Raw genomic sequence first — 57,671 nt, forward strand, 5'->3', positions numbered from 1 at the left:
CGGAAGAGCCGCAATACGCGCGGTTTCCCCGGTCCGGGCGATCTGGACCGTCACCGGATCGGCTGCGGGCAGACCGACCAGGGTAATGCCGTGTCCGAAGACAAGCGGGGATACGGAGGATACGCGCTCTGGCTGGTCATGATTGCCTGCGATAACGACCAGATGCCTTCCGCCCGACGCAAGTCTTGAGGCCGCTTCATAGAATAACTGCTCAGCTGCAGCCGGAGGATTGACGGAGTCATAGACGTCGCCCGCCATCATAATAAGGTCAGCACGTTCCTCCTCGGCAATGGCGACCAGTTCGTCAACGAACGCCTCCTGCTCCTTCTGCCTGCTTCTTCCTTCCAGCGTACGGCCCAAATGCCAGTCGCCCGTATGCAAAATCCGCATCTTCCGCCTCTTTCCCGCCCCTACCCGGGCGAATGTAAATATCACAACACCATATTTTGATTTTGCAAATCATCATTAAAAAGCCGATCTCCCCCAGCCGCCGGGCCTTATTAATCGTCCACTCGGTCAGAGTGAAAGGACCGTCAACGATCATGGAGAGTTTAATTGGGATAAGTCCGCCGCATGACCGGCGCAAGTCTGGATGTCACACAAATTGACGGCAGCACAAATGCTTATACGCGGACAGCGTGACCGCCGTCAAAGAAATACAGCCACGCCTCAGCAACCTCTTCGCCTAAAATATCGCCAAGCGCCTGCGAGTACAGGCTAAGCTGGTAACGGTATTTCTCCTTCAGGGCTTCCAGCCCGCCCCGATGCTCCAGAACCGCATCACTCTTGTAATCCAGCAGGATCAACCGCCCTTCCTCCCGGAAAAGACAGTCGATCACCCCTTGGATAAGAACGGAGGAAACCGCGCCACTCTGCCCAGACAGCTCCGCAGACGCTCTGCCCAGAGCCTCTAGGCTATGGTAAGCTTCAGATGCGGGCACTAAATAGCTGAAAGGCATTTCCCTTCTCTTCCATGGCGAAGCCAGCAGCCTGCGGCCGAGCGGATGCTCATAAAAAGCCGCCGCTTTCTCCGGCTCGATCGCCGCCGCCTGCTCTTCCGTCAAAATACGGAGCTGCTGCAGTCTTTCCAGCGTCTCTTTCACTTCCTCAAGCCCGGCCTCTCCGTCCAGCGGGATATGCTGCATGAGGGTATGATACACCGTACCGCGTTCCGCCGGCGTAATGCCGCGCTGCTCCATGAACTTCGGACGCCGCAAATGCAGGCTGTCGGCAGCGGCGGCGCTGCGCTCCTTCGCCAAGGGGAACCCCTCTTCCAGAAGATCGTACGAGGGCCGTTCCTGCAAAGACAGAAGGGACTTAAGCTCCGTAACGGAGGTTTTGGCCGGAATGCCGGCAGCCGCCTCATAAGGATAACGCCATGACAGGCGCTCGGCCGCCGAATCGTCTGTCCCGGAGTAAGCCGTAACCGACATCCCCCGGCTCAGTTCGTGAAGCGTCTTAATTCTCGTTTCTTCCCCGTCCTCTCCATCATCCTTGACTGAATGAAGGCCTGTCTCAAGCTCCAAGGATGGCAGAACGCTTACGCTCCAGTTGGACAGATCGCCGCGCAGGGTAACCGGTGCCGCTCCTTCCTTACCGGCTATTTTCCGCAAAATCGCCGCGCCGGGGTGGCGGATCAATGCCGGTCCTATCCAATCCAGATAGCTGCGCCCCCGGGCAAGCAGATGATCGGGAAGCAGCGTCTCATCTCCGCCGCTGGACGACATCCAGCTCGCCGCTTTGCCCTCCAGATCGCGAACGGTGCCGACAAGAATCATCTTGTCGCGGGGGCGTGTCAGCCCCACATACAGCACCCGCATTTCCTCCGCCAGCAGTTCCAGCCGCGAACGCCGTCCAATGGCGAGGTAGGGCAGCGTCGGATAACTGACCCGAGTCTCACGCTCCAGAAAGCGCGGGCCGAAGCCGAGCTCCTTGTGCATTAGAAACGGAGCGTACAGATCCTGACGGTTGAAGCCTTTGGACATTCCAGCCAGAAAAACGACCGGAAACTCAAGCCCCTTGCTCTTATGAATAGTCATGATCCGGATGCCTTCGCCCTGCTCGCCGCTGCCCCCGGCCGCTCCCAAATCGCCGCCGTTCTCGCGAAGCCGGGATATAAACACCAGGAAGCGGAATAGACCGCGGGCCGAGGTATCGTTCTCGAATTGAACCGCCCGGTCGTACAATGCTTTAAGATTGCTCTGCCGCTGGGCGCCTCCCGGCAGCCCGCCGACCCAATCCAAGTATCCGCTCTCCCCGTATATACGCCAGATCAATCCGCTCACGTCACCTTGGCGCGCCTCGTCTCTCCAGCGCTTGAGCTGCACCAAAAACCGGTTCAGCTTATCCCGGAGCCTTCCGGAAATCGCCGGTGTAGCGTACACCGTTTCACCGGACACCGCGATTCCGGCGTTTGCCGACTCACCGGCTGCGGCTGACTCCGCCGCATTTTCGGCACCGCCCCGGAGTTCGTATGCTCCGCCGCTTTCATATCCGCTGACGCTTCCGGAGCCAGCTTTATCCGAGTCTGCCTCAGCGCCTGAGATTCTGGCCTCATCACCGGCGCTTCCAGCGCTACCCGATGCCATTCCTTCCGAGGCAGCCGCAATAACCGCATCATAGAACGAGCCTTCGCTGCAAAGGCGTACCTTCGCCATTTCTTCCTCGGTCAATCCGACGACAGGCGAGCGCAGTGTTCCGGCCAGCGGAATATCCTGCTGCGGGTTGTCCACGACTTTCAGCAGAGAAAGGATAACCTCGACTTCGGTCGCCTGAAAATAGCCCCTGTTCTGGTCCCCGTAAGCCGGAATGCCCTCCAGCCGAAGCTCTTCCAGCATCAGCGGAGCCCACAGGCTCGCGGACCGCAGCAAAATCACGATGTCGCCGTATGCAACCGGGCGCATGGCCCGAAGGCCCTTGTCATAGATCTGCAGCGGCTCGCCGCCGTTCATGCCTGTCATCCGGGCGATCCGCCGGGCGATGGCCCGGGCCTCAAGCTGCGCGGTCTCGCTTTCGATCAATTCGCTTTCCACCGGCCCCGCTTCACTGTCTTCGGCTCTTTCTTCCGGCGTTCCTTTGGAGCTTCCCTTGTCGATCAGCAGCAGCTCGGGAGCAAAATACGTATCCGGCCCCTTGTCCGCAGCAAAGGGGAAATTTGCGCCGTATACAAGTTCCGCCCGCTCGTCATAGGCGATTTCAGCTACCGTCTCGTTCATGATCTGGCGAAACAGCATATTGACGGCGTTCACAACCTCCATCCGGCTGCGGAAATTGCGCGCCAAATCGATGACGATTCCTTGCGGCCTTCCGGTTTCAGTCACGTTCGTCTCAATGCCGCCGGATTCGTTCGTTTCAGGGCCGTTCTGGCCGCGTCCGTCTGCGGAACGGCTGCTGCCGTAGCTGCGGTACTTGTCCAGAAACAATCCCGGCTCCGCGAGGCGAAAGCGGTAGATGCTCTGCTTCATATCGCCGACCATGAACCGATTGCCCGGCTCTTCCCTCGATATCAGCCGCACAATCTCTTCCTGAACGCTGTTCGTATCCTGATATTCGTCAAGCAGCACCTCGTCGAACTGCGCCCGGTATTCCAGCGCGGCGTCCGAAGGCATAGAATTCCCTATTGTAGAATCGGGGTGGCGCAGAATGTCCAGGCAGTAATGCTCCAGATCACTGAAATCGACCAGCCCTTTGCTCGCTTTCTCCGCCAGGTAGCGCTCACCGAACTGAATCACCGTTTCCGCCAATTCCTTCATCAGCGGAGCCGCTTCGTGAAGCTCGCGAAGAAAGACGTCCGCCGGGCGCCCGAACAGCGAGTTCTGAAGCTCGCCGACCAGGCTCTTCACTTCATCGCGCAAGCCTTTTACAGCCTCCTGAAGAGCGGGATCGGTCGCATCCTTCTTGCAGGGCTTCAGCTTGCCAAAGGAGACGCCGCGGAACAAGTCGTACAGCTCAGCCCAGGGCTTCTCTTCCACAGCCCGCAGCAGCCCTTCAACCATATCCAGGTCCGCTGTGAGGTTATCGGCGTAAGGCGCAGGGCCGCCGGGCTGAAGGGCAATCTGCCGTCCTCGCTCCAGTTGGCTGGCGGCTGCGGCCAGTGCCAGCCTTGCCTCATCGAGTATGCTGCGAACCCAGGACGTGCCCGACAGGGTTTCGGTATCCGGCAACGAGAAGCCCGCCGCCGTCTCCCTCAGCCACTCCTTAGGCCAGGGATGACTGCGCGCAAAATCATGCAGACGCTGAACGAGCGCATGCACGGCGTCATCGGTACGTTCTCCGCTGAACCAGTCGGCGAGCTGTACGAACACGCCGTCCTCGCCGGCTTCTTCATATTTTTCCTCGAACAGTTCCTCTAGGATTTCCTGGCGCATGATCTCCGCTTCATGTTCATTCAGAATGCGGAAGCCGGGATCAAGCGGGATCAACTGATAGTAACGGCGTATAACCTCAAGACAGAAGGAGTGCAGCGTCGTGATGGAGGCTTTGCCGAGCAGCGCCAGCTGGCGCCGCAAATGGGCGTTGTCCGGATCACTTTCAAGCTCGCGGTCCAGCGCCTCGCGGATGCGCTGCCGCATTTCGGATGCGGCCGCTTTTGTGAATGTCGCCACCAGCAGGCGGTCCACGCTGAAGCCGCTGCCCTCGTCGCTGATTTTACGGATGATCCGCTCGACGAGCACCGCGGTTTTGCCGGAGCCGGCAGCCGCCGCCACAAGAATGTCGTCCCCGCTCTCCGCGATGGCTCGCCATTGATCGTCGCTCCATATGCTTCCTTCCGGTTTGGCCGGCATGGTCACGGTCTGTTTCCTCCTTCGTCTTTGCGGGAAAGCATCTCCCAGATTGCGTCTTTGCCCGGCTTGCCTAAATGCTTGTATCCGTTGCCTTCCACGGCCTCGTCGAACTGGCACACCGCTCTGTAGGAACAGAACGTGCATGCCGTCTCCTGCTGAATCCGGTAAGGTGTGATGGCCACGTCCCCTTCCGTGATGCGGGTTCCAATCTCCGTGATCGTCCCTCTTACGGAAGACAGCAGACGGTCCCACTGCTCGGGCGTGGCGACAGAAGCGCTGCTATAAAAGCTTCCGTCGCTCTTCAACGCAACCGGCACGATGCTCGAATGCCCCTTGTCCAGGCTCGTATCCATGAGGGAAATGACTTCGCGGTCCGCCATAAGCAGCCCCTTCATCTTGAACCGCTTCAGCAGTTCCTGCTGCGCCTGCTCCCGGCTCATGCCGTTTGGTGATGAGAGCAGCGGATCATGGACGTGAAAGTACAGCGTTCCCGCCGGAAACGCACGCTCCCCCAGCCATTCCTCGGCATAGGTCAGCAGCACATCCAGGTAGGTCAGCATCTGCAGCGATAATCCGTAATACACTTCATGCAGCTTAAGATCCTTGCGGCTTGATTTATAGTCAATGACCCTCAGCAGGATTCCGTTCTCGCCTTCTGCGGTATCGACGCGGTCGATCCTTCCTACGACCTCCATCAAGCAGCCATTCGGGAGCGGGATGCGCAGCGGCGGCAGCGGCTTGCCTGGACCGAAATCCAGCTCAAGAAAAGCGGTGTCGAAGCTGCCCCTCCTTGCATGTTCTCCCAGAATGACCGAAGCCCGTCCGACAATATTCTTCAGCTTGCGGGCAATATAGCCATAACGCTTCGAGCTCTTCAGAATCTCTCCCTGAAGCATCGGCGCCAGCATATCCACCGTCTTTACGGCTTCATTGCGGCATTCGTCGGGCGTCAGAGCACCCCAGCTTCGTCCCTCGCTCTGCAGCTTCGACGCCATGGTGCTCAGCGCGGCGTGGAACAGCTGCCCAATATCCGGAGCCTGAAGCTTGTACAGCTGGCGCTCCTTGAGCCGCAAGCCGTATGAGGCGAAATGGGAGAACGGGCAGGAGACGAACTTCTCCATGCGCGAGACGCTTCCGCGCAGCGTGGAGCCGCCGTACAGCCTGAAGCTTGTTGCTCTCTGGAGCGGCATGCCGGGATTGCGGTAAAACAGCGAGCTTATTAAAATCCGCAGCCGCGGACGCCATACCGTACTCTCCGCAAACCAATTATAGACCTCCCACCAGATTTGCGGGATACTCTGTCCCTGCTTCCACTGGCGCAGCTGTACGATCAGCATACGCAGAGTCTGCTCCGGATGGCCGATAAAATCGCGTTGCTCCTCGGGCGGAGCCGATATCGGAAGACTCTGCAAAGGATGCTCGGCTAGAGACGGATACATCCGGCGCAAATGGCGGATCATTTCCGAAGGAAGCAAGCCTTTGCCTTCGTCATCGGCGCAGGCATAGCTAATCCACAGCTTGCGGGAAGCCGAAGTCAGCGCTTCATAGATCAGAAAGCGTTCATCCAGCATTTGGCGGGAAGACCCGGGCGCAAGCTCCATTCCCGCTCCTTCCAGAAGGGAACGCTCCGCCTCAGACAGCACGCCGTCTTCCTGAAACAGCGCCGGTACGACCCCTTCGTTGAAGCCGAGTAAAAAAGCGTACTTGACTCCCGAGACCCGCGTCCGGTCCATCGTTCCGACAAGCACCTGGTCAAGCGCCGGAGGAACAAAGCCCATCCGCAGCTCGGCAAGCCCCGTCTCCAAAATTCCAGCGAACATGTCGAAGCTCAAAGTCTCCTCGCCCATCATCTCCACGATCTGGTCCAGCAGATCAAGGACGGCGCCCCACAGCTGCCGGTGCTCCCGGGCCTCCTGCGGTCTTCCTTCTTCCAGCGCTGCGGCGCTCATGTATTCCAGCCTCCGCGCGGCGCCGCTGTCATCCAGCAGCCCGAATACCGACTTGCACAGCTCCAATCCATTACGGCTCTTATTAATTCGCTGCTCAAAAGCTTTCAGCGGCGCGGTTACCGCCTCCCGGCATCTTTCCATCAGCGGCACCAGCCGGGCGTCGGTCTTCCCTCCGCCTTCCAGCGAAAGGCTTGGGATCGCCTTCCACTTGTACTTCTCATCAGTCCAGCGGTAGCCCTGAATGCCGCAGGCAAGGATGTAGTTCTCCAGAGTGTCCATATCATCCCTGGTCAAGCTGCCGTCCAGAGGTAGCAGAAAGCCCGTCTTTACGCAGCGGAACACATCCTCATACCGCCAGCGGCGGCGGACGATGTCCAGCGCCGAACGGATAAACTCCACCAGCGGATGGTGAAGCTCTCCCGCCTTGCGGTCAAGGAAGAACGGTACGCCGTAATCCCGGAAAAGGGCCGGCACAAGATAATCGTAATCCTCCAGTTTGCGGACGAATACAGCCATTTCGCCATAGTTCGCCCCTTCTTCGCGCGCCAGTCTCCGCATCTCCCGCAGCGCGCCTTCCATTTCCGCGCGCTTGTTCACGGCCGCCCGGATTGTTATCTCATCTTCCGCAGGCTTCGGTTCCTGGTACTCCAGCCTGCGGTCAAAGCCGCGCTCCAAATGCGCCAAAGCGGGAGCATCTGCAAAACGCGGCAACACCGGAGGCGCCATCACTTCGTCCCTGACATCAACACCGAGCTCTTCAGCCATCCCCCTCAGCTTGAGGTAAGCGGAGGCCGAAGGATGAAACAGTTCCAGCTCATGCGGCCGGTGTCCGCTAAGAAAGGGACGATTGAGCGTCAACGCGATCGTCATGTCGGCGGCATGCAGCATCAGCTGCCGCAGCACTGTAAACTCTCGGGCCGTAAACCCCCGGAAGCCGTCCACGAAAATAGAGGAACCGCACACGAAAGAGGAGGAGGGGATCAGCTCCGAAAGCTCGGCCAGACGGTCTTCCTCGTCAATATACAGATCGGATATGGCCTGCTCCAGATCGGTGAATACGATATTCAAGTCTTCCAGCTTGCCGGTAAGGATCGAACTGCCGCCCGCTGACTCCCGCATCCGGGACAACTGTTCCTCCAGATCAGAGGGCCCGAGGCAGCATCGCTTCAACTCCGAATGCAGCCGGCTCAACCGGTCTACAAAGCCGGGACGGTCCGACGAAGCGCCGAACAATTTCAATTCTTCCTTGCGCCGGCTCAAAATTTTGTAAAGAAGCATCTTCTTGCCTTCATCGCCGATCGGCACGCCGCCTCTTCCGCCGGTCTCCTGCTTCACCCGGTAGGAGAGACGCGGAAAGCTAAGCGTCTGCGCGCGCAGACTGCCCCGGTTGTCGCAGGCGCCAAGCAGACCCTGCTCGGCGCTAAAGGAGCCCTGCTCCGGCACGAGCTGAATGATCGGGACGCCTAGCGGGTCCTCGCGCAGTGCCGTACAGATCGAATTCCATATTTTCGTCGTCTTACCGCTGCCCGAACGGCCGATCAAAAACGTCACCGGCATGCTTCATAGACTCCTTCCGCGAATAAAAATGAAATTTATGCGTTCTATATAGCAGCTTCTGCACCCATCGGTGAACAGAAAAGCTGTTATCCGTCCTATCATTATATCATACAAACGCAAAATAGAACATACGTTTGGTATTTTCCCGACATCTAGCGTGGAATCCCCCTGTAAAGAGGAGATGACTACTAGACATATCAAGGCCCATGCAAAAAGGCTGTCCTTAAGGTCCTTGTTGGTCAGACCCTTAAGAACAGCCCGGTAACGCCTTCACACTGACTCATAAATGATACCCGCAGGGCGGCTGAACATCACGCTGCCTTTGATTGACGAAACGGCGAATACATGATGGATTCGCAATTATTTCGAGGTGACCTCAAAAATAGCAAACTTCAAGTAATGCCCCTCGTCCACGCCGAGAATTTGCGGATGATCCTTACCGGCCGCGCGCCACTCGATAAGGCGCAGCACTTTGCCCGCATCCTCGGCGGCTTCGGTGATCGTCTGCAGGAACAGCTCCGGCCGCATATGATAGGAACAGCTCGCAGTAACAAGATAACCGCCTTCGTTCACGAGCTTCATGCCATGCAGGTTGATGTCCTTGTAGCCGCGGCATGCCCCTTTAACCGCGCTCTTCGTCTTGGCGAAGGCAGGCGGATCTAGGATGACAACATCCCAGGTCCGTCCTCCTCCGGCTGTCATCGGTTTGGATGTATCCGGCTTGAAGGCGGATTTGCCTCCTCCCGTTTTAGCTACGGATTCCTTCGGTGCAGCCGCTCCTTCGTTCACGGCGGCACGTTCCGCCCGTTCCTCCAGCCCTTTCACCTGACTGCGCAAATATTGAAAAGCATCGTCCACGACGAACTCCACCCGGTCGCTGAAGCCGTTCAGCTCCACGTTCGCCTTGGCGCTCTCAATCGCATGGGCGGAAACGTCGAGACAGGTCACCTTTTTCGCTCCGTATTTGCAGGCGTTCAGCGTGAAGCTGCCCGTGTGGGAGAAGCATTCGAGCACGGTCGCGCCGTCCCAGTAAGGAAAGGTGACCTCCTTGCCGCTCCTGTTGACGGGAACCTTCCGGGTCAAGCTGTCTTCGCCCGCAACCTCTTGAAGCGCAATACCGCTGCGCGCCCCCCAACCGGTCATCAGCGGAGCGATGGATGCGCGGTTCTCCCGCTGATCGAAGAAATAGCCGGTCTTCTGGCCCTGCTCAATGTCGACAATCAGCTTTAGTCCGTTCTCGGTCACGGTGACGTGGCGCGGACATTCACCGTACAGAACTCCCGTCTTCTGCTCCAGCCCCTCAAGCTCGCGCACGCCGACGTCGCTGCGTTCATAGATGCCTTTCGGCTTCAGCACTTGCACCAGCGCTTCGACGATTTCGGCGCGGCGCTTGTCCATTCCGAGCGTCAGCAGCTGCACAACAAGCACGTCGCCGAAGCGGTCGACAATCAGCCCCGGCAGAAAATCGGCCTCTCCATACACCAAACGGTAGGCGTTCTCCCCGGCAAGAAACCGCTCGCGGTGACGCAGACAGCGGGTAAAACGGTCCGCGAAAAAGGCCGTGTCCATCTCCGCAAGCGGGCTGTGCGACACGACTCTGATTCGGATCTGCGAAGCCGGATTATAATATCCGGTCGCTAAGTATTTTCTTTGATGGCTGAGGACGTCCACCAGCCCTCCCTGGGCGGGATTTCCTTCCACCGTCTCCACTTCGTTTCCATAGATCCACGGATGCCCCGCTTCCAGCCTTTTTTTGCGGCTGCGCTGTAAAATGACCGATGCCATTAGCCTCAACTCCCTGTTGTTTGTTAAATATATGTCCTATGCTCATGCATGTCCCGGTCACCGCAATCATATATTGGTGTACAACCCTGGTGAAAAAAGGAGAACCGCTGCCATGATGCGCGATGTGCTGTTCCCCATATTATACGGCATTATTATCTTTCTTGCCGGAATGAAGCTGATGGAGACCGCGCTGTCCAAGCTGGCCGGTCCGCTGCTGACCGGCGTCCTGAACAAAGCGACGGCCACGCCGCTCATGGGCATGGTCTCCAGCAGCCTGCTCACCGCCGTTCTTCAGAGCAGCACCGCCGTAACGGTGCTGTCGATCGGCATGGTCAACGCCGGGCTGCTAACCTACGCCCGGACACTTGGCATTATTCTCGGCAGCAATATCGGTACCTGCCTGACGACGGAACTGATCGGCCTGCAGATCGGCAGGTTCGCCGCTCCGCTGCTGGCGGCCTCGCTCGCCTTATGGGCCGCGGCCGTCACGCTCGGCGAGCTTCAGCCGTACCGCTCGCGGCTTGCGGAAGCCGGACGCAGAATCGCCGAGCCGCTCCAGTTCGCGAGCTTGGCGGTCGCCGGATTCGCCCTTGTGCTGTGGGGCATCTCCGTCATGCAGTCCATCGGCCCCGCGCTCCAGAAGAGCGGCCTCTTCAGCTGGTTCCTGAACCGGGCGGCGGAGAACGCCCTGTGGGGCTTTGCCGCTGGAGCCTGCCTGACAGCGCTGGTGCACAGCAGCAGCGCCGTCATCGGCATGGCGATAGGCGTCGCCGCTTCCGGAGCGCTGCCGCCGGAGCTCGGCATCGCTATTGTGCTTGGCGCCAATGTCGGCACCTGCGTCACCGCAGTCATCGCCTCCATCGGCGGCAGCCCGTCCGGCGTCTTCGTCGCCTGGTCGCATGTTGCGCTCAATGTCGGCGGCGCGGTTCTGTTCCTGCCCCTGACCGGTCTGATCCAGGAGACCGCCGCCTGGATCGGCGGAGGCCCCGCCTCGCAGATCGCCCACGCGCAGACACTGTTTAACGTCGCCTGCTCACTGCTGGCGCTGCCTTTCTGTTACCTGCCTGTCTGGTCAAGGCTGGAAAGGCGGCTGCAGTAAGCAGGCCGCCTTCGTTCATACCGTTTATTCTATTTGACCGTTACAGTTACCGATACCGTCTTGCCTCCGAATTTGCCTTTGAGGAGCGCTGTTCCTTTGGAACTGGCAGCAATGCCGCCGCTCTGGGAAATCGACGCCACGGACGGCTTGGAGCTTGTCCACACGACGCTGCCCGTTACGTTCACCGTCTTCCCGGTATCATATTCGGCTGTAACGGAAACCGAAGCCGCGCCCCCAGGAGACAGCTTGAACCGGTTCTCGCTCACTTTCAGCTTGGTCAGTTTCGGAACAACGGATACTTTAACCGTCACCGAAATGCCCTGGTAAGATCCGGACAAAGAAGCCGTTCCTTCAGCGAGCGCCTTCACGCTGGCTCCTTTGACGGAAGCCACGGTCGTATCAGATGATGTCCAGCTGATCCCCAAGGACAGATTCACAGTCTTGCCTGCCGCCGTATATCCGGTGACCTTAATGGATTTAGTATTCTTAATGTTCATTTCTAGAACGGAAGGGTCCACCGTGATTTTTACAATTTTCTGTTCAATCTTGACCGGTATGGAAATGCTCTTGTTGGAGTAGGTGCCTTTCAGCGTCGCAGAGCCTTTGACAAGTCCCTTGATAACCTTGCCGGAGCTTGTCTGCTTGATGACGGCATTGCTGCCCGAAAGCGTCCACGCGATCTCGTCCGTTACATCTTTCTCCTCGCCGTTCTCCATAACGGCATTTACTTCGGGGAGTTTTGCTTCTTCACCGGTCACAAGACCGAGACTGTCCTCGGGGCCGATTAACACAAGCACCTTGTCTTTGACCGTCAGCACGACATCCACGCTTTTGCCGCGAATATCCGCTTTGGAAGACACCGTTTGGGCCTCTTTCCATTCCCCCGTAAGATGAACCGTTCCTGCGGAAACCGCCGAGATTTTGCCGTCCTTGATCATAGCAATATCTTCATTTGCTGAAGTCCAATCTATTTCCTGGCTGATATCCACGGCGGATTCGTCCAGTTTGGTTCCGCTGACCTTCGGAAGTCCAGCGGTATCCCCGGTATAGAGCTCAAGCTTCGTGCTGTCCGCTTTCATGGCGCTCAGTGTCGGATATACTGTAAGTTTGAAGCTTTTGGAGCTTCCCTTGTATTCCGCCTTAACCGCCGAAGTTCCGGCTGCCTTGGCGGTAATGACGGTCTCGGCGCCCGTACTAAGCGCCGCAATAAGCTTGTTGTCCAGGCTGAAATTCGCATTGTTTGTTACATCGATGGTTGAATTCGCGGCATTGCGCACCTCGGCCTTCATCTTCAATGTCTCGCCGATAAACAGCGTCTGATCGCCGGACGGCGTAAGCAGCAGCGCTTCGTAAGGAGCGCGAACATAGATGTCGATCGACTGTGAAACTCCCAGATAATCCGCCTTAATCGTCGCTTTCCCGATGCCAATAGCCTTAATTACGCCATTCTCCATCGTCACGGCGGATGTGTTGGAGGAAGTCCATTTCGCGTCCGCGGTTACATTCTTCACATCGCTCTGATCGGACGCCTTGGTAAAGGCGCTTAAGGAGACGGCATCGTCTCCGATCAGCATTTCCAACTCGTTCACGGCTGCCCCGCCGCTTCTAATCTCCAGCCCGGAATACGGCAGCGTCACGGTCGCCTTGAAGGAAGCGGTAAGCCCTTTGTATTTGGCCGTGACGGTAGCCGAGCCTTCACCGACCAGCGTAAGCAAGCCATCCGATACGGTTAATACATTTCCATTGGAGCTGCTCCACTCGGCATCTTCGGTCACGTCGTTTACAGCCGTTTCCGAAGCGCCGCCGGTAACGGTCGCCGTGACCTGCAACAGGCTGCCGCTATCGCCCACCTTGTAGCTGCCGGAGCCCTCGTGCTCCAGCTTCATATTCTTATAGGGATAAGATACGGCAACCTCTAAGGTTGCCACCGAATTATTATACGTCGCCTTAATGATCGCGCTGCCGCTGCTTTTGGGCGTCAGCAGGCCGCTGGAGACGGTCACCACGCCGGTATCGGACGATGTCCAGACGGCGGCGGCCGTAATATCCTTCTTGGAGGAGCTTCCTTCCACCGTAGCGAGTACCTTTAGCTGCTTTGGCGTTTGGCCGACTGTCAGTTCAACTTTGGATGCGCTGTCGAATTCGATGGTATTAACATCGCCGGCAGCAGCCCCAGCGCCCGCCGGGAACAGGATTGAAACGAAAAGGGTGACAAGCAGAACCCAATGAGTCATTTTCTTGTTCGATAACATGGTAGGTCTCCTTTGGTTATGAATAGTTGCACGGGCTTATCCAAACCCTTCCAAGTATATCGACAATCCTGTCCGAAAACATTACCCTATTGGAAAAAAATTCATCAAAAAAAGCAAGGGTCCCATCCTTAGCAGAATGAAACCCTTGAGCAGGCAGCAGGGGCTTAACTAAGCTGCGTTAAGGCTTCCCCGGCTACGCCGACCAGTTCGCCCCTGCATTCATTCACACCGGCTTCGGTTATCTTTACCTGGCAGAGCTGGCCCTGCAGCTGATCGCTGCCTTCAAAGAGCACCTGCAGGTAGTTGTCGCTGAAGCCGTGCTGGACATCCCGTCCAGGCGCGCCTTTCGCCGATCTCTCCGGAATGACGCCGATCGTGCGCCCGACGAATCTGCGGGCATACGCCAGCTGCATTTCCTCGGACAAGTCGATCAACTGCTGTACGCGGACGTTCTTGATCTCCTCGTCCACCTGATCCTCCATGCGGGCCGCTGGCGTGCCCGTACGTTTGGAATAAGGAAACACATGCATTTCCGAATAATCGACCGCCTTCATAAAATCATACCCCGCGCGGAACATCTCGTCCGTCTCTCCCGGGAAGCCCACGATAACGTCGGTGGTGATGGCAACGTCGGGCATAGCCTGGCGGATCAGCTGCATTTTGGCAAAATACTCTTCGGTCGTATATTTCCGGCGCATCCGTTTCAGCACTTCGTTGTGTCCGGCCTGCAGCGGGATGTGGAGATGACGGCACATTTTGGACGAACGGTTCAGTACATCCAGCAGCTTATCGTCAATCTGGCTCGCTTCAATCGAGCTGATGCGCACGCGTTCCAGACCGTCCACCTTGTCCAGCTCCCAGAGCAGGTCGGCGAGACGGTAATCCTCCAAATCGTCGCCGTAGCCGCCGGTATGAATGCCGGTCAGCACGATTTCCTTGTACCCGGCCCCCACCAGCTGATGCGCCTGCTTCACGATTGCTTTCGGATCGCGGCTGCGGGACAGCCCCCGCGACCATGGAATGATGCAGAAGGTGCAAAAGTTGTTGCAGCCGTCCTGAATCTTGAGAAACGCGCGCGTCCGCTCCGCAAAGCCAGGCACGTCCAGTTCCTCGAACTCACGCGTCTTCATAATGTTCCGGACAGCGTTAACGGGCTGCCGCGATTCCCGGATGCTGTTTACATGCCGGATGATCTGATCCCTATCTTGATTACCGATGACAAGATCGACGCCGGGAATGTCCAGAATCTCGCCCGGAGAGGTCTGCGCGTAGCAGCCGGTAACGGCCACAATCGCATCCGGATTGCGCCGGACGGCGCGGCGGATCATCTGCCGGCTTTTTTTATCTCCCGTGTTGGTAACCGTGCAGGTATTAATCAGATATACATCCGCCTGTCCCTCGAAGTCCACTTGCTCGTAGCCTTCCTGTTTGAACAGCTGCCAGATGCCTTCGGTATCGTAAAAGTTGACTTTGCAGCCTAAAGTATAAAATGCAACGGATGGCATTTTTCAAGCTTCCCCCATTTCTCCAGTTTCGTATAAAATGCAGGCGGCGGCCACCATGCCTGCCGTCTCGCAGCGCAGAATGCGCTTGCCCAGGCCAACGGACACCGCGCCCGCCTCTTCGGCCTCTCGGCATTCGTTCTCGCTAAAGCCCCCCTCGGGTCCGACAATCACGAGCGCAGAAACTTCAGCCGCTTCTCCAAGCTGCGCCGCCCACGGCGCAACCGCAGAGCGCAGCTGGAGCCCTTCTTCTTTCTCGTAGCAAAAATAGACCGCATCATAGCGATAAACTGAATTCAGCAACTGCTTCCAGGTCAGCGGGGCGGCTATCTCCGGAACGATGTTCCGATGCGCCTGCTCTGCGGCTTCCTTGGCGATTTTGCGCCAGCGCTCCAGCCGCTTGCTCTCCTTGCGTTCGTCGTACTGCACAATGGTACGCCCGGACAAAAACGGCAGGAAAGCCGCCGCGCCGATCTCGGTGCATTTTTGAATGACGATTTCCATCTTGTCGCCCTTGGGCAGACTCTGGGCCACCGTGATTTTAACACGCGGCTCCTGCGTCATCGGCAAGTTCTCTATGATGGAGACGGTAACGACGCCTTCGGCGATCGATGCGATTTCGGCCAGCGCTTCGCGGGACACGCCGTCGCTTACAATCACCTTGTCCCCCGCCTTGCCGCGCATCACTCTGGCGATATGACGGGCATCCTCGCCGCCGATCAGTACGGTGCCTTCTCCGAAATTTTCGGGAGATACGAAATATCGCTGCATGCTTATCAACATCCTGTTCTGTATTTAGAGCTTATACATTCTATTTCAGGCGAATTCAGGCGAAAACGGCGGCGTCCCTCGCCTACCGGGCCCTGCCGCCGTCTCTATTCAATCACGTTCCATCATACAACGTTTGCTTCATGATGAACAGTCCTGCAGATTCATTTACGTAAAAAGTTGATAGAAAAAATTAAAAGTATCCATACTCATCGAACCGGCCCACATGGTTAATGGCGTAATCGTGTAGTTGCGAAGCGCGGGAATGAATACGATCAGTACGAACAAGAACATCGCCCACTGCTCGAACTGCTGCAATCTTCCCAGAATGGAACGCGGCGCGAGATCCTCGATAACCCGGTAGCCGTCCAGCGGCGGCAGCGGGATTAAATTAAACAGAAACAGGAAGAAATTCCAGAAAGTAAATAAGCTTAAAAATAATTGTGCAGCTTCCTGCCCCTTACCCGCCGGAATGGCGTCAATGACGCCTGTCGCGATCAGCACCCCATAGATCAGGCAGCCAATAATCGCCAGCAGCAGATTACTGACCGGCCCGGCGAGAGACACGATGATGCCCATCAGACGCGGACGGCTGAAGTTATCACGGTTGACCGGCACCGGCCGCGCCCAGCCAAAGCCCGCGATCAGCAGGAGAATAATCCCGAAAAAATCGAAATGCACTGCCGGATTCAGCGTCATGCGGCCCAGGAGACGGGCTGTCGGGTCGCCGAACTTGTTGGCAAAATAAGCATGGCTAAACTCATGCACTGTAAAGGCAATCAGAATCGTTACCAAAAAAAACGGCAGCTGATCCAGCGGCATACGAATAATATTTTGCAAAAAATCCATCTTTACCTCTTTCCGGCTGTAAACGCCACCCAATCTTCTTCCTTCGCCACTTCCTTGATTTCAAACCCGGAAGCTACCAGAGCCTTCCTTACCAGTTCTTCCTTATCCTTATAAATGCCGGATGTGATATAGATTCCGCCAGGCTGAAGAGCCCGGTACACATCATCCGTGAACAGCACGATAATTTCCGCCAAAATATTGGCTACCACAATCTTGACCGGCAGCTTCACGCCAAGTCCATCCTGCGGTGAACCGGCACCGGCTGCCTGGCCGGCGTCTTCAGCACGGCTTCCGCTGTCCGCGCCGCCGAATATCAGCGCATCCTCCTCTGCCCCGGCGTCCGCTTTCTGTGTCTGCGCTGGTCTGGCCGAGGGCCACATCGCTCCGGCCGGCGTTTCCGCCGCGCCTTCACCGCCGAGCAGGGACAAGAGGTCGCTCTCTTTTACGGTTATGGCGCCCGAGAGGCCGTTCAGCTCCACGTTCTCCGCAGCGCTCTGAACAGCGACAGGGTCAAGATCCAATGCAAGCACGGACCGAGCGCCAAGCAGCATCGCGCCGACGGCAAGAATGCCCGAGCCTGTGCCGACGTCGATTACTTCTTCCCCGCCGGAGATCGCTTTCTCCAGCGCCCGCAGACAGAGGGCGGTCGTCGGATGGGTTCCTGTGCCGAAAGCCATCCCCGGGTCCAGCTCGATGATTTTCTCCTCCGGACTAGCGGGAATGTACTCCTCCCACACAGGCTTGATCGTCAGCCGTTCACTGACCCGAAGCGGCTTGAAATACTGCTTCCAGGCATGCGCCCAGTCATCCTCGTCAACCGTCTTCCAGCTGATGTCGGCCTTGCCGGGATCAATGCCGAATTCCCGCAGCTCCATGACGCGGGGCGCAAGCTCCGCGCAGATGCTGTCCATCGGCGATCCTTCGGTGAAATAGCCCTTGATCACCGCTTCCCCTTCGGGAATATCATTCAGCGGCTCGTCGTAAAGCTCCCCGTAACGCGTGTCGCGCGTCTTGCTCAGCGTGCCGGATTCCTCAATCGAAACTCCGCCCGCCCCCGCTTCCTGGAGCAGCGCGGATATCATCTCCTGCGCTTCCTCGGTTGTATGTATCGTCAATTCATGCCATAGCATTGCGGTCCTGAAGCCTCCTAAAAGTTTTGATAGCATATGCTTCTTTGATGTTCTGCGCAAACCTCCCTTCGGAAGCATGGGATTACCCCTCATTTTCCAAACGGAAGTCGTAGTTATTATACCTTACTGCCGTGCCATGCGCCAAACCCGCAGCTGAACGCGCCGATCTGAGGGCGGCAGCATCATCTGGCCCAGAGATAAGTGAACCCTTTGCGGATGTCAGGCTATAGGCGGGAGCGCGGGAGGCGTAAGGGGAACCTCAAACGGCTATATTACGGTCACATTCGACTCATTTCTGCTGCCCGCTTTTGGTTTTCTTATCCCGGTACTGAGTAGGTGCGACACCAAGACGTTTCTTGAATGCTTTCGAGAAGGAGAAGATATCGGGGTAGCCGACAGAGTGGGCAATTTCGGCCAAGGTATAGGACGTCTGCTCCAGCAATGAGCGGGCTTCCTTCATTTTCAACTCCTGGATAAACTGAATGGGGGTGATTCCGTAAGCCTTTCGGTACTGTTTGGTAAAATGGGTGCGATCTATACCGACATACTCAGATACTTTTTCGACTGTAATGCCTTCCGCATAGTGAATCTCCATATATTCATGCCCTTTTTGCAGCCACGAGACATCCCGCCGGTCATTACGGGCAGAACCGTCAACCACAGCAGAGAGCTGGTCGAAGATACGGTGGAATAAGATAAGCCGTCCCAGATCCGTGTCATTATCCGAATTCACCAATTTGAAGAAGTCCCACATCAGTTGAATCACTTCGGGTGTTAAAATACCCGCTGCATGAGGGCTGTGCATAGTCAGCCCGATCCTCTCAAGCAGACTTAGAGCCTGTCTTCCGTCGAAGGCAAGAAATACTTTGCGGAGCGGGTCGTCCGGCTGCGTGTAATATTCATGAATGACCTGTGGAAACAAGCAGAAAATATCATTTTGGCGAAGCTGAAAGGTTTGTTTATTTTGATGAAACGTCCCTTGTCCTTCCAGCACAAAAATCAAATAATAATACGGCGTCGTCCGGGGGCCAATATGATAATTCGGTTTGGCAATATTGTGTCCAAGGCGAATCGGCCAAGCGGCTCCGGACTTTTCGTATACGGAAGGGGTAAAGAGGCGCAGTTCCAAAAACTCATGATTATCCTCTATCATCTTGTCTTTCATATAACTGACCTCTTTTTACAATGCGTCTCATTTTTATAAATAATATATAATTTCCACAAGGTTCACAACGCCTTTCTTTCACTCTTTTATTCGGCAGCAATCCTTCGCCATGACTTAAATTGACATGCACGAACAACTCAAAATGACATTTACTTGTGATTATCCGGGTTGATAATATATAAAACATAGTAAACCAAGTTAATTTATTGGACATTGACTAGACCACTAGAGAAGCTAATAATAACATACTGTTTGCTACTAATAACCCTTTTGAGGAGTGTACGTACGTTGAAGAAGAGAACCCTGTGGCTTACGCTGCCTGCGATCCTACTAGTCATTTCCGTGCTGTTAAGCGCGTGCGGAGAAAGCGCGAACAGCGGCGAAGCATCCGAAATCGAAATCAAATTCCCCAGCATATGGGTAGCAAAAGATTCCAAAGCCGCCACATTCGCTCAAATTGTCAAAGATTTCAATGAACAGAATCAAGGCAAAATCATAGTCGTCGTTGAAGAGATCCCCGATTACGGCGCTTACAAGGATAAGATCCGCACCAATATTACGACGGGGACAACACCGGATATTTTTTCTTTCGATAATCCGGCGGACGGGGAGCTCTATTACAAATCGGGAAACTTGGCCGACCTTACACCTTATCTGGACGAGCAGTGGAAAAGCACGTTCCTGGATCATGCGTTTGACAATGCCGCATATGACGGCAAAGTATACTCCATTCCGTTCGAGTTCGGCGTAACGCCGGTGTTATACAATACCAAGCTGTTCAAACAAGCGGGCATAACCGGATTCCCCAAGACGTATACCGAGCTGTTCGCCGCTTTTGACAAATTGAAAGCCGCAGGCATCGCTCCCGCCACGCAAATGACCGGAGGCGACGGCTGGGTCTCCATGCTGTGGTACTCGCAGCTTGTGTCCGCAATTGGAGGTCCGGATGTGTACAAACACGGATTGGACGATCCCGCTTTTGTACAAGCCGCCGAGGTATTGAAAAAGCTCTTTGACTACACGACGGGAGATGCGGTCGGACTGGACAATGCGGGAGCGCATTTTCTAAACCAGCAAACGGCTGTGCTGCTCAACGGCCCATGGTTTATTGGCCGGATTAAGAAAGAAGGCATCGACAATTTGTATGATTCCGTCGAGGTGGCGCCTGCCCCTGTTTACGAAGGCGGCAAAGGACAAGCGGGGCAGTATATCGGCTTTACCCAAGCAAGTCTGGCCGTAGGTAAACAAAAGGATAAAAAGAAAGAAGAAGCCATTGTGAAGTTTCTGAAATACTTGACCTCTCCTGACAATGTGAAGAAACTATCGCTCGATTCCGGATCATTGTTCGTCATTAAATACGAGGTTACAAAAGACGATAAAGTGGAACGCCTGCAAACCGAGATGAAAAAAGGAATGGAGGCTGCGCCGTACATCACCCCCCATTTTCGGGCAAGCGTAAGCCCCGCCGTCGGCGCGGAATTCCCGCAAGCGTTAAGCGGCCTGGTGCTTGGAAAATATACGCCGGAACAATTCGTGCAGCAGCTTAAACAAGCCGATTCCAAATAAATCCAGCACACGGAAAGCTATGAGTAAAGGAGGGCGGAACATGCAGCGAACCACCCATTTTCGTACAGGCGCTATCCTTTTTCTACTGCCGGCCCTACTGCTCTTTACCGCCTTTTTTCTATATCCTGTCGGATATGTCGTTGTTGTTAGCTTCATGAAGTGGGATGGGATGAGCAGTCCCGGGTTTGTCGGCCTCCGAAATTACAGCGCCTTGTTTCATGATGAAGTATTTCGGATCTCCATTCGCAACAATTTGATCTGGGCCTGCGCGGAGGCGATGATTCAGGTGCCGCTTGCCATCTTGGTCGCCCTGCTGCTGGCCCGAAAGCCGAAAGGCTGGAAGCTGCTGCGAACGATTTACTTTTTTCCCCATGTCATCTCGGGTATCGCAATTACGATGTTGTGGGGAGCCATCTATAACAATGAACGGGGATTACTTAACGGCTTTCTCCGTTTGATCGGATTGTCCGAATGGGAGCACAACTGGCTCGGAGGACTGGGCAGCGCGTTCCCTTCCGTACTCGTGTACGGACTGCTGTATATCGGCTATTTTATGGTCATTATTTTGGCGGATATCTCCTCGGTTTCACAGTCCTACTATGAGGCGGCAAGCATTGATGGAGCGACACGCACGCAGCAGGATTGGCACATCACGCTGCCGCTGATTAGAGGAACCATAGCTACTTGCGTAACGCTTGCGATGGTTAACGGGCTTCGGCAATTTGAGCAGGTTCTGCTGCTGACGGGTGGCGGTCCGGCCAACAACACCTCGGTCCTTGTACTTTATTTATATAAAGAATTGCAGAACTTCCATTACGGGACGGCCAATGCTTTGGGCACGGTGCTGATTGTTCTCGGCGGCCTGGTCATTCTAACGGTACGCAAATTATTTAACGCCGCCAAATATGACATGTAATTCAGGAGAAGTCTTATGAAAATAAATGCGCTGCTTGAAAAGTTATTATCCTGGGCCATTTTAACCTTGTTTCTTGTTTACACGCTCTTCCCCATGCTCTGGCTCGTCATGGCTTCGCTCAAAACGAATGTCGAACTGCTTGGAGATCCTTTCCGGTTCCCCGCCCCGCCGCAGTTCGGCAATTATGTGAATGCGTTCAAGTCGGCGCATTTGACTCTGTTATTTTCAAATTCGGTTCTCATCAGCTTGTCGGCAACAGCCCTGAACGCCCTGGTTACATCCATGGCCGCCTATGTGCTCTCAAGGTATAAGTTCAAGTTCGGACCGGTTATATTTTCAACCCTGATCACGGGGATACTGGTGCCGGTCAGCGCGCTGATGGTTCCGTATTTCACTTTAATTCGGACGCTCGGCCTCTATGACACAAAGCTGGCGCTGATTTTAACGTATACGGCGGTCTCGCTTCCGCTGTCTGTCTTTATCATCAAAGGCTTTATGGATTCGATTCCCGGGGAGCTGGAGGAGGCCGCGCTGCTGGACGGGTGCGATTTCTATCAAAAGTTCTTTAGGGTGATTGTGCCGATTTCCCGCACAGGCATCGTGACCGCGGCGACGTTTCAATTCTTAAGCAGCTGGAACGAGTTCCTGTATGCGATGCTCTTGACTTCCTCCGAACAGGTGCGGACTCTGCAAATGGGCATTCGCTATTTTGCCAGCCAGTTTACAACTGATTTCACCTCGATGTTCGCAGCGATTGTCATCAGCATTATTCCAAGCGTTGCGATGTACAGCGTTTTTCAAAACCAGATCATTTCCGGACTCACACAAGGCTCCGTTAAGGGCTGAGCGGATTGGCCGGTTCTACAAACAAAGGGTACTCCAGAGTCATTTCAATTCATGGCTTTTGGAGCACTCTTTTTGCCAAGTCCATACTTGAATACATATCCATCCTCTCCATTGAAAAATATATATTTTCTTCTAATCCAATCTGTTCATCATCTAAAAAAAAGACGTAAATTGACAAATCGAAGTTAACGCGAATTGACATTCCCGATACCTGAAGCGCTTGTTACAATCAGAATATAAATTTATCCTATAAGTTTTATATGAATTCGACCGGTTCACCGGAGAAATTAACCAGCAATGTTGTCATCAAGATACGACATAAGGAGGCTGTCATGAGCTTGTATGCAGAAGAGATTCGATTTGGCTGGTTTTTGCCGACATCCGGCGACGGCCGCTATGTGGGGGCTGCTCCGGAGAGAGAACCCTCGCTTGATTATTTAATTGAAGTAGGGCAGATGGCGGAACGCTCCGGCTTTGAGTTCGTTCTGATTCCGACAGGAGGAGCTTGCCTTGATTCATGGGTAGTCGGATCAGCAGTGATGAGCCACACGACGCGGCTTAACGCCCTCGTAGCGGTCAGGCCCGGATTGATTGCCCCGGTGCTCGCGGCCCGCATGGCCGCTTCTCTTGATCAATTGTCAGGAGGACGGGCCATGATCAATGTCGTTACCGGGAGTTCGGTTCAGGATCTGGAGCAGCTCGGCGATCCGCTCGCCCATGCCCATGATGAGCGATACGAACGGGCGATGGAGTACATGCAGGTGATGAAGCTTGCCTGGACCGGATCGGCCGGATCAGCGTTATCTGAATTCTCAGGACAAGCTGAACCTGGATCTGTCGCAGCCGCAGATTTTTTTGAAGGAAAGTATTTTCAGTTTCACGGCCCGGTTCACACGCCGATTGCGGTACAGCGCCCGCATCCCCCGCTTTATCTGGGAGGAAGCTCGCCGATCGCCAAGCAAGCTGCGGCCCAGCACGCGGACACCTATCTGATGTGGGGTGAGCCGCATGAATGGATTGCCGGGCAGATTGCCGAGATGGAGGATATTCGAAAGGAGGTTCTCCGAATTACAGGAATTGACCGCAAACCGAGGTACGGGTTAAGGGCGCAGGTGCTTATACGCGACACCGAGGAAGAAGCCTGGGCGGCTGCGTGGAGTTTGATCAGCCGTGCCTCATCGGACACGCTGGAGCAAGCACAGCAATCTTTTGCCAAGACGGACGCTGCCAACCAGAGCAGACAGAACGAGCTTAGGGAACAGTCCGCAGCGAGCGACTTCGTCATAGGTCCTAACCTGTGGAGCGGCTTATCTCTCGTTCGCTCGGGAGGGGCGATGCTGATTGTCGGTACAGCGGAGCAGGTTACGGATGTGCTGATCCGCTATGCGGAAATCGGTATAAGCACCTTTATTCTTTCCGGTTACCCCCATTTGGAGGAAGCGGAGAATTTTGGACAAAAGGTACTCCCGTTGTTTCGCAAACAGTGGAGTCAAAAAAATGAAAGCCGGGGTGAATGCGGATGTGTGCAGTTACGACTCACGCTTCTGGACAAAGAGAATTAACATTACGGGAAGTTATGGATAAATACAAGGATGTATCCCCTTTTGTCATTATCAAATCGGATGTTACCCGCAGGTCGTTTACCTATACGGACCGGGCGCTGGGAGCGCTGGACAAAAGCAAGCATCAATATCAGCAGCGAGTGCTGATCGGCTCCAACGGAGGTGAGAACGCCGCCGTTCCGGTCTCGCTCCTGCTTAGAGACGGAACCTCGATCATTTCGACGCCTTCCAAGACAGCCAAGAACCCTTACGTGGTAGATCAGATCGACGGCAAGCTGTATTTGACCGATCAGGGCGAAATCGTGGAAGAAGTACATTATTGGTACAAGCCGGATTATTATGACAAGTTCACCAGCTCTGGTACCCCGATGTGGCAGGTGGCCTCTGCCAGACCGCAAAGGCTCGACATCGACCCCAACAGCCACTGCCACTTCTGGAACAAAGGGAACGGCTGCAAATTTTGCAATATCAACGCCAACTCCACGCAAAGCGAGAAAGAATGCAATATGTCGAAGCAGCTAACAGCGCAGGATGTATACGAGACGGTGAAAGAGGCTTTGAAGCAGCCAGGCGCTTTTACCAATCTCAAGATGAGTTCCGGCTCCATTCTCAGCGGCGCGGAAATCTTCGACGACGAAGTGGACATGTACATTGAAATGCTGCAGGCCGCCGGAGACAATTTCAAAGAAAAGAAATTCCCCAGCACCATCGTCGCCTCGGCTTTCAGCGAGAAGCAGCTTGCCAGACTGTACGAGAATACCGGACTGATGACCTACACCTCGGATATTGAAATCCCGAATGAGGCATTGTTCGCCTGGATTTGCAAAGGCAAGCATAAAGAAGTCGGATATGCCGAGTGGAAGCGGAGAATTATCCGGGCTGTCGATATTTTTGGGGCCGGAAATGTTAGCAGCGGAATCGTCGGCGGATGCGAGATGGCGCAGCCCCATGGATTTACCAGTGAGGATGACGCGCTGAAGGCTGTGCTTGAAGAGGCGGAGGATTTTGCGAGCCAGGGGGTTAGCATCGTTCATTGTGTGTGGGTACCCATGCATGGTTCGGCTTTCCATAACCAACAGAACCCTTCACTTGAATACTACGTGCGATTGGCCAAGGGCTTAAGCGACCTGAGAAAAAAATACCTTTTGAATGTCGATATGGACAACTACAGAAAGTGCGGCAATCATCCGGATACGGATCTGGATAGAGGAAATTACCTTTAAAAAGGAGGCAAGATGAAACCCATGTCTATTTTAAATGAAAGAATTCAGGCGCTTCTTCAAAATTCCGGGGCGGCGAAAGTTCTGGCAACGGCCGATAAACAAGGCATCCCTCATATCGTATCGGACCCTACCATTTCAGTTAACAACGAAGGAAAGATCATTTATCTTGAGCTGATCGAAACGTCCCAGAGCAATGTGAATCTCGTGAACAGCATCTGGTTCAAGCGCAAGGTCGCCATCCATCTCTCCAAGGGAGAAGAAAGCTATCAGATAAAAGGCTATCCGGCCTACTCGGTGATTTCCGGCCCGGTGTTTGAGCATTATTACAAGCTCTCCCTAGAAAGAAATCCGGAGTTTGATTTATCGACAGTCTGGATTATTGAGCCCGATGAGATTACGGATGATACTTACGCTGCCCGCAAAAAGAAAGAACGCGAGGGACATCCGCTTATTACGCATCTGGATCGGCTGGCGAAATAATTTCGGCGGTAGTAAACAATCTATCAGTTGGAGGCAGAGCTTATGTCTGTAAAAGGAAGCTATCTCTTTACATCCGAATCTGTAACGGAGGGTCATCCGGATAAAATATGCGACCAGATTTCCGACGCTGTCCTGGACGCATTTCTGGAGAATGATCCCCATGCCCGCGTTGCCTGCGAGGTCTCCGTGGCTACCGGTCTTGTGCTGGTCATTGGAGAAATCAGCTCGAGGTCCGGATATGTGGATATCCAGTCTATTGTCCGCAATACGATTAGGGACATCGGCTATGAGCGGGCCCAGGATGGTTTTAATGCCAATAACTGCGCAGTGCTGGTGTCGCTGAACGAACAATCCGCGGATATCGCGCAGGGCGTAAACGCGGCGCTTGAGCACCGCGATCCGGCGCAGGTCGCCGAAGAAACCGCGAATATCGGAGCGGGCGACCAAGGATTGATGTTCGGATTCGCCACCAATGAGACACCGGAACTGATGCCGCTGCCTATCGCTCTATCTCACAGGATCGCGCGCCGTTTGTCTGAAGTCCGCAAGAACGGATTGCTGGACTATCTGCGTCCCGACGGAAAAACTCAGGTAACGGTTGAATATCAGGATGGCAAGCCTAAACGTATCGACACTATCGTCGTATCCGTCCAGCATGCCGAAGAGATCTCCCTGGAACAGATTCAGGCCGATATGAAAGAGCATGTCATTCTGCAGGTTGTACCGCGTGAGCTGCTTGATCAAGAGACGAAATATTTCATCAACCCGACCGGGCGGTTCGTCATCGGCGGACCTCAAGGGGATGCCGGTCTGACCGGACGCAAAATTATCGTGGATACCTACGGCGGTTATGCCCGCCACGGCGGCGGAGCCTTCTCCGGCAAGGACCCGACGAAAGTGGACCGTTCCGGAGCTTATGCCGCCCGTTATGTCGCCAAAAATATTGTAGCCGCCGGCCTCGCCGATACCTGCGAAATTCAGCTGGCTTATGCCATCGGGGTAGCCAATCCTGTATCAATTCATGTGGATACCTACGGGACGGGCCGAATTGGCGAAGAGAGGCTGGTGGAGCTGATCCGCGACAACTTCGATCTGCGTCCTGCAGGCATTATTGCGATGCTGGATCTGCGCAAGCCGATTTACAAGCAAACCGCAGCTTATGGTCATTTTGGCCGGGAGGACCTGGATCTCCCTTGGGAAAGAATGGATAAATCCGAGCTTCTGAAATCGCAGGCAGGCCTGGAAGTATTTCATAAGTAAAAATAGAATGGTTCAGCGTGGAAAAAAGACACCCGCATATCAGCCGGACACCGCATTCAGGTGTACGAAGGAAAGCGGGTGTTTTGTTATCTCCTGCTTGTCTTCCTGCAGATGCAGTCCCGTACATGGTCGTTCACCATCCCGGATGCCTGCATGAACGCATAGCAGATTGTACTGCCAACGAACTTCATGCCTTTCTTTTTCAGCGCTTTGCTCATGGCATCCGACTGCGGCGTCGACGCGGGAACATCCTTTAGGCTCTCCCGGTCAGGCAAGACCGGCTCACCGCCGACAAAGCTCCACAAATAACGGCTGAAGCCTGCTTCATCCCTGGAAATTTCGCCGTATATGCGCGCGTTATTAATAATGGCCTTGATTTTGAGACGGTTGCGTATGATCCCCGCATTATTCATCAGCTCTTCAACTTTTGCGTCGTCATACCGGATAATTTTCTCCGGGTCGAACCCGTCGAAGGCCGCGCGGTAGTTCTCCCTTTTTTTCAAAATCGTGTACCAGCTCAGGCCCGCCTGCATCCCTTCCAGCATCAGCAACTCGAACAGCTTGAGGTCGTCGTACACAGGTCTGCCCCATTCTTCGTCATGGTAAGCTATATAAAGCGGATCGCTGTTTACCCACCCGCATCTTGTCTCATTCATCTTATTCATCCCTTCCCGCAGAGTCCCGTAAACTATAAGATTAATGACAAGCTCTGCGCTTGTCAATTCGCACTGGTGAACATATTACAAAGCCATGCTCTGGACGGGTAGTCCCATGATGACGCGGGCCCGGCAGTTTTGACCCGGTTGATGCGGCTGAGTACCCCCTCCGGCATTAAAAAACGGGCCTGCCAAGGGATGCCTTGACCTGCCCGTTCATTAATTTATTGTTCCGGACTGCCGCTGTGCGTCGGCCCGGGCCGCAGCGTGACCCTTGTTTCTTTTTCCGGATCGTCGATGGTGTAAAAAAACATATGGATTTCCGCTTCCGTCCCCTTGAAATTCTTGTAAACGTCGATGGCCTTGTTATTACCGTCCCCGGTAAAGTTGGCCGTGAGCTGTTCCCCGAGCAATCTTTCTTTACCTTGCATAATATAGGTCTGGTTAATGCCGCCGAACCGGGCATCTTTGCTTCCGGTTTCCACGTACAGGTCGGCACCCTGCTTGTAATAGGTCCACGTTACCGGATAACCGCCGATCGTTGTTTCCAGCGTCCGCTTTTTACCCGATATCCCCGTCAATTGAAACGATTTTTGCTTGTCTTCATGATCGGTTACTTTGTACTTGCCCACAAAAACAATCGGTGTATCTTTGGTCACCTTCAGGTCGAGCGGCCGCTCGATACGCAGGCTGATCCGATAGGGGTCCTCTATGGAATAATATCTCGGACCTTCTAGCGTTTTCCCGTCGACTTCCAAACTATATCTTTTATAAGGAATTTCCTGATGTTTCTCCTGAGTTCTGATCACGAGCCGAATCTGCGTCGGTGTAATCACCATCTTCTCCAGCATGCTGGCGCTGTCCCCGGCTTCAAGCGGCAAGTTAAGCGCCGTCTCTATCGTTCCGCTTTCCATTTGTTTTTTGCTGAGCTGAAGATCGAATGTCCACGGTCCGTCCACCGTGTGGTCTACCCGCCTATACTGGAGCTTGAACACCGTCTTCCCAGCCGTAACGGCCTTTGGGTCAAAATACTGCTGCGAGCTATAATTTCCGCTTCCATCCGGTTTGCCAAAGGTCCCTCCGGGCAGCGGCCTCACTTCCGCTCCGTCCCGGTAAGCGACAATCTGCGGAAAGGTCCACGACTTGACTTCCGGACGATCGAACGTAACTGTAGAGGCGAACATCATTTTATCCGTCCCTTGCGTAAACGGCTGAATCTTTATTTTTTGCATTCCATCCCTTCCGATAGTGAAGCTTTGGGGCTCCTTGGAAGCTGGATCCAGATTGATTTCCTGCTCCTGGTAGCTGTATTTCCGCAGTTCCTCCGCAACCAACTGGACTCGGGTGTTATCCTGCGAAGGCGTCCAATCGGTCTCGAGAATACCATAGTATCTCTTATTGTTTAAATCCCACCTCAGTAAGTCGGACACTTCCGCCTCGATTGGATTTCCTTCGGCGTCCCTCAGTGAGAAGCCCTTGAAATTCCAAAACTCCTCCGGCGGGCGGAACCCCGCATCCAGCGTGTACAAAATGACGGTTCGGTTATCATCAACTATTGCCGTGCGTAAGGTCATGGTAATGCCTTCCCAAGTGACGGACTGCTCCAACGTTTGACCCATATTTTGCTCAAGCGCCGCCTGAATGCCGCTTTTCCCGTTTAGCAGATAGCCCAGGTCATAATGAATGGCCGCATAGACGGGGGCCGCGACAAGCACCGCTCCAAGGGTTGCGACAGCCGCGATTCTCTTCACCTTCCGCTTCCGGACGAACGCGCCGGCAAAGTTCCCCCCTACTTCCGGTCGGGCCGGGACGGTCTGCTCTATCCGCTCCCACATGGCGCCAAAGTCGGGATAAGGCACTTGTTCATCGTCATTTAACCGAAGCTTGAGTTCGTCTTCCAGTCTCTTCATAGTTTCCCTCCCTGTCTGCCTGTCCTTCCTTTTCCAGTAACTTTCGCATCAGTCTCAGCCCTTTATGCAGCCGTGATTTAGTTGTTCCCAGCGGAACGGACAGCATCTCTGAAATGTCGGACAGGCTGAAATCATGCATATACCTCAGCGTAACGGCCGCCCTGATCTTGCCGGGCAGACGTTCCAGATAACCGGCCCATTCCCCCGCCGTCTCCCGGTCCTCCACAATCCGGTCCACCGGTTTGTCCGCTTCTCCGGCCAGAAGATGCCGATTGTCTTCAACCTTCAGCTTCAGCTTGCGTCCGCGGCTCAGATGATTCAGGCAATGATTGACGGCGATTTTCAAAATCCATGCCTTTGGGTTCCCGATCTCTTCACGGCGGCTGCGGAACGCGGCAATGAATACGTCCTGGCATAAATCTTCGGCGTCCGCCGCGTTATGCACCATATAATAGCAGGTCCTGTACACATCCCGGTTGTAAGTCTCGAACAGCTCACGGTCATCCAATACGAGGGTCACTCCCTTCTGTCGGTTTCGTCTATATAACAATCGGCGAGGCAAAAAGGTTCATTTTGGGGCAATGCGAAAAAAAGAGGCCGGCTCCTGGCCGCCCCCTAAATCTGTATTTTCATTTCTTATTGAAACCATTTCAACAGGCCGTGCGGCAAATAGTTGCCGATCCCAACCCTCCCGCTCGGGCTGACCTTAACCCCTATTCCTCCTGCGAATTTAGTGTTATCTGCTTCCAGCTTGCCAGCCTGAATCTTATCTTTGGTAAAGCGGACTTCCAGTTCACTTCCATCCTCCAGGATCAAGGCCGCTCTGGCCTCGGCGCCGATTTGCAGCTGGTAGATAGGCCGGCCGCTATTCTCTCTAACCGCCAACACACCGGGAACGGAATTAATGATATTCGAATACGGACTGCCGATGGGTTCATTTTTCAAAATTTCGAACACCGGATTTTCCTCCTGATGATGCAGAACGCTGACCTTGAGACCATCCGGGGCCGATTCCAGAATAAAATAGCGGTTCGCAAACGACAGCGGTATTGAATACTCTTCAAATTGATAGCCTAAAATGAATGTCATCCTAATGTATCCCTCCTAAACATTCACAATTCGACGCAGAAAGGCGGAACCCTTCTTCACATAGGCTATAAAAAATACGGCCTGCGGCCTGCGGCTCCATTCGGAACTGCCGGCCGCAGGCCGTGATTACACTGCGTAAGGCCAATTAGAGAATTTGCCGCCGTAGCCTTTGGGGATGCCGTGATCGGCCACCCACTGAACGGGGGCAAATACCATTCGCCAGGTTTGATTTCATCAGAGGATGATGTGATGCTATTCCTCTACCTCTATGATCTCGTGAAGTTGTCTGCGGTCCGCTTCCTGCGCCCGGTCAAGAGCCTTTATGTCGTCCCGGTCCGCTTCCGCAGCGGAAAATTCGACATCCTCATTCTTGGCTTCGAACAGTTTCTTCAGCTTCTCATTCTTGGACAGCACTTTTGAGTTTCTGACCATACCGTACAACCTCCCCTTTCCTATTTCATAGCAGATCTTCAAAGTTGAAACATTTTCCGGCAATATCAATCAGATCATACCCCCGGCTTCCTCAATAATGGATAGAGCCTGATGGAAGGAGCCCTCATCAACCACTAAGGTCAGCAGAACATCCCGCCCTGTCGGCCCTCCCGACCCTCCATGGCTCATCCCGCTCGCGCTCGGATCGGCGGCGGCCATTACGCCCGCGTCAGGATATCCGGCAGCAGCGGTTCCCAGGCTTGAGATTAAACCATTGGCCGGACTAGCCTGGGAAGTGAATCCGCCTCCGTAACGGCTGAAACGGTCGATAGATATATCAACGACCCGCAGCGACTGAAGCTTGCGCGAAGCGCCTTCCGCATCCTCCGGACTTTTGAAATAGGCGAGTATATTTTTTTCAGACATAATCTCGTCGCACGCTCCTCTTTGGGTACGGGTGATCACCCGCCGTGATTTCAGGCTTAGAGTGCGCAGGTAAGCAACAATTTATCCCTTTAGCGGCCGTCCCAAAAGAAAAGGACAGCGCATTCAATCGCGCCATCCTCTTTTAAGGCAAACAATATTAATCCTCAAAGAATACATGAACCTCATGCTTTATTCCCGTTTCAGGCATGATTGGCAACCGCATAGTTCACTTTCATAATCCGGTCGGCGGCTGCGCTTACATTTCCGGATGCAGTGACGCTAAAATCAAGCACGCCTTCAATTCCGTTAGGAATAATCACAGGAGTAACAGTGGACAGTCCCGCTTTGCGGATCGTTTCCGGGTCGAATTCGACCAGCAGCTGTCCCGCCTTCACCTGATCGCCGGTGTGAACGTTCAGCACAAATCCTTGGCCTTTTAAAGATACGGTGTCGATTCCAATATGAATCAGTACCTGCACCCCGCTGGCATGCTCCAGAATCACCGCATGTTTGCTCTTCTCCATAACATGTGCCACGACGGCGTCGAAAGGTGCATACACCTTTCCTTCATCCGGCTGAATCGCAATGCCATCTCCCATCTGTTTCTCGGCAAAGGCCGGGTCGGGCACCTGTCCCAGATCCACCAGTGTTCCGCTTATAGGAGACAGCAAGGTGAGTATTCCGGGAGCATCTGCCGTGGCAACGCGGTCTTTGGCAAACACCGGAACCTTTGTTGGTTCCGCAGCCTGACCAGCGGTGTTCCCGGAGGCTTGAGCCGCCGAACCCGCGCCGGGCGCACGACCCGTTTCTGCCGCTGGCAGCTCCTCAGTGCCTTCCGACGCGGCATCACGGTATCCAAACATCCAGGTGAGAACGAAGGATACAGCCATGGCGGTAAGATTGGTCAGAATGTAGAGCGGAAGCTGACCGTTCATATAGAGCAGAGTGCCGGGAATAACCGTGATTGCCATGCCTGTAGCGGACAGATGAACCAGGGAAGCCAGAAAGCCCCCGGCGGCACCGCCGATAAGCCCCATGATGAAAGGCTTCATGAAGCGCAGGTTCACCCCGAAAATGGCAGGCTCGGTAATCCCGAGAAAGGCCGACAGCGAGGATGGCAGCGCCAAAGCCTTCAATTTGAGATTCTTCGTCTTCAGCCCAACGGCGAGGCATGCCGCGCCTTGAGCAGCCATTGCGCATGTAATGATGGCGTTGAACGGATTGGAGCCCGTCTTCTCTAGAAGCTGAATTTCCAGAAAATTAAAGATATGATGCACGCCTGTAACAACAACAATCTGTTGAAAGAAACCGATCAGCAGACCGGCAATGCCAAACGGCAGTCCAAGCACATAGGTGGTTCCATTTAGGACAACGGTTTCAAGAGAGTGAAACACAGGTCCGATTGCGAATAATCCAAGCGTGATCATAATCAGCAGCGTAAGGAAAGGCGTCAGAATTAAATCAAGCGCTTCCGGAATGCGCTTACGTAAACGCTTCTCTAATTTAGCCCCAAGTAAGCCGATGAAAAAGGCAGGCAAAACGGAGCCCTGGTAACCTACGACGGGAATGAATCCGAGAAACTTGAGAGGCTCGGCGCTTCCTCCTGCAACGGCGTAGGCATTAGGCAGCGCCGGATTAACCAGCATCAGCCCAAGCACGATCCCAAGCACCGGACTGCCCCCGAATACCCGAAATGCCGACCAGGCAACAAGAGCGGGCAGGAACGCAAAGGCGGTGTCGGTCAACACTTGCGTGAACAGCAGAAAGTTAGGCGAGATATCTTCCGGAACGGCTCCGAACAGGGAAAGAATCTGCGGCTGAGTCAGCAATCCGCGCAGACCCATGAACAGGCCGGTCGCCACGAGGACGGGAATAATGGGGACAAATACGTCCCCAAAGGTGCGAATGGCCCGCTGAAGGGTATTCCCCGCTTTTTTCCCCTCTTGCTTAAGATTCTCCTTGGACGTGCTCTGAATACCCAGCTTTTCCACTTCCTCGAAGATCCGGTTGACGGTACCCGTACCAAATATAATCTGATATTGCCCCGAGTTGAAAAAAGCTCCCTTAACCTTATCAATGCTCTCCGTACGTTTCTGGTCAATTAATTCTTTGTCGCGTACCATAATGCGCAGACGGGTGGCGCAGTGCGCAAAAGAAACGATATTTTCTCTTCCTCCAACAGCCTCTACAACCTGCTCGGCGATTTTTTGATTTTCGGACATGGTGATCTTGGCCTCCCCTAATTATTGAGTATCCCATTTTATCGCGTCAAATGCTACCCTTCCGCCTTCTGCGAAGAAGTTGACTCCCGTGCTTTCCCGTTCCGGAAAAATTCTCGCCGTGAAGGTTTCCTCCCCATCATTCACAAAAATTTCCACAGAAGAAATGTCCACAAACAAATGCAGCGTCAGCGTCCCGTCCCGAAGCTCAAGCGGGCATTTTCGTTCCGTTCCGTATTCCAAGGCGAAGCTCTGCCCGGAAAGGGAACGGTCCAGCACCAATTTCCCCTCTGTGCGGTCGTAATAGATTACCGTTCTCTCATGCCGGCCTGCACGGAATTCGATGCCGAAGCGGTTCGCTCCGCCGTCCCGGACATCAACCAGCAGCTCATAAGCAGTGCCTGCAAGCTCCGCAATGGACAGCGATTCGTCATTCACAACCGTTCGCACTTCGGTCTTGCTGCCTCTAAGCTTTACCAATTCCCGAACCGGACGCTGAATCAATCTGCCGTTCTTCAGGGTTAATTCCCGGGGAAGCGTCAGGCAGTGCGCCCAGCCATGATCATCTGTAGGATAATCAATTTCAGGAAGCCCCATCCATGCCGTCAGCAGACGTCTGCCATCAGGAGCCTGCGTTGTCTGCGGAGCGTAGAAATCGAAGCCGCTGTCAAGCTCCCGGAACTCGCCATGGTGAAATTCCCGGTCAGCCAGGTTAAAGGGCCTTCCAGTCAAATAACCTGCCTGATAGATGTTGCGGAATCGATCACCCTGCGGAGATATTCCCTGCGGAGAGAACAGCAGGATTCCCGTTCCATCCAGTTCAAAATAATCCGGGCATTCCCACATGAAGCCAAATGATTTCAAGCGGGTGCCGATCTCCCCTTCAAAATGCCACTGGATCAGGTCCGGCGAGCGATACAGCACCACACTCCCCGTATTATCGAGACGCTGCGCGCCAATTATACAGTAGTAGCTTCCGCCTTCCATCCACACCTTCGGGTCTCTAAAATGATCGGTAAAGCCGCGGGGAACTTTAAGGATGACCGGCTGCTCCAGCTTGGTTATAACCCCATCCGGCTCCATAACGGCCATACACTGGAAGGGATGTCTGATCCAATCTGGACTGCGGGTATTGCCTGTATACATCAGGTACAGCTTCCCGTCTTTCTCAATCGCGCTTCCCGAAAAAGCTCCATGCGAATCAAAGGGACCGCCTGGGGCGATGCCTATCCCGCGGTTCTTCCAATGAACAAGGTCGGAAGAAGAAGTGTGATACCAATACTTCATGCCATGCCCTGTTCCCAGCGGAAACCATTGATAGAACAAATGATATTCTCCTGCAAAAAAGGCAAAGCCGTTAGGGTCGTTAAGCAGCCCCGCTACGGGTTGGATATGAAACTTCTGTCTCCAGGGACTCCGCTCCGCCAGCTGTTTCAGCGCTTCCCACTCCCCCTTCTCCGCCTGATCGATTCGCCGGTATAATTGGGCTCTGCTCATTTTCATAATTTGCTCTCCTTAATCGGAACCGGTTCCAAGTATTTTAAAAAAATAAGAAACCGGTTCCAACCAATTTAACAAGAAAAACGGCTTCACCATCCTTTTAGGGACGGTACCGTTTCTCGTAGAAATATAAGAATCTCGGAACCGGTTCCAAAGCTATTATATGATGCGTCCCTGCAAATTGTCAACGCTTTCTCTACCGATAATCTCACAATTCAACACCGTTACCATTTCTATAGGCTCCCGGTTTACTAGAGAAATGATATTTTCGGCGGCAAGCTTGCCCGCCCGCTTATAATGATATTTTACAGTCGTTAAAGCCGGATGTATGATTTCGGTGACATCGTACCCCCCGAACCCCGTTACGGAAAGGCCGGACGGAATGGGAATCTGCTTCAAAAAGGCGGCCTTCATCACGCCCAGCGCGATATTGTCGGTTGCGCAAACGATGATCGTAGGCATCCAATCTTCCAGCAAACGTTCTGCGGCGGTTACCGCCTCATTCATTCTGAAGCTGGACTCGTAATATCGGACCTCGCAGTCTTTATACTCGTCCAGCGCTTTTCTAAAGCCTTCCTTGCGCATTACCCCTACCGCAATATCCTGTTCGGTAACCCCCAGATAAGCGATGCGGCGGTGGCCTCTATTCAGGATATGCCGGCCCATCATATAGCCCGCATGAAAATCGTCATGGACTACACTGTGAAGCAATGAATGCTGCTGACCGATCATGACAACCGGAATTCTGCACTCCCGGATCGCTTGCAAATGCTGCTCCGTAATTTGCGCCGCCAGCAGCAGCAGGCCGGAAATTTTCTGCCGGGCCAGATCGTAAATCTCTTCAATCTCCCGATTCATATCCTGATTGGCACTGGAAATAAGCAATCGATACTGCCGTTTCCGGAGTTCTTCGTCGATTCCCATCAAAGTCTGCGAAACCGCAAACGAATCGAGCCGGGGAACGATGGTTCCGATAATGCTGGTCTTCTTCGCTTTCAGGCTCTGGGCAAACGTATTGGGCACATAATTATGCTGCTTGATAATATGCTCGATCTTTTCCCTTGTCTCTTCACTGACTGATCCGCCGTTAAGGTAGCGGGAGACCGTACTCTTGGCCACACCCGCAGCCCGGGCAATATCGATTATGGTCTTCATCCTTAAGCTCCTTGCTGCATTTTATCGGCGTTCGCCGCACACTTGTACTCCATTATACAACAAACGGCAGCCGCTCCGGTAAAGGAAGGACTGCCGTTTATTATTTTTTTCCAAATCCGTTCAAGAGCAGCTGGTACTAATCCCCGCGAAAAGCGCGCTTCATGCGGTCAAAGAAGGACTGCCCCTGTTCATGCGTATTCTCGCCGTCGAAGGATGCGAACTGGCGGAGCAGATCCTTCTGCTCATCGCTCAGTTTGCTTGGCGTCACTACAATGACCCGGACATGCTGGTCGCCGGTACCATTTCCGCGAAGCCGGGGAACGCCTTTACCTTTGAGGCGGAAGAACGTGCCGGTCTGGGTCCCGGCCGGAATCTTGAGCTTAACCTTCTCGGTTAGAGTCGGAATCTCAATCTCATCCCCAAGCGCCGCCTGGGCGAACGTCAGCGGAACCTCGCACAGAATGTCGTCGTTCTCGCGAACGAAGAAATCATGCGGCTTAACCCGGATGACAATATAGAGATCGCCCGCAGGGCCGCCGCGCAGGCCGCCTTCGCCTTCGCCGGTCATGCGCAGCTGCGCGCCGTCGTCCACGCCCGCAGGAATCCGGACATGGATTTTACGCTGCTTCTTCACACGGCCGCCCCCGCCGCATGTCGAGCATTTTTCCTTGATGATCTTGCCCGTGCCTCCGCAGTTCGAACACGGTCTGCGGTTGACCATCCGGCCAAGCGGTGTGTTCTGCACAACCTCCTGCTGGCCGCTGCCATGGCAGACGGAACAGGTTTGCGGCTTCGTGCCGGGCTTCGCTCCGGAACCGAAGCAGGTATCGCAGGTTTCCGTCCGAGGAATCGTAATATCGGTCTCTTTACCGAACACGGCTTCCTTGAATTCAATGGTCATCGTATACTGCAAGTCATTGCCGCGCTGGGGCGCATTCGGATCGCGCCGTCCTCCGCCGCCGAAGAACATATCGAAAATGTCGCCCAAACCGCCGCCAAAATCCCCACCGCCAAAGCCGCCGCCCATTCCCTGGTTAGGATCGATATGTCCGTATTGGTCATATCTGGCCCGTCCTTGCGGATCGCTCAGAACATCGTAGGCTTCCTTCATTTCCTTGAATTTAGCCTCGGCGTCGCTGGCCTTGTTCACGTCCGGATGATACTGACGGGCCAGCTTGCGGTACGCTTTTTTAATTTCATCTTCCGAAGCGTTCTTGCTTACGCCAAGCACCTCGTAATAATCGCGCTTATCTGCCACAGCCTTCACCTCCGTACAGGAACGTATCCCTAATACATATTAAAAGGAAAGCCAAAACACGGGATGCCCCGGTTTTGACCTTCCCCTAACTTGCGCTATCGTTTAACTTTATCCTTGATTCTTCTCGTCGTCAACCACTTCATAATCCGCGTCGACTACGTTGTCTCTCTTTGCGCCCTCGCCTGCGTCAGCCGCGCCTTCAGCGCCTTGCTGAGCTTGCGCCGCTTGTTCATACAGCTTCACGGACAATTGCTGTACGACTTCGTTCAGCGTATCGGTAGCCGCCTTGATCTCTTCCAGATTGTCGGTTTCCAGCGCGGATTTCAGTTTGTCCTTAGCCTGGTTCGCCTTTTCAATCTCGGATGCGTCTACTTTATCGCCAAGGTCCTTGATAACCTTATCCGTGGAATACACGAGCTGGTCGGCGTTGTTCTTCGCTTCCACCAGTTCCTTACGGATACGGTCCTCTTCAGCATGAAGCTCGGCGTCCTTCATCATTTGCTCGATATCGGCATCGCTCAGACCGCCGGAGGAAGTAATCGTAATCTTCTGGCTCTTGTTCGTGCCTTTATCCGTAGCGGACACGTTTACGATACCGTTGGCGTCGATGTCGAAGGTAACTTCGATTTGCGGAACACCGCGAGGTGCCGGTGGAATTTCACTCAGCATGAAGCGTCCCAGCGTTTTGTTGCCGTTCGCCATTTGGCGTTCGCCCTGCAGGACATGAATCTCAACGCTCGGCTGATTATCAGCAAAGGTCGAGAAGATTTGCGATTTACTGGTCGGGATCGTCGTGTTGCGGTCGATCATCTTCGTGAATACGCCGCCTGCGGTTTCAATACCAAGGGACAGCGGAGTTACGTCCAGCAGAACCACGTCTTTTACGTCGCCGGTCAATACGCCTGCTTGAACCGCGGCGCCAAGGGCAACAACTTCGTCCGGGTTAACGCCTTTATGCGGCTCTTTGCCGGTCAGCTTCTTGATGGCTTCCTGTACGGCAGGAATCCGGGTGGAACCGCCGACAAGCACGATTTTGTCCAGATCGGCCGGAGTCATGCCAGCGTCGCTCAGCGCTTGGCGAGTCGGTCCGAGCGTGCGTTCAACGAGATCCGCTGTCAGTTCGTCGAATTTGGCGCGGGTCAGGTTAACCTCCAAGTGCTGCGGCACGCCGTCAACAACGGTGATGAACGGCAGGGACACTGTAGTGGTCAGTACGCCGGACAGCTCTTTCTTGGCCTTTTCAGCCGCATCTTTCAAACGTTGAACAGCTGCTTTGTCCTTGCTCAGGTCGATGCCTTGCTCTTTTTTGAACTCGGCTACGAGGAAGTCGATGACTTTTTGGTCAAAGTCGTCGCCGCCGAGACGGTTGTCGCCGCTCGTCGCTTTTACTTCGAAGAAGCCGTCGCCCAGTTCCAGGATGGAAACGTCGAACGTACCGCCGCCAAGGTCATAGACAAGGATCGTTTGGTCTTCGGATTTCTCCAGACCATATGCGAGGGCTGCCGCCGTTGGCTCGTTCACGATACGCAAAACTTCAAGACCGGCGATTTTGCCCGCATCCTTGGTCGCCTGGCGCTGGCTGTCGTTAAAATAGGCAGGAACCGTAATAACCGCCTGTGTAACCGGTTGGCCGAGGTAAGCTTCGGCGTCGGATTTCAACTTTTGCAGAATCATTGCGGAAATTTCTTGCGGCGAAAAATCTTTGCCGTCGATCGTTTCTTTATGGTTTGTCCCCATATGGCGTTTGATCGAGATGATTGTGCGGTCCGGATTCGTGATCGCTTGACGCTTTGCCGTTTCACCGACGATGCGCTCCCCGTCTTTCTTGAAACCTACAACCGAAGGGGTAGTGCGCGCGCCTTCCGGGTTAGGGATAACGACGGCCTCGCCGCCTTCCATTACGGCCACGCATGAGTTCGTGGTTCCAAGGTCGATACCGATAACTTTACTCACAGTAATTTGCCTCCTTAAAAGTTTTACGATTGAGTTACTGCCATGAAAAAAACTTCAGTAAAACTCGCTTCGTAAGCATTCTCCAAGTTTTTGCGATTGAATTTGCCATCATTAATTTACTCCAGCAAAAAACTCGCTTCGCAAGCTTTCGCTTAAGTTTTGCGATTGGGATACTGCACCCGCAGCCTTATGCGGCGGCTGGACGCGGCAATACCGCCGGAATTTGCTCCGGCGATTCATGCGTCCATATAGACAGACTACATGCTGACTTTGACCATGGCGGGACGAAGCACCTTGTTCTTCAAAAGATAGCCCTTCTGGACTTCCTCCGTAACAATGCCCTCTTCATACTCCTCGCTCTCCACCTGCATGATAGCCTGATGGAATTCCGGATTGAACGGTTGTCCTACCGTTTCCATGGGCGTAAGTCCCTCGGACTTCAATACCCCCTCCAACTGGCGAAAAATCATATTTACGCCTTTGGCGAAAGCGTCGCCGTCCGATCCGGCCGGCGCCGTAGCCAGCGCGCGCTCGAAATTGTCCACTACCGGCAGCAATTCCGTAACCAGCTTAGAGGTGGCGTATTGAGCCAATTCCTCTTTCTCCTTCAGCGTGCGGCGGCGGAAATTGTCATAATCGGCCTGAACGCGAAGGACACGTCCCTGATACTCATCCGCAAGCTCCTGCAGACGCTTGATTTCATCGCTGTCTCCGGAAGCCGCCTGAACCGCTTCACCAGCGGCTTCTGTATCGTTATTCGAGACCGCCTCGGCCTGATCGGCCGCGCTTTCCTCGTTAATGGCGTTATCTTCGGCCACACCCGAATCTTGAACCTGTTCCTCTTTCAAGTATGTTCACCCCCTTAAAATACTAACGGCAATCTTTATGCACTAAAATCACTTATACCAGTGACCCAGCATCGCTGTCAAATCTCGGGACAAAACGCCCAAAATGCCCAATACTTTCGCATATTCCATCCGGGTCGGCCCCAGGATGCCTATGCTTCCCACCGCCTCACCGTCAATCGAATACGTAGCGGTAATCAGGCTGCAGTCGGCAAAAGCTTCGTGCTTGTTCTCGGTGCCGATGCGTACCCGTATGCCGGTGCCGCCAGCGGCGGGCGCCAGCATTTTGAGCAGCGTCGGCGTCTCTTCCAGCAGATCGAGGATGTCCTTTACCTTATCGACATCGCGGAATTCGGGCTGGGTCAGCATGTTCGTCGCGCCGCTGAGGTAAACCCGCTGCTCCGAATCGCTTTCGAGCGCCTTGTCAAGCATTTGCATCAGTTCCTCGTAATGGGAGATATGACGCTGCATTTCCTGACCAAGCTCGGAATACAGCCTGCTCTTCAGCTTGTATAGCGGCACATTAACCAGCTTGCTGTTCAGCAGATTGACAACCTTCTCCATTTCGGAGACCGAAATCTCCGGTGGGATGCTCACTTTCCGGTTCTCTACCTGTCCCGTGCTGGTGACGATGATCGCCACAGCAGTTCTATCATCAAGAGGCAGCAGCTGAAAATGACGCAGAGAAGTATGAAAAACCTCCGGTCCCAAAAGGATGGAAGTGTAATTCGTCATATTGGATAAAATCATAGCCGCATGCTGGATCAACTGCTCCATCGCATTCAGCTTTTCGGTAAAAAAGGCGCGGATTGTTTCCGTTTCGGTCGATCCTTCAGGGTTCCAGGGGACAAGATGGTCCACATAGTAGCGGTAGCCTTTATGGGACGGAATCCGCCCTGCCGACGTATGCGGCTGTTCCAGGAAACCAAGCTCCTCCAGGTCGGCCATTTCATTGCGTATCGTCGCGGGACTGTACTTGACATCGCCCCGTTTGGATATGCTGCGCGATCCTACCGGCTCGGCCGAACGGATATAGTCATCCACAATGGCATTTAAGATCATTCTTTGGCGTTCGGTTAACATATCATTCCCTCCTGACCGCCCTGTGGATTTTTTCGTTAGCACTCGACCTAGATGAGTGCTAACCGCTATTACAAAAATACCAAAATGACATTAACATTGTCAAGTCGGTCGGCAGGGCAGAACAGGCGATTTTATGAACAACAGCGCCTGCGGACAACATGATCCTGGCATCCGTAACATGCAGCCGCCGCTCCGGAACAGCGAAGAGGCCCCGGACTTCACCAGGAGTATGCCTTCGCTGCCGGATCACGGCGCTGCTGTAAGAAATCCGATAATAGTATGATACCGAATTATATTCCGTTTACGGCTTGGCCCTCGCCCATCAGGATGCGGTTTTGGCGCCGGATAAACCGTTTCTCACCAGTTTGAAGACTTCCATTAGAATCACGGCGGCCAATGCTAGTCCGGCGGCGGTCAGCCACTGCTCCAGCCCGAAATGAGCCGGGATAGAGAAGAACTGCCGGACACCGGGCAGAACCGTGAACCCATACAGGCAAAGGCACAGCAGGACAGCTCCGAGAACGTACTTATTGCTGAAGAATCCGGCCTGGAAAGCCGTCTGTGTATTGGAACGGGCGGCAAAGGTCTGCAGCGTACGGGCCAAAATAAGAGTCGTGAAGGCCATCGCGACGCTGATTTCCTGTGAATGCCGCATTCCGATGTACTGGGAGGCAATGACCGCCGCGCCGATTAGCAGGCCGCGTGTAATAACGACCTGAAGGGTCCCTCCGGCGAAGATTCCTTCTTTAATATTTCTTGGTTTGCGCTTCATGACGTCGGGCTCCGCCTTCTCCATACCGAGCGCGATGGCGGGCAGCGAGTCATTGACCAGATTAATGAACAGCAGTTGGATGGCTGTAAACGGATTGATCCAATTGAAGATCAAGGCGAACAGAATCGCGATAATGGCGCCCAGATTACCGGCGAACAAATAAGCGATCGCCTTCTTGATATTGTCGAACACCGTCCGGCCGACGCTGACCGCCTTGACAATGGAGACGAAGTTATCGTCGGTCAGGATCATGGCGGCCGAATCCTTCGCGACATCGGTGCCGCTGCCCATCGCCACGCCGATATCGGCCTGCTTCAGCGCCGGAGCGTCGTTGACGCCGTCCCCCGTCATCGCCGTAATTTTTCCTTTCTTTTGCCAAGCCCTGACAATTCGTATCTTGTTCTCGGGCGAGACACGGGCATAGACGCCGATGGATTCCAGCCTCCGGTCAAGCTCTTCGTCGGACATCGCATCCAGCTCCTGTCCGGTGACAGCAATTTCATCTCCCGACATGAGGCCGATATCCCGCCCGATGGCCTGCGCAGTCGTCTTGTGGTCGCCGGTAATCATGATGGTCCGGATGCCGGCTTTGTTCGATTCCGCAATCGAATCATACACCTCTTCGCGCGGGGGATCGATCATGGCCGTCAGGCCGACCAGAACCAGCCGATGCTCATCCTCCAGGCCGACATCCACGGAATCTCCGTCAATAGATTTGTAAGCGTAGGCGAGCACACGAAGCGCCCGGCTGGAAAATTCTTCGTTGGCCTGTATGAATTTCGAGCGCATCTCATCGGTGAACGGAGCCTCCACCCCGTTCAGCAGCACCCGGTCGCAGCGGCTGAACAGCACATCCGGGCCGCCCTTGGTAAGAATCGTCTTGCGTCCATTGAAGCTATGGACCGTTGTCATCAGCTTCCGGTCCGAATCAAAGGGGATCTCCGCTTCTCTTGGAAATCTACCTCGAATTTCCATGTAGTCTTTATTTTTGCTGCGGCTAAACGCAATCAGCGCCACCTCAGTCGGATCGCCCAATTCTTTTCCCTCTTCATTAATATGAGAATCATTGCATAAGACCGCGATATGCAGCAGTCTTCTTTCCCCTTCCGACCATTCCTCGTAGTCGTCCTGAAACAGCTTTTTCCCGGCGCCAGGCAGGTAGTAATCGACAACCGTCATTTTATTCTGGGTAAGGGTGCCTGTCTTGTCGGTACAGATAACGCTGGCCGAACCGAGTGACTCCACCGCAGGCAGTCTCCGGATAATCGCGTGCTGCTTGGCCATCTTGCTCGTTCCGACCGACAGAACAATAGTGACAATCGAGGACAGAGCTTCGGGGATGGCTGCTACGGCTACCGCAACCGCGAACATAAGCGCATCGATAATGGCATTGCTCATTTCGGAACCGTCACTGGATACCCAAGCCCGCAGCGCCTGTATGCCGAAGATCAAAATGCATAGCAGCAAAATGACAACGCCGAGCCTCTTGCCGAAGCTTTCCAGCTTCCGCTGCAGCGGCGTGCTCTTCGCCTCCGCGCTCTCGATAAGCCCCGCGATTTTGCCGATTTCGGTATCGGCGGCAGTACCGGTAACAATGAAGCTGCCGCGCCCGTATACGATTAAAGATCCGCTGTATACCATATTGCGCCGGTCGCCCAAAGGCGCCTCCGCAGCGATCACATCCCCATGCTTCTCTACGGCTTCCGATTCTCCGGTCAGCATCCCTTCCTCAACCTTCAAGCTCTCACTTTTCAAAATACGTCCGTCCGCAGGCACATAATCGCCGGCCTCCAGCAGCACAATATCGCCTCTGACCAATTCTCGCGCCGGGATTCTCCTCGTCTCGCCGCTGCGGATGGCCTTGGCTTCCGGCGCCGCCAGCTTACGCAGTGCATCGAGCGAGCTTTCCGCTTTAAGGGTCTGAGTCACGCTGATCACCGCGTTGAGCAGGAGCACGAAGAAGATAATCAGCGTTTCAACAACATGACCAAGCGCTGCCTGAATCCCTGCGGCAACCAGCAGCACCACAACTAGCGGGTCTTTAAAATTGTCCAAAAAAAGCTTCCAGACCGGAACCCTTTCTCTTCCTTTCAACTCGTTGTACCCGTCCGATTCCAGCCTCTTCTGTGCTTCCTCCGCTGTAAGGCCGGCATCGGTGCCGTTTACCTCCTTCAGCGTTGCAGGCACAGTGCTGCGATAGAACTCCATTCATACCGCTCCTCCCCGATAGGTATCCTAAACTTTAGACATATTCTCTATTTTGTCCATCCAGGTTCTAATAGACCCGTACGAAAGGGAGCAGATAAACGTTTCATAATAATTTGTGACAAAGCAAACAACCACTCCCCCATCAGACGGGCGAGCGTCCGGCGGGAAAGTGGTTACTTAGATAGCAATAGGAATTAGTCCAGTATTTTGAGAACGGCAATTTCGTCGCAGGCGTCCTGCTTGGAGCAGTTGACACAGTCGGTCCATACCTTTTCGGGAAAAATCTCCTTGTTCACGACATGAAATCCGTTCTTCAAAAAGAAATTAACGGCATATGTCAGCGCCATAATCTTTGGAATCTTCTGGCGTCTCGCTTCTTTGGTCAGTTCTTCTACAATCATGGAACCGATGCCTTGGCCCTTGCACTCGTCGCGAAGGCCGAGCGAGCGTACTTCTACAAGATCGTTTCCAAGCCTGCACAGTGAACCGCAGCCTACAACCCTACCGTCTATTTCAGCTACAACGAACTGATCGATCTGCCGCTCCAATACCTTCCGGGAACGAGGCAGCATGATCCCGCGCTGCGCATACTCTTCTATCATTAAATACAACGGCTCAACGTCTTCCAATGTAGCGCTTCTGCAAATGGCTGCAGATGTTGGTTCCGGCGCTGCGGGTTCAGGTTTCGGCTTGGCTAGCACTATGCTTCACTCCTCCATCAAATAACTATGAATAAATATACAACACAGTGAATGAGGATTCAATACTTATTTTAAAAATTATATATCTGTCAACACTCCGACAAATTCTCCGAACACATCGTTGCCGAACAGGAGACCCTGACGGCTTAACCGGTAGTTTCCGCCTTCCTGCTCAAGCAGGCCGGCATTCAGCATTTTGCGCAGCGGTCCCCCGAACACCTCCTCCAGCGGCCGGGCAAACTGCTCGCGGAAAGCGTCGTCGCTGATTCCATCGCGCATCCTCAGACCAACCATCATGAAATCCTCCATGGCCTCTTCACGTGATACCAAATGGGAGTTCAGCTGGGGCAGTCCGTTCTTCGTCGCTTCAATGTACGGCCCCACGCCCTTGACGTTCATATGCCGCATACGCTGCACGTAACCATGCGCTCCGGCACCGAGTCCGTAATAATCCTGATTGCGCCAGTACGTGATATTGTGGCGGCTCTCCATGCCGGGCTTGGCGAAATTGCTGATCTCATACTGCCTGTATCCCGCCTCTTCCATGGAAGACATCAGCAGCAGATACATGGACAGCTCGTCCTCCTCGCTTGGAAGCGGCAGCTGATTCTTGTTAAAAAGCGTATGGAACAGCGTGTTCTCCTCTACCTTAAGGCTGTAAATCGAATAATGCGGCAGGCCGAGGTCAAGCGCCCGCTTGATGCTTTCGCCCAGCATATCGACCGTCTGGTTGGGAAGGCCGAACATCAGGTCGATCGACAGATTGGTCAGCCCGGCGGCGCGGGCATTGTCAAGGCTGCGGTATACATCATCGGTGTTGTGTATGCGGCCGATCCCACTCAGCAGGTCGTTCTGAAATGCCTGTACGCCAAAGCTTACGCGGTTAACGCCGCCCGCCTTCATGACCGCCAGCTTGTCAGGATCGGTCGTGCCGGGATTCGCTTCCATCGAGAATTCGATGTCCTCGGCCCAGTCCGGGAAGCAGCCCCGCACCGTCTTCAGAAAATACTCCATTTCATCCGGCTTCAGCACGGTGGGAGTGCCGCCGCCGACAAATATGCTCTTGATAACGCCCGGCGGTCTTTCTTGAACGGTCAGCTCCATTTCCCGCTTCAGCGCCCGCAGATAGTCCATGACAGGCTGATCCTTCAGCACATAGGAGTTGAAATCGCAGTAAAAGCACTTGTTCGTGCAAAAAGGAATATGAATATATACCGCCTCGGGCGGACGGCTGCCAGGTATGCCGGAATGGTTAGTCATAAGCTGTCCTCCTTAGAATGAAAAGGGAAGCCGGACGGCTCCCCTAAAATAAGCGGCGATATTTGCCTCAAATATTACTCGTCGATCTTCAGCACCGCCATGAACGCTTCCTGCGGCACTTCGACGCTGCCGACCTGTTTCATGCGCTTCTTGCCTTCCTTCTGCTTCTCCAGCAGCTTCCGCTTCCGCGAAATGTCGCCGCCGTAGCATTTGGCAAGAACGTTCTTGCGCATCGCCTTTACCGTCTCGCGCGCGACGATCTTGGTTCCGATAGAAGCTTGAATCGGCACCTCGAACATCTGGCGCGGAATAAGGCCGCGCAGCTTCTCGCAGATGATGCGGCCCCGGTTATAGGCCCGGTCGCGGTGCACGATGAACGACAGGGCGTCCACCTGTTCGCCGTTAAGCAGAATGTCCATCTTCACCAGGTTCGATTGGCGGTAACCGGACAATTCATAATCGAAGGACGCATAGCCCTTCGTTCCGGATTTCAGCTGATCGAAGAAATCGTAGACGATTTCCGACAGCGGAATTTGATAGGTGAGGGTTACCCGGTTCGCATCCAGGTACTCCATATTCACGAATTCCCCGCGCTTGTTCTGGCACAGCTCCATGACCGTGCCGACGAAATCGTTAGGCACAATGACGGCCGCCTTGACGTAGGGCTCCTCCACATAATCGATCTTGCCGACTTCCGGATAGTTGGACGGATTGTCGATCTCGATCATTTCGCCGTTCGTCAGCTTGATCCGGTAAATAACGCTCGGCGCTGTCGTAATGAGCGGAAGATTGAACTCCCGTTCGATCCGCTCCTGGATAATTTCCATATGCAGCAGGCCAAGGAATCCGCAGCGGAAGCCGAAGCCAAGCGCGCTGGATGTCTCGGGCTCGAAGCTCAGCGAAGCGTCGTTAAGCTGCAGCTTCTCCAGCGCCTCGCGCAGATCATTATAATCCGATGTCTCGATTGGATACAGGCCGCAGTATACCATCGGATTGATCTTCCGGTAGCCAGGCAGCGGCTCGGGCGTCGGCCGCTTGGCGTCCGTCACGGTATCGCCGACACGGGTATCGCCCACATGTTTGATGCCTGCCACGATAAAGCCTACATCGCCTACATTCAGTTCGCTCACAATGCTCATGCGCGGCATAAATGCGCCGACTTCAATGACCTCAAAAGTCTTATCGGTCGCCATCATCTTAATCTTCGATCCGGCGCGGATGCTGCCGTCAACGACTCGGACATATACAATGACGCCCTTATAAGGGTCGTAATGGGAGTCGAAAATCAGTGCCTTCAGCGGCTGATCGGGATCTCCTGTAGGCGCTGGAACCTGCTTGACTACCTGTTCCAGAATCTCTTTGATGCCGATGCCCGCCTTGGCGGAAGCAAGCACCGCCTCGCTGGCATCCAGGCCGATAACGTCCTCGATCTCCTGCTTGACCCGCTCCGGGTCGGCGCTCGGCAGGTCGATCTTGTTGACGACCGGCAGAATTTCCAGGTTGTTGTCCAGCGCCAGATAGACGTTAGCCAGCGTCTGGGCTTCGATTCCCTGAGCCGCGTCCACGACGAGCAGCGCGCCTTCGCAGGCCGCGAGACTGCGCGAAACTTCATAAGTGAAGTCGACATGCCCCGGGGTATCGATCAGATTAAGCAAATATTCCTCACCATTATCAGCGCGATACGTGAGGCGAACGGCCTGCAGCTTGATCGTAATGCCGCGCTCGCGCTCAAGATCCATCTGGTCGAGCACCTGCTCCTGCATTTCGCGTGACGTGAGCGCTCCAGTGTATTCCAGAATCCGGTCGGCCAGCGTCGACTTTCCGTGGTCTATATGTGCAATTATCGAGAAATTGCGGATTTGTTCTTGTCTTTTCTTAACGTCAGTCATTCCTTACCCCCACAGACAGCCTGTTGTTAATCATCTTATTATAGCAGTACAAGTTCCCCCCAGCAATCAGGGTTCTATAAAGATAAGCAGTATATTTAAAAATAGAAATATATGGCTTTCGGAAACAGAAACCGTCCCTTGGAGGAGGGGGCAGCCATTCCTTCAAAGGGCAGGAGCAAGATATCGCGCTTATTTGGTGGAATCAAACAAAGAGACAACCCAGCGGATTCCTTTCTGGGACGCGTTCTGCAGCATACCCGCCGTCTTGTCCGCGAGTGTGTCCACCGTGGATTTATGCTCATCGGGGACGAGTATCTGTCCCGGCGTGAGCGTACTGTAGTTTCCGGCCGGCAGCTGCGGAAGGCTTGGCGGAGACGATGCGGTTCCGGCGGCAGGCTGTCCCGCAGCCGGGGTCTGGACTTGCGGGACGGCCGCGGGAGCAAGGGTTACGGGGACATAAATGTATCCCCCTTTCCCGTCACTCTGCACCTGAAGCCCGGTTACCGTCCCGGCCTGAGGCTGGGATACAGGCGCTGTGTTCTGAACGCCGCCGGAGATTACGCTCCAGCCGGGAACGGGGGAGGAGGAAGTCCCTCCGCTCCCGCCGAACTGCATGCCCACAAGCACGCCGATACCAGCCCAAATACCGACCGCCACCATTTTTTTGCCGAAACGAGACATCGCTTTCCACCCTTTCCGTTCATCCTTATCGCATCCCCAGCCGGAGAATGGTCTTCCCTTCTTGCATTAAGAGGACGGCTTCACCTATTCATTGCGCGGCCGGTTCGCTGCCCGTTCCGCTCTTGGAAGGCACCGCCGGCTGCCCTTCCGCGTTCGCTTTTTCCGCTTGATGGCTGCTCCAATACAGATCGGCGATGGCGTCCGCCAGCACTTCGGAGGTAGCCTTCAGTTCGGCTTCGGTGCTGTCTATACCGCCTACCTCGATCAGGACGCTGTTCGGCGACATCGACTGGTTGTACTCCCCGTTGTTGCCCTTGCCCGACGACTTGCCCCAGATGCCGCGGGAAAGCCCGGGATATTTTTTCTCCAGCCGCTGGTGAATCTTATTGGCGAACTCCTCATTCTTCTTCCAGTTCTTGTTCGAACGGCCCAGAATAAAATACACCTGCGCGTAGCTCTTTCCGTCAATGACCGCAGTAGTCTTGTCATGCCGCTGCGAATCCCGGTGGATATCGATCAGCTCGGTCATCCCCGCATTCTCAGCCATGGCCGCCTTAACCGTCACCCGGGAATATTTATAGGAAAAATTCCAGTTGTAGTCAGCAACCTGGGTAGCATAATCTTCCTCCGAATGGAGAGTGCCGATGCCCCGTTTCTCCAGCCTATGGGTGATAAAAGAGCCTACCAGCATTATATTTTTGGCAGGATTGGCGGAGTTAGGACTGTCACTCTTCGTGGAGACCAGCGGGTTATACGCTTCCCGAGGATGGGAATGGTAGATCAAAATCCGCTTTACGCCCGTGTCCGAAGCTTCCGGACCATCTGCGGGAGACGGCTCCGGGGCATCGCTGTTCTCCGGCGGCTGCGTCTCCTGTGCACCGGCTCCCTCACCTGGAGACGGCGTCGCTTCGGGGCCCGGCGCATCTGTCGCCAGCCCGTCCGTTCCCGGATGGTAGTCGGCCGGAGCACCCTCTGGCCCGCCGGAGCCTTTGCGCAGCAGCACGGCGTCGTCAGCGGACATGCCCGGCACCTCGCGGGACAGCAGGCTTTTCGGATCGCCCGGGTTCACGCTCGTCAGCAGCTGAAAGACGAAGCTTGTAACCTTCCCGCCTGACAGCGCGGACGGCTCCTTGGTATCCGGCAGATGCGGAACTTCCATCCCGAGCAGTTCCTTGAATATTCCGCCGGAGAGGGAAGCCGCGAGCCCCTTCATCGAAGGTAGCGGCGAATTATCCAGCTTCTCTCCGGCCATTCCTCCGGCTCCTAGCAGAATGAAGAAGACCAGGGAACCGCAGGCGAGCAGCAGCATCGTTCTTCCGAGCGCCAACGCATCGAGCACTTTTGACCGCAAGCGGCCGATGTTCCACAGATGAAACCATTTTCTGTTCATTATTGTTATGTCCTCCTCAAGCTCGCTGTAATCTCTCATACTTCAAATCTATGAGTGAGAGAGAGACGATAGAACGAAAGGAAGAACAAAATAACCCCGCAAAGAATACAGAGTCTTAGCTGTAGAAGCATTCTCAGATTCATTGCGGGAGAAAGGAGACTTCTATAATTAATGCAAACCAGAATTAATGCAAACCGGCAAGAGGAAAATCGGGGCCTCCTCCCGGCTTGCGCCTAGTCAGTTCATCGTCTGCGCTTCCAAATATGGTACGTGTCAGTGCGTATAAGCGCCAATATTGCCTGGATCGACGGCATCATGAAGCGCCGCATTCAGTCCGCTGGCCACGACGTTCGCGATATCTTCGATGAATTCGTCAATTTCCTTCGGTGTTACAATCAGGTCATGACCGAGCGGCTCCAGCACCTCCTTAACCAAAGCCAACCGTTCCTGTTCGGTAATACTGTCCAGCAGCCCCATAATTTCTTTGCTGCGTCCGCCTTCCCCGCCGAAGTGGCTTCTCATCATCTCCAACACATTGCCGACAATTGTGGAGGCATAACATACCGTTGGAACGCCGATGGCGATACAGGGAACACCCAGAACCTCCCGCGTCAGCCCGCGCCGCTTGTTTCCGATGCCTGAGCCCGGATGAATGCCGATGTCGGCAATCTGAATCGTCGTGTTGACCCGTTCCAGCGAGCGGGAAGCGAGCGCATCGATGGCGATAATGGCATCCGGCTTCGTGCGGTCGACAATCCCCTGGACAATCTCGCTGGATTCGATTCCGGTCACCCCCAGCACACCGGGAGCGACAGCGCTGACATTGCGGTATCCCGGGGATACCTGATCCGGCATCAGTTCGTAAAATTGCCGGGTAACCAGAGCATTCTCCACCACAAGCGGTCCCAGCGAATCCGGGGTCACATTCCAGTTGCCCAGCCCGACAATGAGCACAGAGGCGTTCCGGCCAATTCCGACCCGTCTCATAAAGCCTTCGAACTCACGGGCAAAAGCTTCGGACACTTTCTGCTGAAGCCCTGTGTCTCCGCCCCGCAATCCAGGGACTTCGAGGGTGACATAATTGCCGATTGCCCGCCCGATTCTTTTAGAAGCTTCATCGCTGCTGACGGCAAGCCGCGTAATTTTGATGCCGCCAAGCTCCTCCACTTCCTCATTCACCCCGGGAATCGGCATGTTGTTCATGCCCTGGGCCATTTCCTTGGCTTCCAACGCCAAGTCGGTGCGCACCGAGTAAAGCTGCAGATCCAGTTCCATACGTGATGAGCCTCCTATCCTTTTTATCATAGTGTGCGGGAGGACGGGCGCGATTATACAATAATGAAGGGAGAAATCGCCATGTTTGGTTATTGCATTTTGCTATCACACATGCTAAACTATTTTAAGTTGTGAATCATTTGATGATTTCCGAATGCCTTACAGGAGGTGAATGCAATGCCAAACATTAAATCCGCGGTAAAACGCGTTAAGACAACGGAAAAACGCCGTGCGCTGAACGCTTCCCAAAAGTCCGCCCTTCGTACAGCTGTCAAAGCTGCTGACCTCGCGGTGGAAGGTACGGAAGTAGAAACTGCCAAAGCTGTTATTCAAGCTGCTTCCAAGAAGCTGGACAAGGCCGTAACTAAAGGTCTGGTTCATAAAAATGCGGCTGCCCGCAAGAAATCCCGCTTGGCGAAGAAATTGAACGCTCTTTCCGCTCAGGTCTAAGAGCTTCTATATCGAGCAATTGAAGAACCTGACCGCTCCCGATGACGCGGTTCAGGTTTTTTTGTTGTTCGTTTTCCTCTCTCTTCTCTCCTTCCACTCCTTCCATTCACAAATCCTTCACTGGACATAACCCTATGGAAAATATATCCTCTAAACATACCGAACGTTCGGTATCTTGATAAAAGGAGAAAGGAGGCCTTCCGAATTTGACTGAAAAGCAGCGGGCCTATGATTCGGCTCAGACCAGAGAAAGAATACTCTCACACGCCAAAGCCCTTTTTTCACAAAAAGGATATAAAGGGGTTTCCATCAACGATATTTGCGCGGCAACGGGTCTTAGCAAAGGAAGCATCTATCATCACTTCAAGAATAAAGAGGATCTTTTTGTCCATCTGGCCGAAGCTGCCTTCGTCGATTCCTGGAAAGACTGGGATACCCGCTCCGCAAGTTTCTCTTCGGCGGTTGACAAGCTGTATGCTTACAGCGAGCTTTTTGCCGACAACGTGGATCTTTCGCTTACCAAAGCGGGCGAGGATTTTATCGCAACCACCGGGGCGGATTCTGAAGCAGTCCAGAAATTCGGAGCGATGATTACAGGCTATGTGCAGCGTTTCGAAGAGATTGTCCGGGAAGGAATCGAGCGCGGGGAATTCAAGCAGCAGGAGCCCGGAGAAATGGCTTTTGCCCTGCTGAGCTCTTATTCGGGATTGGCGAACAACACGCGCATTCTGGATAAGGAAAATGTGAAACGGATGTACCGTAAAATGACGGATATGCTGCTGGACGGCATCCGAAAATAGGAGATGATTCATTATGGACAGCCAAATGTTTGCAGGACCGGAAGAAACGGAAGAGATTCTCTTCTCCGTCCTGATTCCCGCGCACAACGAAGAAAAGTATATCCCGAAATGCCTGGACTCCATTGCTGCCGCCTCGCAGAACTGCCCCGGCCGGGTTGAGGTCATCGTTGTTTTGAACCGCTGTACCGACAAGACGGAAGAAATCGCCCGCTCGTATAATTGCGTTATTGTCCACGACGACCGCAAAAATTTATCGCAAATCCGAAACAGCGGCGCAGCGGCAGCCAGGGGAGAAATCATCGTGACGATCGACGCCGACAGCCGGATGACGGCTAACATGTTCTCCGAAATCGAGCGGCATTTGTCCGGGGGAAAATATATCGGCGGCGGCACCAGCGGAAGATTCGAGCGGATGAGCCTGGGCATCGCCGTATCCGCACTGGCGCTCCTCGTACCGATGGCGATCAAATACGGAGCGATCTCGGTCGGTATTTTCTGGTGCCGCAAGAGCGACTTCGACGCCATTGGGGGCTTTAATGAAGAGATGCTGATGTCCGAGGATGCCGATTTTGCCTGGCGGCTCAAAGCTCACGGAAAGCGCTCCGGGAAAAAATACGGCATGCTGACCAAAGCCTATATGATTACCTCCTGCCGAAAGTTCGACCAAGAAGGAGACTGGTATCTCATCAAGCATCCGGGGCTGATTCTCGCCTACTTGAAGGGAACCGACCACCGGCATGCTGACAAAGCCTATTACGAGAATCAAGGAAGATAGTTTACATAGATAGAATTCCTACGCCGGCCTTACTGCACCAAGCCGCAGCATGAACAGCTCCAGCCCCAGCACCTTGTCAATTCTTCCTGTCTTCATCTGGTAATCCAAATCGGCCAGGCTGCTCAAAATCTCTCTCAGCTGCGCTCCGCCGAACTTGCGGGCCTGCTCTCCTGCCAGCTTAACGGCATAGGGATGAAGCCCAAGCTGGGAGGCAATCTGACCTTGGGAATAGCTTTGAGCCGACAAATCCTTGACCTGCAAAATAATCCGGAACTGCCGCGTGATCAGCGCGGCGATCTTGATCGGCTCCTCCCGCTGCTTGAGCAGCTCATGCAGCATTCCCACCGCCTTATCCAGACGCAGATTCGCGAGTTCCTCTACCAGCGTGAAGACGTTCTGCTCCGTCCCGCGCGGCACGAGACTCTCCACAGCCGCTGTATCTACCGTTCCGCCGCTTCCGGCGAACAGACACAGCTTGTCCATCTCGGCTGTCAGCCCTTGCAGCCCCGTGCCGGCACAGGCGATAAGCGCCTCTGCCGCCCCCGGCGCGGCGGTACAGCCGCGATCCCGGATGCCTTTTTCCACCCAGCGGAGAAGCTCCTCCGCGCCGAGCGGATTAAACGGCAGCACGGTGCCGGCCGATTTCAGCGTTTTAACGATTTTTTTGCGCTCATCCAGCTTGTCGCTGTTGACCAGAAAGACGATTACGCTGAATTCAGCGGGACGCGTCAAATATTCTTGTAGGAGATCAACGCGGTGCTCCAGCTTGGCGTTATCCTTGCCTGCCGTGAACAGCGAAGCATCCCTTACAATCAGCAGCTTGCGGGGCACCATGAACGGCACGGTCTCCGCTTCTTCCACCACCGCCTGGACCGGCGTTTCGGAAAGGTCGAAAGGAATCACCGCAAAATCACGGTCCTCCTTCGCAATCAGCTCGCTCTCCAAAAAAGCCGCAAATTCGTTCATTCGGAACTTTTCGCTTCCATATAAACAATAAACCGGGGAGAACTTCCCCTGCTTGATTTCCTTGGCCGCTGTCTTGGCATCCACCTTCGCGCCACTTCCTTTTTCAAGTCTGCTCGTTCATGACGTTGTACGTTACAATAGTTTAGCAAAAAATGTTCCTGCGCGTAAATGGCCCCGGAAAGCAAAAGCGGAGAAGCTTCGGCATATGCAGCCAAAACCTCTCCGCCCTTACGCGGCTCATCTATATAAACGACGGTTCGGGAAGCTCTAGAAACTTCCTTAGCCGTCGGTCATACCGATGTTTGTGCAGGGGAATGCCGTCCCAATGCAATTCCTGTCCTCATACTATATTGTATTCGGCAGCTCCGCAAAACGTGCCAACTTTTCACTATTTTGTTGAAGCTCCCGGTGACGGCGGCGAGGACGCCGGCGCTGCCGAAGCCGATGGGGCAGCGGCAGGGTCTGCCGTCTCCTGCGGTACGGTATACGCGCCGCTAACCTCATTTCCGTCCGTTTTCGTCACATACGTAAACTGCCGGCTGTCCTCCGACCATTTTCCCGACACCCAGGTTCCTTCAATTGCAACCGTATCGACAGCCTGTCTTCCCTCTGAATCAGCTGCTGCATCGCGGTAGATTACCAGTTGCTTGCCTTCCACTACCGCCGTATATCGACTGTCGGGCGACGTCCATGACAGGGAATCCGGCGACGGTTCCGCAGGAGCCATATCCATAATTCCCATATCTGCGCCACTTGATTGCGGCGCCTGCAGCGTGTTATCCGACATTATGGAATCGCTCCGTTCGCCGGCCTTATCATCTGTACTGGCTTCCGGCGACGCTGACGCATTGGCGGATGGCTGGGGAGTTGCCATCTGCTTGTTAGAGACTCGTCTATCCTTGCCCGGGTCTGCGCTTGCAGCCGGCCCTTCCGTACGATTACTGCGTGCTTTCTTCGTAGGTTCGGCTGTATTTGGCTTCACGCCGCCGCCCTCTGCGGGTTGTCCGCCACTCGTCGGCGAGGGGCTCTCCGGTGCAGCCAATGTTGACGTTCCGGCATCGGCTGGAGCGCTGTTCTCTCCGCTTCCCCCAAAGGTTACGCCCGCCCCGCCGGAAGATTCCTCCGGGCCCGTATCCGCTCCACCGGCATTCGCCGCCGAACTTGCATTCCCCTTAAAGTCGTTATACTCAGCGGTACTCTTCATCATATTGTCCACCTGCGCGCCCGGCAGCTTCTCCGGCATATTGAATATGGCAATGCCAAATATTACTGCGGCCGCGGCAGCCCCAATTCCGAAGCGGCCTGCCAGTGAGGAGCTCTGGCGGGCCTTGGCCCGTGACGCCTTGCGGCTCATCTGCAGAGAGTCCGTCTCTGCCGTAGATGGAGCCGCCGCCGCGGCCCTCTCCCGGTCGATGGCCTCAAGCTTCGGCATAATCGAATCCACCAGACTGAAAGGGGGGCTGACGTCGGGGAGCTGCTCCAGCTCGCTGGACAGCGCGTTCAGCCGTTCGAACAATTCCGCGCAGGAAGGGCAACCATCGATATGGCGGAACATTTCCAGACTTTCGTCCCGGCTCAAATCATGATCCAGATAACGATGCATCCATTCCATCACCTCCGCGCAGTTCATCCCGATACACCACCTTTCTGGTACTCCTGTAGTCTGTTTTGCAGCTGCTGCCTTGCCCGGAACAGGTAAGATTTCACCGTATTAAGCGGAAGGTCCAGACTTTCTGCAATCTCGTTGTAAGAAAAATCCTGCAAATAACGCAGTACAATAACCGTTCGATGATGCTCCGGCAGTTGGTCAATAGCCTCGCGGATGTCCTCCGCCAAATACCCCGAGAGAACTTCGCGTTCCACATTTTGCTTATCCTTGAATACCATCTCATGCTCGTCGATCGAAACAGTCGGCTTCGTCTTCCTGAATTTATCTATACATATATTGGTCACGATCCGCTGAACCCATGTCTTGAATTGGGCCTTCTCTTCATAGGAGCCGATTTTGGTATAGATCCGGATCAAAGCCTCCTGCGAGGCGTCCAGCGCATCCTGTTCGTTATGCAAAATGTAAAAGGCCGTCTTATACACCTGGCCTTCAATTTCTCGCAATAGGGTGATTAGAGCGTCGCGATCGCCCGATTGAGCGGCTCTGACGAGTCCCTGCTCCACCACGAAGGTTCCCCCTCTCTATGCAATCTTACTGACGCGCAAGACCGCAGAATTGTTGCAATCTGTAATAATATTTTTGTCGTCTTTTAATGAAGCTTCTTTTCTCGGCACACACTTTTCTAAGCATACAGGGAAAGTTTACGGCAATCAAACGTTCCCCAGCCTAATTTTATTACAAATTTGACACATTGGGATATTTAAGCAAGAAAAAAAGCCAACCTCCAATTTCTGGTTGACTTCATCTATGAACAGCTGTCTCCCAGCCATTTGACATGGTCAGAAGACAGCCCGTTTTTTGCGGTTGTTACTTAACGGAGCCCTGCATAACGCCCTGAATGATATATTTTTGCGCGAACAAGTAAATGATGACTACCGGGAAGATGCTGAGTACCAAGCTGGCCATCAGCGGGCCGTAATCCACGGTGTAGGTGCCATAGAAATTGAAGGTGGACAGTGGAAGCGTACGCTGAAGCGGATCGACGAGAACGAGTGACGGCAGCAGAAAGTCGTTCCAGATCCACAGCACGTTCAAGATGGTTATCGTCGCCGTCGTCGGCATCAGCACCGGGAACACGATGCGGAAAAAGGTCTGGGTAGGCGTACAGCCGTCAATCATCGCCGCCTCCTCCAGTTCCTTCGGTATACTCTTCACGAATCCGTGGTAAATGAAGATCGCAAGCGAGCAGCCGAATCCGATATACATAAAAATCAGCGCCCATTTGTTGTTCAGCATGTTGAGTGATCCGTAAATTTTGACAAGCGGAATCATGATCGCCTGGAACGGAATAATCATAGAAGCCACCATCAGCAAAAAGGTGTATTGATTGAATTTCGTATCGTACCGGACAAAATAATGCGCGGTCATTGCCGCAAACAAAGAGATAAACAGTACGCTAAACAGCGTGATAATGACCGAGTTGGCAAATGCGTGGAAGTAATTCATTTTGTCCAGCGCAATGCTGTAATTCGAGAACACGAAGCTTGTCGGCAGAGTAAGCGGGCTTGAGGTAATGTCCTTGTTCGCTTTCACCGAATTGAACAGCAGCAGCACGAACGGAACGATAAAGACGAACAGGATGACCGAAAGACCGATTACCGTCAGCCAGGAGGTTT

45 protein-coding genes (2 of these 45 only partly in view) are annotated in these 57,671 nt (G+C 54.2%); 11 read left to right on the plus strand and 34 right to left on the minus strand.

What is annotated here, in order from left to right:
* From VK70_RS15200 to VK70_RS15215, 4 genes are all read right to left on the minus strand, one after another.
* On the minus strand, positions 1 to 390 hold the start of the coding sequence (locus VK70_RS15200) for an exonuclease SbcCD subunit D (RefSeq protein ID WP_025695828.1). Its footprint begins 792 nt before the window's first position; only the first 390 of its 1,182 coding nucleotides appear in the window; the start codon lies at positions 388 to 390; its stop codon lies beyond the left edge, outside the window.
* Positions 391 to 623: 233 nt separating this feature from the next.
* Complete coding sequence (locus VK70_RS15205) at positions 624 to 4,784, minus strand: UvrD-helicase domain-containing protein (protein ID WP_046724312.1); 4,161 nt, start codon at positions 4,782 to 4,784, stop codon at positions 624 to 626.
* Between the two features lie 2 nt (positions 4,785 to 4,786).
* Positions 4,787 to 8,290: a helicase-exonuclease AddAB subunit AddB gene (gene addB, locus VK70_RS15210; protein ID WP_046723465.1), complete on the minus strand. Its 3,504-nt coding sequence runs from the start codon at positions 8,288 to 8,290 to the stop codon at positions 4,787 to 4,789.
* Positions 8,291 to 8,650: 360 nt separating this feature from the next.
* Entirely contained in the window at positions 8,651 to 10,075 is a 1,425-nt protein-coding gene (locus tag VK70_RS15215) for a class I SAM-dependent rRNA methyltransferase (protein WP_036642876.1), read from the minus strand.
* Positions 10,076 to 10,187: 112 nt separating this feature from the next.
* On the opposite strand from VK70_RS15215, the gene VK70_RS15220 reads away from it, so the two are divergent.
* Entirely contained in the window at positions 10,188 to 11,174 is a 987-nt protein-coding gene (locus VK70_RS15220) for a Na/Pi cotransporter family protein (protein ID WP_046723466.1), read from the plus strand.
* Between the two features lie 29 nt (positions 11,175 to 11,203).
* On the opposite strand, the gene VK70_RS15225 is transcribed toward VK70_RS15220, so the two are convergent.
* From VK70_RS15225 to VK70_RS15250, 6 genes are all read right to left on the minus strand, one after another.
* Positions 11,204 to 13,426 carry a hypothetical protein gene (locus VK70_RS15225; protein ID WP_046723467.1) on the minus strand — a complete coding sequence of 741 codons (2,223 nt, stop codon included), beginning with the start codon at positions 13,424 to 13,426 and terminating at the stop codon, positions 11,204 to 11,206.
* Positions 13,427 to 13,590: 164 nt separating this feature from the next.
* Entirely contained in the window at positions 13,591 to 14,931 is a 1,341-nt protein-coding gene (gene mtaB, locus VK70_RS15230; RefSeq protein ID WP_046723469.1) for a tRNA (N(6)-L-threonylcarbamoyladenosine(37)-C(2))-methylthiotransferase MtaB, read from the minus strand.
* Positions 14,932 to 14,934: 3 nt separating this feature from the next.
* A complete protein-coding gene (locus tag VK70_RS15235) occupies positions 14,935 to 15,699 on the minus strand; it encodes an RsmE family RNA methyltransferase (RefSeq protein WP_025697405.1) in 765 nt (254 codons plus the stop codon).
* A 165-nt stretch (positions 15,700 to 15,864) separates the two neighbouring features.
* Complete coding sequence (locus VK70_RS15240) at positions 15,865 to 16,545, minus strand: site-2 protease family protein (protein WP_025697404.1); 681 nt, start codon at positions 16,543 to 16,545, stop codon at positions 15,865 to 15,867.
* Positions 16,546 to 16,547: 2 nt separating this feature from the next.
* Positions 16,548 to 17,675 carry a 50S ribosomal protein L11 methyltransferase gene (prmA, locus tag VK70_RS15245; protein WP_046723471.1) on the minus strand — a complete coding sequence of 376 codons (1,128 nt, stop codon included), beginning with the start codon at positions 17,673 to 17,675 and terminating at the stop codon, positions 16,548 to 16,550.
* A gap of 289 nt (positions 17,676 to 17,964) precedes the next feature.
* On the minus strand, positions 17,965 to 18,840 hold the full coding sequence (locus VK70_RS15250; protein ID WP_046723472.1) for a helix-turn-helix transcriptional regulator: 876 nt from the start codon (positions 18,838 to 18,840) through the stop codon (positions 17,965 to 17,967).
* Positions 18,841 to 19,128: 288 nt separating this feature from the next.
* On the opposite strand from VK70_RS15250, the gene VK70_RS15255 reads away from it, so the two are divergent.
* From VK70_RS15255 to metK, 7 genes are all read left to right on the plus strand, one after another.
* Positions 19,129 to 20,406, plus strand: a complete 1,278-nt coding sequence (locus VK70_RS15255) for an ABC transporter substrate-binding protein (protein WP_025694901.1) — start codon at positions 19,129 to 19,131, stop codon at positions 20,404 to 20,406.
* 40 nt (positions 20,407 to 20,446) lie between these two features.
* On the plus strand, positions 20,447 to 21,322 hold the full coding sequence (locus VK70_RS15260) for a carbohydrate ABC transporter permease (protein WP_025694900.1): 876 nt from the start codon (positions 20,447 to 20,449) through the stop codon (positions 21,320 to 21,322).
* A gap of 15 nt (positions 21,323 to 21,337) precedes the next feature.
* Entirely contained in the window at positions 21,338 to 22,168 is an 831-nt protein-coding gene (locus VK70_RS15265; RefSeq protein ID WP_025694899.1) for a carbohydrate ABC transporter permease, read from the plus strand.
* 332 nt (positions 22,169 to 22,500) lie between these two features.
* Positions 22,501 to 23,730, plus strand: a complete 1,230-nt coding sequence (locus tag VK70_RS15270; protein ID WP_025694898.1) for an LLM class flavin-dependent oxidoreductase — start codon at positions 22,501 to 22,503, stop codon at positions 23,728 to 23,730.
* Positions 23,731 to 23,744: 14 nt separating this feature from the next.
* Complete coding sequence (locus VK70_RS15275) at positions 23,745 to 24,953, plus strand: radical SAM protein (RefSeq protein WP_201778730.1); 1,209 nt, start codon at positions 23,745 to 23,747, stop codon at positions 24,951 to 24,953.
* Positions 24,954 to 24,974: 21 nt separating this feature from the next.
* Complete coding sequence (locus tag VK70_RS15280) at positions 24,975 to 25,433, plus strand: pyridoxamine 5'-phosphate oxidase family protein (RefSeq protein WP_025694896.1); 459 nt, start codon at positions 24,975 to 24,977, stop codon at positions 25,431 to 25,433.
* A 42-nt stretch (positions 25,434 to 25,475) separates the two neighbouring features.
* Positions 25,476 to 26,693 carry a methionine adenosyltransferase gene (gene metK / locus VK70_RS15285; protein ID WP_025694895.1) on the plus strand — a complete coding sequence of 406 codons (1,218 nt, stop codon included), beginning with the start codon at positions 25,476 to 25,478 and terminating at the stop codon, positions 26,691 to 26,693.
* Positions 26,694 to 26,779: 86 nt separating this feature from the next.
* Here the strand turns inward: metK and VK70_RS15290 are convergent, their stop codons facing one another.
* The 20 genes from VK70_RS15290 to gpr form a co-directional block, all read right to left on the minus strand.
* Positions 26,780 to 27,349: a DNA-3-methyladenine glycosylase I gene (locus VK70_RS15290; RefSeq protein WP_025694894.1), complete on the minus strand. Its 570-nt coding sequence runs from the start codon at positions 27,347 to 27,349 to the stop codon at positions 26,780 to 26,782.
* 224 nt (positions 27,350 to 27,573) lie between these two features.
* Complete coding sequence (locus VK70_RS15295) at positions 27,574 to 29,259, minus strand: DUF4179 domain-containing protein (RefSeq protein ID WP_025694893.1); 1,686 nt, start codon at positions 29,257 to 29,259, stop codon at positions 27,574 to 27,576.
* Positions 29,219 to 29,767, minus strand: coding sequence for an RNA polymerase sigma factor (locus VK70_RS15300; protein WP_025694892.1), 549 nt, complete (start codon positions 29,765 to 29,767; stop codon positions 29,219 to 29,221). The genes VK70_RS15295 and VK70_RS15300 overlap by 41 nt, the downstream gene beginning before the upstream one ends.
* A gap of 128 nt (positions 29,768 to 29,895) precedes the next feature.
* Positions 29,896 to 30,348, minus strand: a complete 453-nt coding sequence (locus VK70_RS15305; RefSeq protein ID WP_025694891.1) for a hypothetical protein — start codon at positions 30,346 to 30,348, stop codon at positions 29,896 to 29,898.
* Positions 30,349 to 30,600: 252 nt separating this feature from the next.
* Positions 30,601 to 30,780, minus strand: coding sequence for a YfhD family protein (locus VK70_RS15310; RefSeq protein ID WP_025694890.1), 180 nt, complete (start codon positions 30,778 to 30,780; stop codon positions 30,601 to 30,603).
* Between the two features lie 69 nt (positions 30,781 to 30,849).
* Positions 30,850 to 31,206, minus strand: coding sequence for a hypothetical protein (locus VK70_RS15315; protein ID WP_025694889.1), 357 nt, complete (start codon positions 31,204 to 31,206; stop codon positions 30,850 to 30,852).
* A 200-nt stretch (positions 31,207 to 31,406) separates the two neighbouring features.
* Entirely contained in the window at positions 31,407 to 33,428 is a 2,022-nt protein-coding gene (locus VK70_RS15320) for a sucrose-specific PTS transporter subunit IIBC (RefSeq protein ID WP_025694888.1), read from the minus strand.
* 21 nt (positions 33,429 to 33,449) lie between these two features.
* A complete protein-coding gene (locus VK70_RS15325; RefSeq protein ID WP_025694887.1) occupies positions 33,450 to 34,928 on the minus strand; it encodes a glycoside hydrolase family 32 protein in 1,479 nt (492 codons plus the stop codon).
* A gap of 156 nt (positions 34,929 to 35,084) precedes the next feature.
* A complete protein-coding gene (locus VK70_RS15330) occupies positions 35,085 to 36,080 on the minus strand; it encodes a LacI family DNA-binding transcriptional regulator (RefSeq protein WP_025694886.1) in 996 nt (331 codons plus the stop codon).
* Positions 36,081 to 36,216: 136 nt separating this feature from the next.
* Entirely contained in the window at positions 36,217 to 37,338 is a 1,122-nt protein-coding gene (dnaJ, locus tag VK70_RS15335; RefSeq protein WP_025694885.1) for a molecular chaperone DnaJ, read from the minus strand.
* 108 nt (positions 37,339 to 37,446) lie between these two features.
* Entirely contained in the window at positions 37,447 to 39,291 is a 1,845-nt protein-coding gene (gene dnaK, locus VK70_RS15340) for a molecular chaperone DnaK (protein ID WP_025694884.1), read from the minus strand.
* A gap of 257 nt (positions 39,292 to 39,548) precedes the next feature.
* On the minus strand, positions 39,549 to 40,139 hold the full coding sequence (grpE, locus tag VK70_RS15345; protein ID WP_025694883.1) for a nucleotide exchange factor GrpE: 591 nt from the start codon (positions 40,137 to 40,139) through the stop codon (positions 39,549 to 39,551).
* Between the two features lie 48 nt (positions 40,140 to 40,187).
* Entirely contained in the window at positions 40,188 to 41,219 is a 1,032-nt protein-coding gene (gene hrcA / locus VK70_RS15350; RefSeq protein ID WP_046723474.1) for a heat-inducible transcriptional repressor HrcA, read from the minus strand.
* 322 nt (positions 41,220 to 41,541) lie between these two features.
* Positions 41,542 to 44,199 carry a cation-translocating P-type ATPase gene (locus VK70_RS15355; protein WP_025694232.1) on the minus strand — a complete coding sequence of 886 codons (2,658 nt, stop codon included), beginning with the start codon at positions 44,197 to 44,199 and terminating at the stop codon, positions 41,542 to 41,544.
* Between the two features lie 194 nt (positions 44,200 to 44,393).
* Positions 44,394 to 44,900, minus strand: coding sequence for an N-acetyltransferase (locus VK70_RS15360; RefSeq protein ID WP_025694231.1), 507 nt, complete (start codon positions 44,898 to 44,900; stop codon positions 44,394 to 44,396).
* A 78-nt stretch (positions 44,901 to 44,978) separates the two neighbouring features.
* Positions 44,979 to 46,160: a radical SAM family heme chaperone HemW gene (gene hemW / locus VK70_RS15365; protein WP_025694230.1), complete on the minus strand. Its 1,182-nt coding sequence runs from the start codon at positions 46,158 to 46,160 to the stop codon at positions 44,979 to 44,981.
* A 74-nt stretch (positions 46,161 to 46,234) separates the two neighbouring features.
* Positions 46,235 to 48,049, minus strand: coding sequence for a translation elongation factor 4 (lepA, locus tag VK70_RS15370; RefSeq protein ID WP_025694229.1), 1,815 nt, complete (start codon positions 48,047 to 48,049; stop codon positions 46,235 to 46,237).
* Positions 48,050 to 48,238: 189 nt separating this feature from the next.
* Positions 48,239 to 48,730, minus strand: a complete 492-nt coding sequence (locus VK70_RS15375; RefSeq protein WP_025694228.1) for a hypothetical protein — start codon at positions 48,728 to 48,730, stop codon at positions 48,239 to 48,241.
* Between the two features lie 88 nt (positions 48,731 to 48,818).
* Positions 48,819 to 50,120: a stage II sporulation protein P gene (locus VK70_RS15380; protein WP_025694227.1), complete on the minus strand. Its 1,302-nt coding sequence runs from the start codon at positions 50,118 to 50,120 to the stop codon at positions 48,819 to 48,821.
* Between the two features lie 273 nt (positions 50,121 to 50,393).
* The gene (gene gpr, locus VK70_RS15385; protein WP_025694226.1) at positions 50,394 to 51,395 is read right to left on the minus strand and encodes a GPR endopeptidase; all 1,002 of its coding nucleotides are present in this window, start codon (positions 51,393 to 51,395) and stop codon (positions 50,394 to 50,396) included.
* Between the two features lie 177 nt (positions 51,396 to 51,572).
* Between gpr and rpsT the strand changes: the two genes are divergently transcribed.
* The 3 genes from rpsT to VK70_RS15400 all read left to right on the plus strand — a co-directional run bounded on the left by rpsT (position 51,573) and on the right by VK70_RS15400 (position 53,420).
* A complete protein-coding gene (gene rpsT / locus VK70_RS15390) occupies positions 51,573 to 51,845 on the plus strand; it encodes a 30S ribosomal protein S20 (RefSeq protein WP_025694225.1) in 273 nt (90 codons plus the stop codon).
* A 206-nt stretch (positions 51,846 to 52,051) separates the two neighbouring features.
* Positions 52,052 to 52,645, plus strand: coding sequence for a TetR/AcrR family transcriptional regulator (locus tag VK70_RS15395; protein WP_025694224.1), 594 nt, complete (start codon positions 52,052 to 52,054; stop codon positions 52,643 to 52,645).
* Positions 52,646 to 52,655: 10 nt separating this feature from the next.
* Complete coding sequence (locus tag VK70_RS15400; RefSeq protein ID WP_411431707.1) at positions 52,656 to 53,420, plus strand: glycosyltransferase; 765 nt, start codon at positions 52,656 to 52,658, stop codon at positions 53,418 to 53,420.
* 18 nt (positions 53,421 to 53,438) lie between these two features.
* On the opposite strand, the gene holA is transcribed toward VK70_RS15400, so the two are convergent.
* The 4 genes from holA to VK70_RS15420 form a co-directional block, all read right to left on the minus strand.
* On the minus strand, positions 53,439 to 54,470 hold the full coding sequence (gene holA / locus VK70_RS15405) for a DNA polymerase III subunit delta (RefSeq protein ID WP_025694222.1): 1,032 nt from the start codon (positions 54,468 to 54,470) through the stop codon (positions 53,439 to 53,441).
* A 304-nt stretch (positions 54,471 to 54,774) separates the two neighbouring features.
* Entirely contained in the window at positions 54,775 to 56,016 is a 1,242-nt protein-coding gene (locus VK70_RS15410; protein ID WP_046723476.1) for a zf-HC2 domain-containing protein, read from the minus strand.
* On the minus strand, positions 56,013 to 56,561 hold the full coding sequence (locus VK70_RS15415) for an RNA polymerase sigma factor (RefSeq protein ID WP_025691314.1): 549 nt from the start codon (positions 56,559 to 56,561) through the stop codon (positions 56,013 to 56,015). The genes VK70_RS15410 and VK70_RS15415 overlap by 4 nt, the downstream gene beginning before the upstream one ends.
* A 301-nt stretch (positions 56,562 to 56,862) precedes the next feature.
* Positions 56,863 to 57,671, minus strand: partial view of a carbohydrate ABC transporter permease gene (locus tag VK70_RS15420; protein WP_025695438.1) — the 3' portion only. Its footprint extends 19 nt past the window's final position; 809 of the gene's 828 nt are visible here — the last part of the coding sequence; its start codon lies beyond the right edge, outside the window — the gene reads right to left on this strand; the stop codon is at positions 56,863 to 56,865.

The organism is Paenibacillus durus ATCC 35681 (assembly GCF_000993825.1).
Lineage (GTDB): Bacteria > Bacillota > Bacilli > Paenibacillales > Paenibacillaceae > Paenibacillus_AQ > Paenibacillus_AQ durus_B.

Excerpts from the sequence above, each read along its gene's own strand:
- VK70_RS15205 (WP_046724312.1), bottom strand. The coding sequence starts at position 4,784 with ATGCCGGCCAAACCGGAAGGAAGCATATGGAGCGACGATCAATGGCGA.
- addB (WP_046723465.1), bottom strand. The coding sequence starts at position 8,290 with ATGCCGGTGACGTTTTTGATCGGCCGTTCGGGCAGCGGTAAGACGACG.
- VK70_RS15215 (WP_036642876.1), bottom strand. The coding sequence starts at position 10,075 with ATGGCATCGGTCATTTTACAGCGCAGCCGCAAAAAAAGGCTGGAAGCG.
- VK70_RS15220 (WP_046723466.1), top strand. The coding sequence starts at position 10,188 with ATGATGCGCGATGTGCTGTTCCCCATATTATACGGCATTATTATCTTT.
- VK70_RS15225 (WP_046723467.1), bottom strand. The coding sequence starts at position 13,426 with ATGTTATCGAACAAGAAAATGACTCATTGGGTTCTGCTTGTCACCCTT.
- mtaB (WP_046723469.1), bottom strand. The coding sequence starts at position 14,931 with ATGCCATCCGTTGCATTTTATACTTTAGGCTGCAAAGTCAACTTTTAC.
- VK70_RS15235 (WP_025697405.1), bottom strand. The coding sequence starts at position 15,699 with ATGCAGCGATATTTCGTATCTCCCGAAAATTTCGGAGAAGGCACCGTA.
- VK70_RS15240 (WP_025697404.1), bottom strand. The coding sequence starts at position 16,545 with ATGGATTTTTTGCAAAATATTATTCGTATGCCGCTGGATCAGCTGCCG.
- prmA (WP_046723471.1), bottom strand. The coding sequence starts at position 17,675 with ATGCTATGGCATGAATTGACGATACATACAACCGAGGAAGCGCAGGAG.
- VK70_RS15250 (WP_046723472.1), bottom strand. The coding sequence starts at position 18,840 with ATGAAAGACAAGATGATAGAGGATAATCATGAGTTTTTGGAACTGCGC.
- VK70_RS15260 (WP_025694900.1), top strand. The coding sequence starts at position 20,447 with ATGCAGCGAACCACCCATTTTCGTACAGGCGCTATCCTTTTTCTACTG.
- VK70_RS15265 (WP_025694899.1), top strand. The coding sequence starts at position 21,338 with ATGAAAATAAATGCGCTGCTTGAAAAGTTATTATCCTGGGCCATTTTA.
- VK70_RS15270 (WP_025694898.1), top strand. The coding sequence starts at position 22,501 with ATGAGCTTGTATGCAGAAGAGATTCGATTTGGCTGGTTTTTGCCGACA.
- VK70_RS15275 (WP_201778730.1), top strand. The coding sequence starts at position 23,745 with ATGGATAAATACAAGGATGTATCCCCTTTTGTCATTATCAAATCGGAT.
- VK70_RS15280 (WP_025694896.1), top strand. The coding sequence starts at position 24,975 with ATGTCTATTTTAAATGAAAGAATTCAGGCGCTTCTTCAAAATTCCGGG.
- metK (WP_025694895.1), top strand. The coding sequence starts at position 25,476 with ATGTCTGTAAAAGGAAGCTATCTCTTTACATCCGAATCTGTAACGGAG.
- VK70_RS15290 (WP_025694894.1), bottom strand. The coding sequence starts at position 27,349 with ATGAATGAGACAAGATGCGGGTGGGTAAACAGCGATCCGCTTTATATA.
- VK70_RS15295 (WP_025694893.1), bottom strand. The coding sequence starts at position 29,259 with ATGAAGAGACTGGAAGACGAACTCAAGCTTCGGTTAAATGACGATGAA.
- VK70_RS15305 (WP_025694891.1), bottom strand. The coding sequence starts at position 30,348 with ATGACATTCATTTTAGGCTATCAATTTGAAGAGTATTCAATACCGCTG.
- VK70_RS15310 (WP_025694890.1), bottom strand. The coding sequence starts at position 30,780 with ATGGTCAGAAACTCAAAAGTGCTGTCCAAGAATGAGAAGCTGAAGAAA.
- VK70_RS15315 (WP_025694889.1), bottom strand. The coding sequence starts at position 31,206 with ATGTCTGAAAAAAATATACTCGCCTATTTCAAAAGTCCGGAGGATGCG.
- VK70_RS15320 (WP_025694888.1), bottom strand. The coding sequence starts at position 33,428 with ATGTCCGAAAATCAAAAAATCGCCGAGCAGGTTGTAGAGGCTGTTGGA.
- VK70_RS15325 (WP_025694887.1), bottom strand. The coding sequence starts at position 34,928 with ATGAAAATGAGCAGAGCCCAATTATACCGGCGAATCGATCAGGCGGAG.
- VK70_RS15330 (WP_025694886.1), bottom strand. The coding sequence starts at position 36,080 with ATGAAGACCATAATCGATATTGCCCGGGCTGCGGGTGTGGCCAAGAGT.
- hrcA (WP_046723474.1), bottom strand. The coding sequence starts at position 41,219 with ATGTTAACCGAACGCCAAAGAATGATCTTAAATGCCATTGTGGATGAC.
- VK70_RS15355 (WP_025694232.1), bottom strand. The coding sequence starts at position 44,199 with ATGGAGTTCTATCGCAGCACTGTGCCTGCAACGCTGAAGGAGGTAAAC.
- hemW (WP_025694230.1), bottom strand. The coding sequence starts at position 46,160 with ATGACTAACCATTCCGGCATACCTGGCAGCCGTCCGCCCGAGGCGGTA.
- lepA (WP_025694229.1), bottom strand. The coding sequence starts at position 48,049 with ATGACTGACGTTAAGAAAAGACAAGAACAAATCCGCAATTTCTCGATA.
- VK70_RS15375 (WP_025694228.1), bottom strand. The coding sequence starts at position 48,730 with ATGTCTCGTTTCGGCAAAAAAATGGTGGCGGTCGGTATTTGGGCTGGT.
- VK70_RS15380 (WP_025694227.1), bottom strand. The coding sequence starts at position 50,120 with ATGAACAGAAAATGGTTTCATCTGTGGAACATCGGCCGCTTGCGGTCA.
- gpr (WP_025694226.1), bottom strand. The coding sequence starts at position 51,395 with ATGGAACTGGATCTGCAGCTTTACTCGGTGCGCACCGACTTGGCGTTG.
- rpsT (WP_025694225.1), top strand. The coding sequence starts at position 51,573 with ATGCCAAACATTAAATCCGCGGTAAAACGCGTTAAGACAACGGAAAAA.
- VK70_RS15410 (WP_046723476.1), bottom strand. The coding sequence starts at position 56,016 with ATGAACTGCGCGGAGGTGATGGAATGGATGCATCGTTATCTGGATCAT.